Annotated in this window: 57 protein-coding genes and 2 pseudogenes (2 of these 59 only partly in view); 30 read left to right on the forward strand and 29 right to left on the reverse strand. The window is 67.6% G+C overall.

Going from position 1 to position 54219, the window contains the following annotated elements:
* The 4 genes from ACZ58V_RS34175 to ACZ58V_RS34190 all read right to left on the reverse strand — a co-directional run.
* On the reverse strand, nucleotides 1-192 hold the 5' portion of the coding sequence (locus ACZ58V_RS34175; RefSeq protein ID WP_471295160.1) for an SCO3933 family regulatory protein. Its footprint begins 159 nt before the window's first position; only the first 192 of its 351 coding nucleotides appear in the window; the start codon lies at nucleotides 190-192; its stop codon lies off the left edge, out of view.
* Between the two features lie 123 nt (nucleotides 193-315).
* Entirely contained in the window at nucleotides 316-1047 is a 732-nt protein-coding gene (locus ACZ58V_RS34180) for a GntR family transcriptional regulator (protein ID WP_471294969.1), read from the reverse strand.
* 62 nt (nucleotides 1048-1109) lie between these two features.
* The gene (locus ACZ58V_RS34185) at nucleotides 1110-1574 is read right to left on the reverse strand and encodes an ATP-binding protein (RefSeq protein ID WP_471294970.1); all 465 of its coding nucleotides are present in this window, start codon (nucleotides 1572-1574) and stop codon (nucleotides 1110-1112) included.
* 289 nt (nucleotides 1575-1863) lie between these two features.
* A complete protein-coding gene (locus ACZ58V_RS34190; protein ID WP_471294972.1) occupies nucleotides 1864-2604 on the reverse strand; it encodes a GntR family transcriptional regulator in 741 nt (246 codons plus the stop codon).
* 143 nt (nucleotides 2605-2747) lie between these two features.
* On the opposite strand from ACZ58V_RS34190, the gene ACZ58V_RS34195 reads away from it, so the two are divergent.
* Both ACZ58V_RS34195 and ACZ58V_RS34200 read left to right on the forward strand, forming a co-directional pair.
* Nucleotides 2748-3845 carry a DUF1152 domain-containing protein gene (locus ACZ58V_RS34195; protein WP_471294975.1) on the forward strand — a complete coding sequence of 366 codons (1098 nt, stop codon included), beginning with the start codon at nucleotides 2748-2750 and terminating at the stop codon, nucleotides 3843-3845.
* A gap of 303 nt (nucleotides 3846-4148) precedes the next feature.
* Nucleotides 4149-5888: an AIPR family protein gene (locus tag ACZ58V_RS34200; protein ID WP_471294978.1), complete on the forward strand. Its 1740-nt coding sequence runs from the start codon at nucleotides 4149-4151 to the stop codon at nucleotides 5886-5888.
* A gap of 300 nt (nucleotides 5889-6188) precedes the next feature.
* Here the strand turns inward: ACZ58V_RS34200 and ACZ58V_RS34205 are convergent, their stop codons facing one another.
* A complete protein-coding gene (locus ACZ58V_RS34205) occupies nucleotides 6189-6338 on the reverse strand; it encodes a hypothetical protein (RefSeq protein ID WP_471294980.1) in 150 nt (49 codons plus the stop codon).
* A 334-nt stretch (nucleotides 6339-6672) separates the two neighbouring features.
* On the opposite strand from ACZ58V_RS34205, the gene ACZ58V_RS34210 reads away from it, so the two are divergent.
* The 3 genes from ACZ58V_RS34210 to ACZ58V_RS34220 all read left to right on the forward strand — a co-directional run bounded on the left by ACZ58V_RS34210 (nucleotide 6673) and on the right by ACZ58V_RS34220 (nucleotide 11207).
* Complete coding sequence (locus ACZ58V_RS34210) at nucleotides 6673-8676, forward strand: hypothetical protein (RefSeq protein WP_471294983.1); 2004 nt, start codon at nucleotides 6673-6675, stop codon at nucleotides 8674-8676.
* A gap of 410 nt (nucleotides 8677-9086) precedes the next feature.
* Entirely contained in the window at nucleotides 9087-9662 is a 576-nt protein-coding gene (locus ACZ58V_RS34215) for a GIY-YIG nuclease family protein (protein ID WP_471294985.1), read from the forward strand.
* Nucleotides 9663-9986: 324 nt separating this feature from the next.
* The gene (locus tag ACZ58V_RS34220; protein ID WP_471294987.1) at nucleotides 9987-11207 is read left to right on the forward strand and encodes an IS256 family transposase; all 1221 of its coding nucleotides are present in this window, start codon (nucleotides 9987-9989) and stop codon (nucleotides 11205-11207) included.
* Nucleotides 11208-11327: 120 nt separating this feature from the next.
* On the opposite strand, the gene ACZ58V_RS34225 is transcribed toward ACZ58V_RS34220, so the two are convergent.
* Nucleotides 11328-11870, reverse strand: a complete 543-nt coding sequence (locus ACZ58V_RS34225) for a DUF6415 family natural product biosynthesis protein (RefSeq protein WP_471294990.1) — start codon at nucleotides 11868-11870, stop codon at nucleotides 11328-11330.
* The gene (locus ACZ58V_RS34230; protein ID WP_471294993.1) at nucleotides 11867-12400 is read right to left on the reverse strand and encodes a hypothetical protein; all 534 of its coding nucleotides are present in this window, start codon (nucleotides 12398-12400) and stop codon (nucleotides 11867-11869) included. The genes ACZ58V_RS34225 and ACZ58V_RS34230 overlap by 4 nt, the downstream gene beginning before the upstream one ends.
* Nucleotides 12401-12535: 135 nt before the next feature.
* Between ACZ58V_RS34230 and ACZ58V_RS34235 the strand changes: the two genes are divergently transcribed.
* Complete coding sequence (locus ACZ58V_RS34235; RefSeq protein ID WP_471294996.1) at nucleotides 12536-13783, forward strand: helix-turn-helix domain-containing protein; 1248 nt, start codon at nucleotides 12536-12538, stop codon at nucleotides 13781-13783.
* A 519-nt stretch (nucleotides 13784-14302) separates the two neighbouring features.
* Here the strand turns inward: ACZ58V_RS34235 and ACZ58V_RS34240 are convergent.
* Both ACZ58V_RS34240 and ACZ58V_RS34245 read right to left on the reverse strand, forming a co-directional pair.
* Nucleotides 14303-15286 (reverse strand): annotated as a pseudogene (locus ACZ58V_RS34240) (site-specific integrase); the annotation flags it as partial.
* A gap of 4 nt (nucleotides 15287-15290) precedes the next feature.
* Nucleotides 15291-15499, reverse strand: a pseudogene (locus tag ACZ58V_RS34245) (helix-turn-helix domain-containing protein).
* Between the two features lie 226 nt (nucleotides 15500-15725).
* Between ACZ58V_RS34245 and ACZ58V_RS34250 the strand changes: the two are divergent.
* Nucleotides 15726-17141, forward strand: coding sequence for a hypothetical protein (locus ACZ58V_RS34250; protein ID WP_471294998.1), 1416 nt, complete (start codon nucleotides 15726-15728; stop codon nucleotides 17139-17141).
* 646 nt (nucleotides 17142-17787) lie between these two features.
* Here the strand turns inward: ACZ58V_RS34250 and ACZ58V_RS34255 are convergent.
* Nucleotides 17788-18219 carry a hypothetical protein gene (locus tag ACZ58V_RS34255; protein WP_471295000.1) on the reverse strand — a complete coding sequence of 144 codons (432 nt, stop codon included), beginning with the start codon at nucleotides 18217-18219 and terminating at the stop codon, nucleotides 17788-17790.
* Entirely contained in the window at nucleotides 18212-19246 is a 1035-nt protein-coding gene (locus ACZ58V_RS34260) for a hypothetical protein (protein WP_471295002.1), read from the reverse strand. The genes ACZ58V_RS34255 and ACZ58V_RS34260 overlap by 8 nt, the downstream gene beginning before the upstream one ends.
* A 568-nt stretch (nucleotides 19247-19814) precedes the next feature.
* On the opposite strand from ACZ58V_RS34260, the gene ACZ58V_RS34265 reads away from it, so the two are divergent.
* On the forward strand, nucleotides 19815-21437 hold the full coding sequence (locus ACZ58V_RS34265; protein WP_471295004.1) for a hypothetical protein: 1623 nt from the start codon (nucleotides 19815-19817) through the stop codon (nucleotides 21435-21437).
* Between the two features lie 21 nt (nucleotides 21438-21458).
* On the opposite strand, the gene ACZ58V_RS34270 is transcribed toward ACZ58V_RS34265, so the two are convergent.
* Nucleotides 21459-21953: a hypothetical protein gene (locus ACZ58V_RS34270; RefSeq protein ID WP_471295007.1), complete on the reverse strand. Its 495-nt coding sequence runs from the start codon at nucleotides 21951-21953 to the stop codon at nucleotides 21459-21461.
* Between the two features lie 142 nt (nucleotides 21954-22095).
* Nucleotides 22096-22821 (reverse strand): hypothetical protein, encoded by a 726-nt coding sequence (locus ACZ58V_RS34275; protein WP_471295010.1) that lies wholly within the window; start codon nucleotides 22819-22821, stop codon nucleotides 22096-22098.
* A gap of 468 nt (nucleotides 22822-23289) precedes the next feature.
* Here ACZ58V_RS34275 and ACZ58V_RS34280 point away from each other — a divergent pair, with 468 nt between their 5' ends.
* From ACZ58V_RS34280 to ACZ58V_RS34290, 3 genes are all read left to right on the forward strand, one after another.
* On the forward strand, nucleotides 23290-23661 hold the full coding sequence (locus ACZ58V_RS34280) for a GIY-YIG nuclease family protein (protein WP_471295012.1): 372 nt from the start codon (nucleotides 23290-23292) through the stop codon (nucleotides 23659-23661).
* Between the two features lie 371 nt (nucleotides 23662-24032).
* Nucleotides 24033-24644 carry a DinB family protein gene (locus ACZ58V_RS34285; RefSeq protein ID WP_359893197.1) on the forward strand — a complete coding sequence of 204 codons (612 nt, stop codon included), beginning with the start codon at nucleotides 24033-24035 and terminating at the stop codon, nucleotides 24642-24644.
* A gap of 67 nt (nucleotides 24645-24711) precedes the next feature.
* Nucleotides 24712-25131, forward strand: a complete 420-nt coding sequence (locus ACZ58V_RS34290) for a nuclear transport factor 2 family protein (RefSeq protein WP_471295014.1) — start codon at nucleotides 24712-24714, stop codon at nucleotides 25129-25131.
* A gap of 7 nt (nucleotides 25132-25138) precedes the next feature.
* Here ACZ58V_RS34290 and ACZ58V_RS34295 read toward each other — a convergent pair whose 3' ends face one another.
* The 3 genes from ACZ58V_RS34295 to ACZ58V_RS34305 form a co-directional block, all read right to left on the reverse strand.
* Nucleotides 25139-26164 carry a hypothetical protein gene (locus ACZ58V_RS34295; RefSeq protein WP_471295016.1) on the reverse strand — a complete coding sequence of 342 codons (1026 nt, stop codon included), beginning with the start codon at nucleotides 26162-26164 and terminating at the stop codon, nucleotides 25139-25141.
* A 55-nt stretch (nucleotides 26165-26219) separates the two neighbouring features.
* Complete coding sequence (locus ACZ58V_RS34300; protein WP_471295019.1) at nucleotides 26220-26912, reverse strand: YqeB family protein; 693 nt, start codon at nucleotides 26910-26912, stop codon at nucleotides 26220-26222.
* A gap of 101 nt (nucleotides 26913-27013) precedes the next feature.
* The gene (locus tag ACZ58V_RS34305) at nucleotides 27014-27460 is read right to left on the reverse strand and encodes a DUF2000 family protein (RefSeq protein WP_471295020.1); all 447 of its coding nucleotides are present in this window, start codon (nucleotides 27458-27460) and stop codon (nucleotides 27014-27016) included.
* A gap of 49 nt (nucleotides 27461-27509) precedes the next feature.
* Between ACZ58V_RS34305 and ACZ58V_RS34310 the strand changes: the two genes are divergently transcribed.
* A complete protein-coding gene (locus ACZ58V_RS34310) occupies nucleotides 27510-28361 on the forward strand; it encodes a helix-turn-helix domain-containing protein (RefSeq protein ID WP_471295022.1) in 852 nt (283 codons plus the stop codon).
* Here ACZ58V_RS34310 and ACZ58V_RS34315 read toward each other — a convergent pair.
* Nucleotides 28358-28867 (reverse strand): type III secretion system chaperone family protein, encoded by a 510-nt coding sequence (locus ACZ58V_RS34315; RefSeq protein ID WP_189729436.1) that lies wholly within the window; start codon nucleotides 28865-28867, stop codon nucleotides 28358-28360. The genes ACZ58V_RS34310 and ACZ58V_RS34315 overlap by 4 nt on opposite strands.
* Nucleotides 28860-30197 carry a D-inositol-3-phosphate glycosyltransferase gene (gene mshA, locus ACZ58V_RS34320; RefSeq protein WP_471295024.1) on the reverse strand — a complete coding sequence of 446 codons (1338 nt, stop codon included), beginning with the start codon at nucleotides 30195-30197 and terminating at the stop codon, nucleotides 28860-28862. The genes ACZ58V_RS34315 and mshA overlap by 8 nt, the downstream gene beginning before the upstream one ends.
* Nucleotides 30198-30551: 354 nt before the next feature.
* On the opposite strand from mshA, the gene ACZ58V_RS34325 reads away from it, so the two are divergent.
* From ACZ58V_RS34325 to ACZ58V_RS34345, 5 genes are all read left to right on the forward strand, one after another.
* Complete coding sequence (locus tag ACZ58V_RS34325) at nucleotides 30552-31418, forward strand: calcium-binding protein (RefSeq protein ID WP_471295027.1); 867 nt, start codon at nucleotides 30552-30554, stop codon at nucleotides 31416-31418.
* A 139-nt stretch (nucleotides 31419-31557) separates the two neighbouring features.
* Nucleotides 31558-32169 (forward strand): dihydrofolate reductase family protein, encoded by a 612-nt coding sequence (locus ACZ58V_RS34330; RefSeq protein ID WP_468193884.1) that lies wholly within the window; start codon nucleotides 31558-31560, stop codon nucleotides 32167-32169.
* Nucleotides 32170-32350: 181 nt separating this feature from the next.
* Nucleotides 32351-33175: a class I SAM-dependent methyltransferase gene (locus ACZ58V_RS34335; protein ID WP_471295030.1), complete on the forward strand. Its 825-nt coding sequence runs from the start codon at nucleotides 32351-32353 to the stop codon at nucleotides 33173-33175.
* Between the two features lie 249 nt (nucleotides 33176-33424).
* Nucleotides 33425-34513 carry a C40 family peptidase gene (locus ACZ58V_RS34340; protein ID WP_471295033.1) on the forward strand — a complete coding sequence of 363 codons (1089 nt, stop codon included), beginning with the start codon at nucleotides 33425-33427 and terminating at the stop codon, nucleotides 34511-34513.
* Between the two features lie 279 nt (nucleotides 34514-34792).
* Nucleotides 34793-36142 (forward strand): PP2C family protein-serine/threonine phosphatase, encoded by a 1350-nt coding sequence (locus tag ACZ58V_RS34345; protein WP_471295036.1) that lies wholly within the window; start codon nucleotides 34793-34795, stop codon nucleotides 36140-36142.
* 43 nt (nucleotides 36143-36185) lie between these two features.
* On the opposite strand, the gene ACZ58V_RS34350 is transcribed toward ACZ58V_RS34345, so the two are convergent.
* The 3 genes from ACZ58V_RS34350 to ACZ58V_RS34360 form a co-directional block, all read right to left on the reverse strand.
* On the reverse strand, nucleotides 36186-36518 hold the full coding sequence (locus ACZ58V_RS34350) for a DUF2516 family protein (RefSeq protein WP_031107860.1): 333 nt from the start codon (nucleotides 36516-36518) through the stop codon (nucleotides 36186-36188).
* A 125-nt stretch (nucleotides 36519-36643) separates the two neighbouring features.
* Nucleotides 36644-37303, reverse strand: a complete 660-nt coding sequence (locus tag ACZ58V_RS34355) for a hypothetical protein (RefSeq protein WP_468193872.1) — start codon at nucleotides 37301-37303, stop codon at nucleotides 36644-36646.
* A gap of 88 nt (nucleotides 37304-37391) precedes the next feature.
* Nucleotides 37392-38111 carry a helix-turn-helix domain-containing protein gene (locus ACZ58V_RS34360; RefSeq protein ID WP_471295039.1) on the reverse strand — a complete coding sequence of 240 codons (720 nt, stop codon included), beginning with the start codon at nucleotides 38109-38111 and terminating at the stop codon, nucleotides 37392-37394.
* Nucleotides 38112-38555: 444 nt separating this feature from the next.
* On the opposite strand from ACZ58V_RS34360, the gene ACZ58V_RS34365 reads away from it, so the two are divergent.
* The 6 genes from ACZ58V_RS34365 (at nucleotide 38556) to ACZ58V_RS34390 (ending at nucleotide 45690) form a co-directional block, all read left to right on the forward strand.
* The gene (locus ACZ58V_RS34365; RefSeq protein WP_471295041.1) at nucleotides 38556-38942 is read left to right on the forward strand and encodes a hypothetical protein; all 387 of its coding nucleotides are present in this window, start codon (nucleotides 38556-38558) and stop codon (nucleotides 38940-38942) included.
* A 426-nt stretch (nucleotides 38943-39368) separates the two neighbouring features.
* The gene (locus tag ACZ58V_RS34370; RefSeq protein WP_328439966.1) at nucleotides 39369-39836 is read left to right on the forward strand and encodes a GntR family transcriptional regulator; all 468 of its coding nucleotides are present in this window, start codon (nucleotides 39369-39371) and stop codon (nucleotides 39834-39836) included.
* 4 nt (nucleotides 39837-39840) lie between these two features.
* The gene (locus tag ACZ58V_RS34375; RefSeq protein WP_471295162.1) at nucleotides 39841-40779 is read left to right on the forward strand and encodes an ABC transporter ATP-binding protein; all 939 of its coding nucleotides are present in this window, start codon (nucleotides 39841-39843) and stop codon (nucleotides 40777-40779) included.
* Nucleotides 40776-41855 carry an ABC transporter permease subunit gene (locus ACZ58V_RS34380; RefSeq protein ID WP_471295043.1) on the forward strand — a complete coding sequence of 360 codons (1080 nt, stop codon included), beginning with the start codon at nucleotides 40776-40778 and terminating at the stop codon, nucleotides 41853-41855. Before ACZ58V_RS34375 ends, ACZ58V_RS34380 begins: the two co-directional genes overlap by 4 nt.
* 158 nt (nucleotides 41856-42013) lie before the next feature.
* The gene (locus ACZ58V_RS34385; RefSeq protein ID WP_471295046.1) at nucleotides 42014-45340 is read left to right on the forward strand and encodes a S8 family peptidase; all 3327 of its coding nucleotides are present in this window, start codon (nucleotides 42014-42016) and stop codon (nucleotides 45338-45340) included.
* A 17-nt stretch (nucleotides 45341-45357) separates the two neighbouring features.
* Nucleotides 45358-45690 (forward strand): hypothetical protein, encoded by a 333-nt coding sequence (locus tag ACZ58V_RS34390; RefSeq protein ID WP_471295048.1) that lies wholly within the window; start codon nucleotides 45358-45360, stop codon nucleotides 45688-45690.
* Nucleotides 45691-45977: 287 nt separating this feature from the next.
* Here ACZ58V_RS34390 and ACZ58V_RS34395 read toward each other — a convergent pair whose 3' ends face one another.
* On the reverse strand, nucleotides 45978-46343 hold the full coding sequence (locus ACZ58V_RS34395; RefSeq protein ID WP_468193854.1) for a VOC family protein: 366 nt from the start codon (nucleotides 46341-46343) through the stop codon (nucleotides 45978-45980).
* Between the two features lie 52 nt (nucleotides 46344-46395).
* Between ACZ58V_RS34395 and ACZ58V_RS34400 the strand changes: the two genes are divergently transcribed.
* Complete coding sequence (locus ACZ58V_RS34400) at nucleotides 46396-47382, forward strand: helix-turn-helix transcriptional regulator (RefSeq protein ID WP_471295051.1); 987 nt, start codon at nucleotides 46396-46398, stop codon at nucleotides 47380-47382.
* On the opposite strand, the gene ACZ58V_RS34405 is transcribed toward ACZ58V_RS34400, so the two are convergent.
* Nucleotides 47379-47702, reverse strand: a complete 324-nt coding sequence (locus tag ACZ58V_RS34405; RefSeq protein ID WP_468193851.1) for a hypothetical protein — start codon at nucleotides 47700-47702, stop codon at nucleotides 47379-47381. The genes ACZ58V_RS34400 and ACZ58V_RS34405 overlap by 4 nt on opposite strands.
* A gap of 4 nt (nucleotides 47703-47706) precedes the next feature.
* Between ACZ58V_RS34405 and ACZ58V_RS34410 the strand changes: the two genes are divergently transcribed.
* Nucleotides 47707-47928: a hypothetical protein gene (locus ACZ58V_RS34410; protein WP_471295168.1), complete on the forward strand. Its 222-nt coding sequence runs from the start codon at nucleotides 47707-47709 to the stop codon at nucleotides 47926-47928.
* A 20-nt stretch (nucleotides 47929-47948) separates the two neighbouring features.
* On the opposite strand, the gene ACZ58V_RS34415 is transcribed toward ACZ58V_RS34410, so the two are convergent.
* Nucleotides 47949-48320: a VOC family protein gene (locus ACZ58V_RS34415; RefSeq protein WP_468193849.1), complete on the reverse strand. Its 372-nt coding sequence runs from the start codon at nucleotides 48318-48320 to the stop codon at nucleotides 47949-47951.
* A 176-nt stretch (nucleotides 48321-48496) separates the two neighbouring features.
* Here ACZ58V_RS34415 and ACZ58V_RS34420 point away from each other — a divergent pair, with 176 nt between their 5' ends.
* Complete coding sequence (locus ACZ58V_RS34420) at nucleotides 48497-49153, forward strand: hypothetical protein (RefSeq protein WP_471295164.1); 657 nt, start codon at nucleotides 48497-48499, stop codon at nucleotides 49151-49153.
* On the opposite strand, the gene ACZ58V_RS34425 is transcribed toward ACZ58V_RS34420, so the two are convergent.
* Entirely contained in the window at nucleotides 49150-49482 is a 333-nt protein-coding gene (locus tag ACZ58V_RS34425; protein WP_471295053.1) for a hypothetical protein, read from the reverse strand. The genes ACZ58V_RS34420 and ACZ58V_RS34425 overlap by 4 nt on opposite strands.
* Entirely contained in the window at nucleotides 49482-49832 is a 351-nt protein-coding gene (locus tag ACZ58V_RS34430) for a hypothetical protein (RefSeq protein ID WP_471295056.1), read from the reverse strand. The genes ACZ58V_RS34425 and ACZ58V_RS34430 overlap by 1 nt, the downstream gene beginning before the upstream one ends.
* Before the next feature lie 159 nt (nucleotides 49833-49991).
* Between ACZ58V_RS34430 and ACZ58V_RS34435 the strand changes: the two genes are divergently transcribed.
* Nucleotides 49992-50288, forward strand: coding sequence for a GntR family transcriptional regulator (locus ACZ58V_RS34435; RefSeq protein WP_468193841.1), 297 nt, complete (start codon nucleotides 49992-49994; stop codon nucleotides 50286-50288).
* A 27-nt stretch (nucleotides 50289-50315) separates the two neighbouring features.
* Here ACZ58V_RS34435 and ACZ58V_RS34440 read toward each other — a convergent pair whose 3' ends face one another.
* A complete protein-coding gene (locus ACZ58V_RS34440; RefSeq protein ID WP_468193839.1) occupies nucleotides 50316-50963 on the reverse strand; it encodes a class I SAM-dependent methyltransferase in 648 nt (215 codons plus the stop codon).
* A 111-nt stretch (nucleotides 50964-51074) separates the two neighbouring features.
* Between ACZ58V_RS34440 and ACZ58V_RS34445 the strand changes: the two genes are divergently transcribed.
* The 3 genes from ACZ58V_RS34445 (at nucleotide 51075) to ACZ58V_RS34455 (ending at nucleotide 53439) form a co-directional block, all read left to right on the forward strand.
* Nucleotides 51075-51599, forward strand: a complete 525-nt coding sequence (locus tag ACZ58V_RS34445; RefSeq protein WP_468193837.1) for a DUF2269 domain-containing protein — start codon at nucleotides 51075-51077, stop codon at nucleotides 51597-51599.
* A 69-nt stretch (nucleotides 51600-51668) separates the two neighbouring features.
* Nucleotides 51669-52256 carry a TetR/AcrR family transcriptional regulator gene (locus ACZ58V_RS34450; protein WP_471295059.1) on the forward strand — a complete coding sequence of 196 codons (588 nt, stop codon included), beginning with the start codon at nucleotides 51669-51671 and terminating at the stop codon, nucleotides 52254-52256.
* A 4-nt stretch (nucleotides 52257-52260) separates the two neighbouring features.
* Complete coding sequence (locus ACZ58V_RS34455; RefSeq protein ID WP_471295062.1) at nucleotides 52261-53439, forward strand: GDSL-type esterase/lipase family protein; 1179 nt, start codon at nucleotides 52261-52263, stop codon at nucleotides 53437-53439.
* A 7-nt stretch (nucleotides 53440-53446) separates the two neighbouring features.
* Here the strand turns inward: ACZ58V_RS34455 and ACZ58V_RS34460 are convergent, their stop codons facing one another.
* On the reverse strand, nucleotides 53447-54088 hold the full coding sequence (locus ACZ58V_RS34460) for an RraA family protein (protein ID WP_471295065.1): 642 nt from the start codon (nucleotides 54086-54088) through the stop codon (nucleotides 53447-53449).
* Nucleotides 54089-54123: 35 nt separating this feature from the next.
* A protein-coding gene (locus tag ACZ58V_RS34465; protein WP_471295067.1) for a HelD family protein crosses the window boundary here: on the reverse strand, nucleotides 54124-54219 show its 3' end. The gene runs 1926 nt beyond the window's last position; the window shows 96 of its 2022 coding nt (coding positions 1927-2022); its start codon lies off the right edge, out of view — the gene reads right to left on this strand; it ends in the stop codon at nucleotides 54124-54126.

Raw genomic sequence — 54219 nt, forward strand, 5'->3', positions numbered from 1 at the left:
GCTCTCAGGAACCGTGACCTTGATCAGAGACGACTCCCCCTCCTCGATGTAGACCACGCCGATCGTCATCAGTGCCTCACCACTCACGGCGTCCTTGGCGATCTCACCGGTCTGCCGGTCGCGCACCTTCGGCGCCGGAGCTTCGGTGAGCAGGACCGTGGCGGTCGAGGTGTCAATGCGGATCACACGCACAGAGATTTCTCCTTCTGAGTCGATCAACTTGCCACCTGACAAGTTGACTTAGCAAGTTCGAAGCTACGGATGACAGGTTGACTTGTCAAGTGAGGTTATGAGTGAACTCACCTGGACCAGGCGTCAGTTCAAGCGATAGGTGTCTTCGAGCTCATGCAGATCAGCAGGAAGCAGCACTTCAGAGACTTGCAGTGCCTGCCCGGAGGCATCGCACGCGATGACCAGAACGCTGAGCACCGGCACACCGTCCGGCATGCCACCCAAGAGCTCGGCTTCGCCACTCTCCGGCAGTCGGGCCGATACCCGCTCCGTCACATGGTCGAAGCGGACCTTCTGCCGGGCCTCCAGGTGCTCACGCGCACTGCCTCTCAGAGCTTCCGCATTCGCCAGCTCGGTGCCGTCGACCAGGCCGGCGGGAAAGTACGACGAGACCAACTCGACCGCTTCGCCGTCCTCCTCCACCAGAAAGCGACGCATGAGGACCTCGGCCCGCTTCGGGAGCCCGAGCGCAGAGGCGACCCGCTCCGGAACAGGGACGTCACCGACTTCAACGAGGCGCCCGGAGGCCTTCGACTCGTCGCGTTCCAGGACCTCTAGTCCCCGCCGGCCCTTCTGTTCCACAACCTCCGGCCGCCCCCGGACGATCGTGCCGTACCCCTGCCGGGACTCCAACCAGCCGTCGCGCTTCAGCAGTTCCAGCGCCCGCACGACGGTGGGACGGGACATCCCGAAGGCCTGCACCAACTGGTTCTCGCTGGGAACCCGGGTACCGGGCGGGTACGTGCCATCCTCGATGCGGCTCTGGATCGTCTGAGCTAGGCGCACGTACTTCGGTGCCGCCACTTCATACGCCATGTGCGCCGCCTGTCGAGATTGGCCAAGTCAACTGGTCAACCAGACTAGCGACAACTGGAGCGTCAGAACAGGATCGGCCTGAAGCCCGCACTGGGCGGCCATGCGTCGGCCACGTCGCAGGAGACCACCGTCCCACCGAAGCGGCTGGGCCCGGAGTGCCACGACTCGGCGATGGAGTCGACAAGCAGCAGACCGCGGCCGTGGGCGTCGTTGGCCTCTGGCTGCCGCATCTGGACGTTCGCTGGGAAGCCCGGGTTGTGCACCTCGATCCGAAGCGACGTCTCCACGCGATACCACTCAACGCGCACCACCCAGGTCTCATCCGCCCGCCCGTAGAGAATGGCGTTGGTCACCAGCTCCGAAATCATCAACACGCAGTCGTCAATCGAGCAGGCCGGGTTGTACGGGGCGAGGAACTTCCGGAACCAGTACCGAGCCCGAGGCACAGACTCCGCGACGGGGTGCAAGGTCATGGCACCGAGTCGCGGTGAGTCCTCAGAAGGAAAGCGGTCGATCGTGTAGGCCATCCGCGCTCACTCCTTGCCGCTGCCGTCACAGTCGAGGCAGCGCCGTTTCGATGTGACACGGTGGCGGTCGTTGGCCGTGGAGAGCGCCAGAGCCGTACGGGAGCCGACGCGCTTCCAACCGCACCCACGACAACCCCGGCAAGCTAAGCGCGCACCTTCATCCGGCCGCTGACTCGTCACCCGTGCCCCCTTCCGATTCAAGTGGCCTTAGCCACTTTTCTGGATAGTGGCATTAGCCACTTCGGCTCCGCAACCCGTTCGCCGCAACTAGCGGGACCTCACCGCGCCATCAGGTGAGCGGGTAGCCCTGCTCGAAAGCCCAGCGATGCGGCGGGTAAGTGGCTTCGGCGAACTCCAAGGGCCGGTCCTGGAGGTCGAAGACGACGTGGTGGACGATCAGGACGGCCGAACCGGGCTCCAGTTGGAGGTCCACGGCTTCCTCCTCCGTGGCATCCCGCGCGCACATGCGATCTTCCGCGTAGCTGCCCTGCCGCCCCGTCATGTTCTCGACGTACATGAGCGTTCCCTCTTGGATGCGCTCCGGCTCAAGCAGCTTCGGCGCACGGTGGCCGACATCCGGAGCGAACCACGAGGTGGACAGTGTGATCGGCCCGTCCTGATTATTGGTCACGCGCCGCCGGTGCACAGCCCGACGGTCCTTGACCAGACCCAACCCCTCAGCGACGTGAGCCGGCGCCTCCATCCAACCGGTCGAGGTGATCACCGCGTACTCACCAGGCGTGTAGATCTTTCCGGTCTGCCGAGCCCGCCCGTACAACTCCCGCGCCCGCCGGTTGACCTCCAGGCTCCGCACGTACGTACCCGAACCCTGACGCTTCTCGACAAGCCCTTGATGGCTCAGCGCCTCCAACGGCCGAGCAGCCGTGGGCCGGGACACCTTCCAGTCAGCCGCCAACTGCCGCTCAGACGGGACCTCGTCCCCCGGCCGCAGGTCACCCCGAAGAATCTGATCACGGATGTAGTGCGCGATCTGGAGATACTTCGGCTGAGCCTCCTCGATCTGTGGCATCAGTCCTCCTCACCCAACGTGGGCTCCAGGTGAGTAGCCGGGAACCCCGCTACCGGCCTGAGGCCGATTCTCGACACAAGTGGCTATGGCCTCTAGCCACTATAGGGTGAGTGGTCAACCCCGTACCCCGTAGGCTGAAGCGCATGACGCGGTTGATCGTCGCAGCAGGAGGAGGGGGCGACGCAGTCGCCGCCGCAATGCTTCACGCCGCCCTTTACGGCGACGAGGACCAGGCGGTGATCCTCACGTACGCGTGGGACCGCCTCCTGATCGACCCGGTACCGGGCCCCCGAGGACCGGACAACTTCACTGGCCTCAAGCCGCTCACCCCAGCAGTCCGGGCAGTGCCGGTCGAGGCCCGCCCGATCGCTCCGGCAGGCTCCACCCTCCCCCGACTCGCGGCAGAGCTCCCGCACACCATCGCGCTGATCGACCCGCGCCACGGGGTCGAGGGCATCACACACCAACTCGAAGAGTTGGTGGACCACTTGGCTCCGGAGTCGATCGACCTCCTGGACGTAGGCGGAGACATCCTCGCCCGCGGCGATGAGCCGACGCTGAAGAGCCCGCTTGCCGACGCCGTCACGCTCGCGGCGTGCTGCCAGGTGAACGCACCGATCCGCCTACTGGTGGCAGGCCCAGGTCTGGACGGTGAACTGCCCCTCGACGACCTACGCAACATGCTCGGCCCGCTCGTCCACACCTTCACCGCGGAGGACGTCGAGCCGATCAGTTCGGTCCTGGAGTGGCACCCCTCCGAGGCGACCGGGATGCTCGCGGCGACAGCCCGAGGCGTACGCGGCACATGCGAGATGCGAGACGCCGGCCTCCCAGTTCCCCTCACCGACGAAGGCCCCACCGTCCATGAGGTCGACCTGGACGAGGCACTGAGCCGCAACCAGCTGGCCCGCGCCATCCTGACGACCGCCACCCTGGACGAGGCAGAGGCACACAGCCGTGAGATCTGCGGCTACTCGGAGATCGACTACGAGCGCAACAAGGCCGCATGGCTCAAGGACCAGCCACCGTTGCAACTCGAACGCGACGCTGCACTGTCCCAACTCGACCAGTTCGAAGCTGAGGCCCAAAGCCGCGGAGTCACCCACACAACGTTCCGCCGCATCACCGAGGCCTTGAACCTCAACGGCTCCCTGCGCGAGGACCTGCGCCAACTGCTCATCAACAGCCGCCCGGAGCAGTACGACGCACCCTTGTGGCGCATCACATCCACTCCTGAGTAACAACCTTCTCTACTGGTTCAAGGCGGCTCGCTCCGCTCCCCGCGCGCGGCCCGGCCCCCGGCCGGGCCTGCGCTCCTGCCTCCGTCCCGCTCCAGCCCGGCCGACGCCCGTGCCGCGCTCACAGCAATCAGTGCTTGATGCCAGGTAAGGGCTGGCCTGAGGCTACTCAGCCATCCAGATCCCGGAACGCCCGCAGGCGACCGGGGCCTCACAGATGCGGCGAAGCTTCTGCACCGTGGCGTGCGCCGATGCTACCTTCAGCTGAATAGTGCCTTTGATGGCGGGAGTGCTCCAATGCCGAAAATGCCCAGTAACGCGCAGACCTTGATCCTGCGAATCTTTGATGCATGGAAAGAAGAGAACCTTCCTGCCGTTGACGGAGGAACTGCTTTTGAAGTCTTTTCTTCGGAGTTGGCATTGCGGTCGTTTGGGCTAGGGATTGAAGAAATCGAGGCAGGCATCGTAGGAGGGGGGCAGGACGGCGCGATCGACTCAGTCTACGTCTTTTTCGATGACACACTGCTAGATGAGGACTCAGACGTCGTTTCGGAAACGAGCCGTCCGTCCGATTTCGGGCAAGACAGAAACTTGGAACTCTGGGTAGTCCAAGCGAAGAGAACACCTAGCTTCGCCGAAGACGTAGCAGAGAAGCTTGAGAACACAATGCGTCGACTTTTGGACCTGTCACTGCCCATCGAGTCCTTGTCCGTCCTGTACAACCCAACACTCCTCACGCGCTTTGGCATCTTCCGCGACGCATGGGAAAAACTAATCACCCGCCGGCCCCGAATTAGCGTGAATGTCATTTACGCAACTCCGGGCGACTCCAGCAATATCACCCCGCAATTTGAGGCAAAGCTGAACGCCTTGAGGCAAGTGATCATTGCGTCCGTTCCGGATGCACGCACAGCATCAGTGGAGCTTCTCGGCGACAAGGAACTGCTGGCGAGGTACAACGAACGCCCGCCGTACACGCTTGCGATGAACTACCAGGAAAGCGCTACGAGTGGGGAGTCGCACGTAGCTATCGTAAAGTTGAGGGACTATTACGATCTTATTGTCGACGACAACGGTCGCCTTCGTCGCCACCTCTTTGAGTGGAACGTGAGGGATTACCAGGGGAACGTCTCAGTGAATCAAGAGATTCGCCAGTCTCTTACGTCACCTGATAGCCCCGAGTTCTGGTGGCTGAACAACGGTGTCACCATCATTTGCAGTGAGGCGACCAGCACGGCCAAAACATACTCGCTCTCGAACATTCAGATTGTAAACGGCCTGCAAACGAGCCATGAAATCTTCGAATCGCTCAGGGGCGACGATTCAGCAGAAGCCGGAGAACGCATGTTGCTGGTGCGGATTATCGTCACCGGCGATGCCGCAACGAGGGACCTGGTGATCAGAGCCACGAACCGGCAGACTGCAATTACGGATGCCTCTCTGCGTGCAACCGACGAAGTTCAGCGCAATATTGAAAACTACTTTTTGACTCAAGGTTGGTACTACGACAGAAGAAAGGGTTACTACAAGAACGACGGAAAAGATCCCGCGAAGATTGTAAGCATTCAGTTCCTCGGGGCATCTGTCACCGCCATGGGTCTGGCGCGGCCCGACAAATCACGTGGCAAGCCGTCCTCGCTGCTCAAGAATGACGAGGACTATCGACTCGTGTTCAATTCATCAATCGACCTCCAGGTTTACCTCTGGGCCGCCAGACTTCAACGTCAAGTGGATAGCTTCATCCTGTCTGAAGCTGCCGAAGCGAACGTGTCACAGAAGAGCAACCTCAAGTTCCATTTGTCGATGCTTATCGTAGAGCGACTGAATGGTGCGCCCATTCGACGGCCGCAGCAACTCCGTGCACTATCCTCAGCGAATGCTGCGGTGGATGACGCCATACTCAAGGATCTTTTTGAGAAGCTCAAAGAGTGGTCTAGCGTTTACCTTCGGCGAGAAGGTGTCATTCTGGAGAGGGCAACGAAAGCTCAGCGGTTCAGCGAATATCTGCTGGACCAAGCACGGGGTCTCCGGGAAAGCACCTCATAGCCTTTGGTCACATGACGGCGCGCTGATGTTGCAACGCGGGAGCCAAGGCTTTTACCAAGACGCTTCCGCCGGCGAGGCTGGCTCTGGTCGACGGCACCAGCAGCGTAGTTGAGGCCGGTGGCGGCCCAGCGAGGCACACGCGCACCTGACCAGTCGGCGTGCCCGCCGTCGGGGCTGAATTTCGTCGGCTGAGGCACAGACGATCTTCGAGGCGCCGTATCGGCCGCACTGGTGGAGGACGCCAACGACCTTGACTCGGTCATTGAAACCCCAGCCCCAAGCCGCTCCGCCGACCGCTCGTCACCGTGAAGCGCTGGACACCGTCGACCCCAGCGAGTCCATCACGGACCAGTCGATATCGTCAGTGGTGAAGGTGAGTATCAACAGAACGATGAGCCCGATGACGAGCACTGCCGCGATGAACAGGCAGCACCCTCCTATGCCTTCCATGATATCGACGATAACGCCCACATCAGGCGTTCGCGACTGGAGGCAGAGGCCGTGCGAGGTGAACGGTAATGACAAGTGGTCACGCGTTAGCGCCGGTCGCTAAGGCGGCTTCAGTGGGCCACCCCGCGCTGGAGACTTGGTCCACCACTCCTTCGGATACTGGTCGCGCCCCGCGGCGCTTGACTGGCCCATAGAGACTCCACCGACCTCATACTGAATCCCACCTCACCCTGGCACGGCTTGTCCCCCGTATGGACTAGCACTGGTTGGCTAGGCATGGGCCACAAACGAGTATCAGAGCACACCTCTTCGTCGACAACGATGGAGCCCAGGAGTGCCTCAGCCACCCGAAGCTAAAGAGTTTGAGCTACTGACTCTGGATTACACGATGACCAGAGAGGATGAGCGCACCTTTCACAACATTCAAGCGGCGATAGTAGGCCTAACTGTCGCCCTCCTGGGAGCTGTAGCAAGCGTCGTAGGAAACACTTGTCAGCTAAACCCGCCAAAAACCAAAGATTGCTCAGCGCCGCCGGACCTATTTCTCGCCTCCGCACCAGCAATTCCGCTAGCATCTCTCGCATTCATGCAATTGCTTGGCGTTGCCGCAGCCTTGCGTAGCTACTATCTGAGGGCAGTGGAAGCAGAACTGCGAAAATATGCAGACGCGCCACTTTCGACCCTGACAACTCTTGGCCCAATACTCCCGCCGTCGTACTCAGGACTCATGACAGAAGTCACTACCATGCGGCGTGGAAGGTCCGGATATCGAATCCTCGCCACCATGATCATGCTCATTGCTCTCTTCTTTTTTGGGGGTTTGACAATATACATTGCGATCCACTTGAGCACTATTTACACTATATCCATGCTGCTGATATACGGGGCGGCATTTGGGATCCTCGTGGCTGACGTGATGGCGGCGACTTACGGTGCCGGCAGTACCTTCGCGCGAATCGCCAGTAAGTTCATTTCCCGTCAACATAGACCAATCCTGCAGGCATCTATCGGCTCCATAGCGACGGGCCGGAGCCTCACTTCTTACTTCATTTTGCCAAGGCCAGAAGACTTGATCAAGTGGCTTTTCATTCCCGTTTCATTCACCATCGTCAGCTGGGCTTCAGGCGAAGGTTTCCCATGGTCCAGGATGTTCTTGACCCTATTTGTAGTCGAGTACTTGATTTACTCTGCCCGGTACCAATGGAATGATTTGCGTGGCATGAGCGAGGATGCAGAGCACCCTGAGGCATCGGCGAGAAAACGTCTACCTCGCGTGGAGGATCCATCACAGAAGCGGCTCATGGTGACTGGTAGTCTCGTCACAGCGTTTCTGCGCTTGATCGTGGCCGTAGTAATTGGATACCGAGTGCACGCACTCCAGGGTGTGCTGATTTTTTCTGGCATCATATTTGCCGTTGCCTCGATTTACGAATTCCTGCGTTCCGTGTCTCCTAAGCGTTTCATCAACAGAGCATCTCCTGTGCGTCAGAAGCTGATGCCTACCGCTATTTGGCTTACCGTTGGCTTCGGCTATTCGCTTCGGTTACTGGCGGGATCATACGCGGCAAAGGCTGATCTTCTCAGTCCGCTCGTGGAAACAGGCATGGCTTTTTCGTTCTGTTTCGGTGTAATGTTTGTCCTACTCACTTGGACGCTTGAGGCTACGAGCTACTGTCGCAAAATTACAGATGAGCGATGGGAAATTGGACAGGGACTGAATCGGAAGTCTCACATTACCCTGCTCGTCGACTATCTAAAGACCCCAAAGATAAAGTCAGTCGACGTTCAAGGTTTCACGCCGGATGAAGAGTGCAGCAGGAGAGCAGTGCTGAAAGATTCAAAAGACTTCTCTTTCTGGTCTCCCTGGAATGTTGCCTACTGGGCATCGGCTGTATGTGGATCTGTCCTTGCGGCATACCTGACACCCATGCAGGACAGTGCATCACTGCTTTTCGCAACTGCCGCGCTCGCGGTAGCGGCAGCCGCTTACGTATCCTATCCTTTGGGTTCAGGAGGTGACAGAGGATTCAGGAGCACCATCATTCTACAGACTCTATCGATTGCGGGATTCGGAGCATGGTCTGTTTGCTGGTCAATCCAACTTAATCAAGAGCAACCGGCCCGCGATGCGGTTCTCATAGTCCTTCCTTGGCTAATGGCGACAGCAACGTATGTCGGTTTTCGGCAGCGAAGCTACAAAGACCTCAAGGAATTTCCGGGCCATATCGCCGATGCCGCTAAAGGGGCGGGATGCGGAGCCATAAACATAGTTCTCGGTCCGCAGGTGCACAGCGTCATTTGTGGTAGGCAGCACTCTCAGCATATGCCGCCATCGTGAATGATGGCGATTGCTACTCCGCTACGAGCTCACCAGTCACCAACCGGCTGCGCCGAAGCAGGCTGGTACGTGCCGGCACGGGCGGACCCATGCCAGTCATCCGTGCAACCCGCCCGACTCCTACGACGCCGGTTCCTATGTCGGTGAGTGTCTACAGTAAAAGGACGCGTCCGTCCCGCAGCCGAATGCGTACCGAGAGCCCGCCCAGGCAGGGATCGTGCCGTTCGCGTGCCAGATCGTACAGGGAACCACGGGGAACACTGGGGAACCAACGAACCGGCCCACCAGGCGCAGCACCCTTCCGCCACAGGTCACCCCGGTAGCGACCCCTAGATCACCTTGGCTTCCCAAGCTAATGTCACGCACCTGCGCAGGCTAGGGACCTTGTCAGTGTCGATCAGTAGCCTGCGATGATCAGCCGTGGCACGCCTGGAGGCTTCGTGGACGCTACCGCTCTCGTCAGTCCCAACCGACTGTGGTCAGCGCAGGAGGTCTTGGTGCGCCCGAGCCCTGTCCCGGCGGTGGCAGGGGTGTACGGGTGGCACTTCGAGCAACCGCCCAATCCGGATCTGGACGGCCGGCGCCTGCTCTACGTCGGTATAGCCCCGCGGTACATGGCCAATCGGACCAGCACCCAGAATCTGCGCAAGCGGGTGCGCTACCACTACCGGGGCAACGCGGCTGGCTCAACCCTGCGGCTCACCCTTGGGTGCCTGCTCGGACTGGAGCTGCGCCGCGTAGGCAGCGGCAAGCGGATGACCTTCGGCAAAGCCGGCGAAGCCGCCCTCAGTCAGTGGATGGCGGATAACGCGCGGGTGTGCTGGGTCGAGCAAGAGGAACCGTGGACATCGGAGTCACAGCTCATCTCCCAACTAGACCTCCCGCTGAACCTGGACCAGAACCGCCACAACGCGTTTCACAGTCGCCTGAAGGAGCTACGGGCCCAAGCACGCCAGCGAGCACGGGAGTTGCCCATCAGCTCGTAGACCGCCGCAGGGCCGTTATCTGGGCCGTGCATGGGCCGTCCGAGGCCGCTCAACAGCGGCCAACGACAACCAATGACAACCGCTCGGCCGCTCATGAACACCGCCCTGACCAGCAAAGACCCAGTTCACCAGGATCCCCGGCAAGACCCAGGGCAAGAAGAAGTGATGGCGTCCCGCTGTGTGGTGTAGGGGATCTCCGCGGTTGAGTGCGCGGGTTCTGCTCCCTGGGGTGCACCGTCTGCCGGTGTCTGCTCCCTGCTCAACTGGCAGGCCACCGTGCAACTGTCCGGAGTGAACGGGCAGTTCGACCCCAGGGGGTGCACGGTGGCCTTGTCCCAGCATGACCTACTTCGCCTGCTTGAGTCACTACGTTCGGCCGATGGTCTTGAACTCGTCCGCGAGGTCGCCGAAAGGCTGCTCCAGGAACTGATCGAGACCGAGGCCACCACAAAGATCGGCGCCGCGTGGGGCGAACACACCGACACCCGCACCACCTGGCGCAACGGACACCGCGAGAAGACAGTGACCACACAGGCCGGTGACCTGGAACTCGCCATCCCGAAACTACGGGCCGGAAGCTTCTTCCCCAGCCTCCTCGAACGCCGCCGGCGCATCGACCAGGCCCTCTACGCGGTCATCATGGAGGCATACGTCCACGGCGTCTCCACCCGCTCCGTCGACGACCTGGTCAAAGCCCTCGGCTCCGACACCGGGATATCGAAAAGTGAGGTCTCCCGAATCTGCGCTGAGCTCGACGAACAGCTGGACGCTTTCCGCACCCGGCCGCTGGACCACATCCGGTTCCCCTACCTGTTCCTCGACGCCACCTACGTCAAGGCCCGCGTCGACCACCGCATCGTCTCCCAGGCCGTCGTCATCGCCACCGGCGTCACCCAGGACGGCGGCCGCGAAGTCGTCGGCGTCATGGTCGGCGACAGCGAGACCGAAGTCTTCTGGGCCCAGTTCCTGCGTCACCTGCGAGAACGCGGCCTGACCGGCGTCCGCCTGGTCATCTCCGACAGCCACAGCGGTCTGGTCAAAGCGATCCGCAAGGTCATGCTCGGCGCCGCCTGGCAGCGCTGCCGGGTCCACTTCGTCCGCAACGTCTTCGCCGTGATCCCGAAAGGCTCGGCCGAGATGGTCGCCGCGACAATCCGCACCGTCTTCGCCCAGCCCACCGCGGACGCGGTCCGCACCCAGCTCGACACCGTCGCCGACATGCTCGGCCGACAGTTCCCCAAGGTCAGAGAGATGCTGCTGGAGGCCAAGGAAGATCTGACCGCGTTCGCGGACTTTCCCCACCAGCACTGGAAGAAGATCCAGTCGACAAACCCGCTGGAGCGGCTGAACCGGGAGATCAAACGCCGCACCGACGTCGTCCAGGTGTTCCCGAACCCGCCCGCCGTCCTCCGCCTCGCGACCGCGGTCCTCGCCGAACTTCACGACGAATGGATCGCCTTCCCCCGCCGCTACCTCTCCAACGAAAGCATGGACGCCCTCTATCCCGACGACACGATCCTCCTACCCGCCACGTCAGGCGACTGATCGCCTACACCACGGCAAGGGGCATGACCGAAGAAGTAACTCGACGCCCCTTGGGCCCCCGTCCCGCGGCTTGTTCGTGGGGCGGGGGCTTTCTGGTAGGGGTGGGTCGTCTCTGGGCCGTCAGAGGCCGCTTCCGAGGACAGGGCTGCGCCGGGCCTGCCGGTACTCCTCGTAGAGCCGGTCCCCGGTCACGCAGCTGCCGACGGCCTCGCCGTCGTCATCCACGGTCCGGCAGTCCGGGCACGCGGGGCAGTGCAGCAGCATGCGCAGGTACGCGGCTCGCTCAGGGGCGTTCGGGCACTGGTGGTCCTCATTCTCGTAGTGATCGCAGAGGGTGCGGACGGAACGGGCGAGGCGTTGCGCGTAAGCGGTCCGGCCGCGGGCAAACAGGTTGCGACCGGGCTGGGCGCTCAGTCGCAGGCGGGCTTCCCCGACGCAGAAGAGCGCACAGGCCCGCGCCACGCTGTCCTCGGGCAGAGCCAGCACAGCCGACTCAACCTCTGGAACGGCCAGCATGAGGTGTCCGTGCAACTGGAGCGTGAGCGTCTCCAGCCCTTCTGGAGACAGCACCTCAGCGTTGCTCCCGAGGAGGCGGTCCGCGCTGGCGCGCATGGTCTCGAGGTCCAGCGGTGGGGCGGCCTCGCTGACGGGCGGCACGGTCATGACTCGTCCTCGTCACCGAGGCAACGACCCGCCATCGCGAGAGCCAGCACGTCGACCGCCATGCCCAGCCGACCTGGCCGGAGGAGGGGCACGGCCCAGTAGGACGCCCGCGTCTGCTCATCGAATGCGGTGCGGTCGGCTCGCGGCACTCCGAGGTACGTGCCCTCGCCCAGGCACTCCGCGACCGGCGCGCACCACATCTGTGCGGTGCCGGGCGGTACGAGGGCGTAGTAGCGGCGGAAGCCCGGATCGTGAATGACCGGGGCACCGCTGAGGCATCGGGCCAGCCGATCGCTCACCGTGTCCCGATCCGCGCTCGCGACCGCCCGGTGCACGACCCGCTCAGGCAGACGAACCGCCTCGAAGACCTTTCCCAACGGAATCACGGCGAGCTTGGCGGCACCGTTCCACTCTCCACGCGCGGTGTCCGGTGACGGATGGGCCGATGCCAGCCACCGCTCGGCCGTCCCGGAGCCCGGCGAACCCGCCGGGGATGGGCAGGAGCCCCCCGGGAACCTAATCTCTGTCATGTCGGCGCTCCTCAGCAGCGTTGGCCACGCCCCGGGACCGGTCGCACGGTCGCCGGGGTCCTTGCAGGAAGACCCTTGCGCCAGACGCCGATCGCTCCCATCCCAAGCCCCATAGGAACGCCCTATATTGGAGCTATGGGGGACTTCCGCACGGACCTCTGGTCCCATCCCGCACTCGCCTCAGCGGTCACCGACGAAGACTGGGGCCAGGTCTTCCGCACCTACCGCAAGCTCACCGGCCTCAGCCAGACCAAGCTCGGCGAACTCGTCGGCCTGGTCCAACCCGACGTCTCCGACATCGAACGCGGACGGCGCCGAGTGACCTCGCTCGAAGTACGGCAGCGCATCACGGCCGGGCTCGATATCCCACCGCTCCTGCACACTCCACCGGAGCACCCGAACACGGCACTGGTCCCCTCACTCTCCCTCGCCGGCCCCGGCCCCGACGAAGACCTCCTGGCCCGTGTCACGAGCGTCGTCGACACAACACACCGCGTGGACGCCCCCACCCTGGACTGGCTGGACCGCCTGCTCGCCGAACACCGCCGCGCAGAGGACGTGATCGGCTCCCGCCCCCTGGTCGAAGTGATGCGCCGACAACTCAACACCGTCGTCGACCTCTACGCCGCCGCCCGCGGCCCACTCGCCGACCGCGTCGTCCGCCTCGCCTCCGAACACGCCCAATTCCTCGCCTGGATGGCCCAGGACCAAGGCCAGACAGCCGCCGCACTCGCCTGGTACGACCGCAGCCACGAATGGGCCCTGGAAGCCGGCGACGCCGACATGGCCGCAACCACCCTCAGCATGAAGGCCCACATGGCCTGGTCCGGCGGACGCGGCACCCGCTGCGTACGACTGGCCGAAGCCGCCCGCTGGTCCGCCCCCGGCACATCCCTCGGCGTCCAGGGCATGGCCGCCCAGATGACCGCCCGCGGCCACGCCCTCAACGGCGACGCCGACAACGCCGAACGCCACCTGGACGACGCCCAGACCCTCATCAGCCGGGCCGCCGAGCACCCCGAGGACGAGCCCCCGTGGATGTACTTCTACGGCGAAACCTGGTTCACCCTGCAACGCGGCATGGCCGCACTGCACCTACGGAACTGGCACACAGCCATCACCCACCTCACCACCGGCCTGAACGCACTTCCGGACGACTACCGACGCGACAGAACCTGGTACCAGTCCTGCCTCGCACACGCCTTCGCCGGCGCCGGTGAAGCAGCACAGGCACTCGCGGTAGCCACGAAGGCCGTTCCCGAAGCCTCAGCCGTCGGCCGTCCTCACTCCTGGAACGAACTGCACACCACAGCGGCGGTTCTCCTGCGACGCGGAGCCAAAGAAGGACAGCAACTGGTCGCCGCTCTACGCGAAAACGACTGAACGGGCTCCCCACTACAGACTGAGTTACAACTTTCTCTACTGGTTTCAAGGCGGCCCGCGGCCGCCGCCGCTCCATGTCTCCGCCACCGCTCCGGCGGCCCCCCGCCGCTCAGCGCGCACAACCGCCAGGGCGGACAACCAGACCAGGAAGCAACGCGCCCACTCCGAGCACGACCACACCGGGACGCGTCAAGCTCGACCGCACCACCAGACCGCCCACAGCTCACATCCGCGCGGCCGGTGGAGTCGCAGGGCATGTCGGCAACGCTCATGCAAGATCGAGGGACAGGCCGTGACGTCTGGAAGAAGCGTGGTTGAGGCAGAGGCCAACGATCACGACCGTCAGCGATCGGTCGGGGGGAAAGCGGCACTCCCGCCCAACACCCTGCCCGATCCTACGGATCAGAAGGTTGCAGGTTCGAATCCTGCCGAGTGCACAGCAGATCAGAGGCCCCGGAGAGATCCGGGGCCTCTTGCGTTACAGGGGCGTACAGCAGCGAAGTACAGCAACGGCTGATGTCAGCCGGTCTCGGCACCGCCCATCGCAGCCGACAGCTTGCCGAGCGCGGCCCGCACCTCCTCCTCGCTCGCTTCCGCGTAGACCTCCATCGTCATGGCGATCTGCGAGTGCCGGAGGATGCGCTGCGCCACCTTGGGGTGGACCTTGAGAGCCACCAGGAGTGAGCTGCACGTGTGCCGGGTGTTCCTGAGCGGGATCACCCGGAGCCCGGCCCGCCGGGCACGCAGGGCGAACATGCGAGTCAGATTCCCCGGCTCGATGGGCGTCCCGTACTTCGTCGTGAAGACCAGGCCGCGCGTGTCCTGCCAGAGATCACCGGCAGCCTTCCGGTCCCCGGTCTGCTGGGCCCGGCGCATCCGCAGAGCTTTCAGGCAGAACTCCGGCAGCGGAAGGAAGTCATCTGACTCCTCAGTCTTGGTCTCACGGTGGAGGATCTGGCGCCCCGCCCGCTGGATCTGATGATCGACGTACAGTTCCCCCGTCTCGAAGTCGATGGACTTCCAGGTGATCCCGAGGACCTCACCACGGCGCAGCCCCAGGCTCAGGACCAGCACCCAGGCCGCGAACAGCTGGTCCTCGCGAGCCAGGGAATCGGCGAGGAAGCGCCCCGCTTCGATCACGGACCACGGCTTGATGCGACGGCGACGCGGCTTGGGGACCTTGACCAGGGCGGCCACGTTCTTGGTGATCTCCTCCTCGGTCACGGCGTGCGTGACCGCTGCCCGCAATGCGTCACGGGCCGCCTGGATCACTCGCCGGGAGGGGTACGCCTCGCAACACTCCCCAACGGCACAGCACCGGCGCTGAGCCGGACCGCGCTTGGCATCTTTGCCCTGCGCGCAGCACTGACAGATGCCGGCGAGCTTGGTGAGCCACTCGCGCACGTCTCGCACCGTCAGCTTGTCGAGCCGCTTGGCGCCCAGGTGAGGGGCGATGTAGAGCCGCACCGAGCCCTCGTACGAGACGTATGAGAGGGGCGCGATCCGCTCATGCCGCCCACCTCTCCTCGGCGTCGGCCGCGCAGCGGTTCACGTACTCGTCGCCCCAGGCCGGAAGGATGCGCCGGTTGCGCCGATCTTCACGGAGCGGATCTCGCCGCTCAGCACCAGCGCTTTCGTCTTGGAGAGGCCGAAGCCGAGCATTTCGGCGACCTCAGCCGTCGTGTGCCACTTGCGCTGGATCGTCACATTGGTCACTTGGTTGGTTCTCCTGTCTCCGCCCCGCTCCAGCCCGGCCGGCGCCCGTGCCGCGCGCACAGCAATCAGCCGCCTGACGTAGAGGGGTGCGGCCGACCGGGCGGCCGCACGGCTTCAGTCACCTTCCCCGCCGAACAAGAGCCAGGGGGCCACCAACCAAACTCGCTCCGCCGCCCTCTCGCTGTCACTATCATCTGCTCACCTAGCACCAGTGAGTGGGGGAAGCATGGCGGATCAGAACTTGGGCAACGACGATGCGAGAGCCGATTGGCCCGAAGTCGATGACGACGTGTCCGAAGAGGTCGATGAAGCACCAAACGGAGCCGTGGTCTCGGATCCCAGCCTGCCCACAGACCTTGAGAAGAGTCTGTTACGGAAACTTGCCACGCACGATATCGATTTCAAAAAGATCAAGCGGGACGACCTCGTCTTTTCACCGAATACACGGTGGGATGGCGGCAACTCTGACGAGAATTACCTACCCCGCAAGTACGCTGGCGAGCTGCACGATCAGCTATGCAAAAATCCACGCATCTCCTCCCGGTGGGCAGGAATCATAATTGAAACTGAGGGGTACATCGAAGTCCTTCTTCGCCCCAACACGCAGTTCATGATTCGCGACCAGCTTGTACGCTCGTTCAGCAGGCTTGTCACTGACGACCACGAGAACTGCCGAAAGCACAGCGAACGAGATCAAACCGAATTCCCAACTCTACCCTTTCCTCGGATCGGCGGCGGATACGACCAGTTCCGACTGCATCTCGCAGATGAGCGTTGCTGCATTGAACTGTCGAGCCCTTCTCCAAGCTGCCACATTCTGGCGAATGATGGTATTTCAGTTCGGCCCAGATACCTGGCAAGCCTAAAGATCGAGTTCGGCCGAGAGATGGACCCGGAAGACATCGAGGCCGAGGCAGAGCCGATCATCAACTCCTTGATCTACGAACTGGACGTACGGAACAACGTTAAGGCCCGCGCTGTTCGGTGGCCTTCCAAGTCAGACCGCCGCCCATTTAGGCGCACACGGCCCAACCGGGTCGTACGCTTCCCTCAGACGAGGATCGATCCAGAGGTATCTGTCCTCTTCGGCTTCGCGGGAAGTGCATCCGGCAACCCCCCACTGTCATTCCTCTCCTACTACCAAGTGCTGGAGAACTTCTTCCCGCTTGCAACACGCAGGAGCGCAATTCGAAAGCTGGAACTAGAGCTCTCGGACCCAAGGTTCGACCGTCGCGACGATAAATACTTGATGCGCTTGTTGACGGTCGGCGAGAACGCCGCAGCCGCATCCGAGTCTGTTCAACTGCGAACCCTCCTAGAGGAATTCGTGCGCGGATCCAGTCTTGTCGACTTCTTCGCCGAAACGGACTGGGGTAAGCACTTCACAAAGAACGGGCCGATCCAGGGAATTACTGACGGCATCAACGCGGAGAATCGATCTAAGCCGCTAGCTCACCAGGTTGCCGATCGGGTATATAGGATTCGAAACAGAATCGTGCACGCAAAGGATGACCCGAAGTACGAAAACGTTCCGGCATTGCTACCGCAGAGCGAGGAAGCCGAGGCGCTTTGGCCAGACATTGAGCTGGTTCGACACCTAGCGTTCGAGGTCATTTTGAGCGCGCAAGCTAGAGGTAGGTAGGTGCACGGAGCCTTCAGCGCTGGGTCCCTGAGGGCGGGGAGTCCGCATCCCACTGACCGAAAATACTTGCCCGTAGAAGCCCGCCCGACCGAGAGGTGATCGCTCGTGAATCGCTCAACAGGCGCACCACGGCTGGCGCTTCGACCACGGACCGGCCGTCGTTGTCTGACTCTGGTCGACGCTACAAACCAGTAGCGTGGTTGAGGCCGGTGGGGGTGCAGCGAGGCATACGCGCGCCTGATCGCCCGGCGCACCCGCCGTCGTGGCTGGCTGCCGTCGGCTGAGGTCCCTGCCACCGTCGTGCCAGATACAGCGGTCGAGTTTGCTGACCGATCTATCTAGAGCTACGGATCATGAGGCTTCTGACATCCACGGCTGACATCAACGGCGCCGGACGAGGGCATACACCAGTGTCTCTGTCCGGCCGTCACACCAGCCGACGACGGCCGCCTGAGAAAGATCGGACCGAACTCCTAAAGCGGGTGTCGCAGGTTCGATTACTGTCGGGGGCACCAGGCACAAGGCCTCGGATCGATCATGGTCCGGGATCTTTGACATGTCACCTGAGCCAGCCGCCTCTCCGATCTGCGCCGCCGTCGGAACAGCTCATGTTTCGGCAGCGGTTTCATCTCCGAACGCGTTGCGGTCAGAGCTCCCATACTTGATCCGGGTCGTCCAATGCCGCCCGGACCTGAGAGAGGTCTCCGATGTCCGCGAGCGGCGAGCTCTTGGCGATGTCGACGATCCCACGCACGACGGTGTGCAGCACTTCACCGTTGCCCTCGTCGAGTGCCCTGTCCAGCCGGGCGAACATCTCCTCGTAGATGTTGCGTCGTTCCGCGAATGCCTGTGCGAAGTAGTCCTTGAGGACGGCTTCGGCGGCCCGGATCCGAGCGACCTCCGTGGCTTCGTAGGCCTCGATCCGGGCTCTCTTGGTGCTCTCGACCTCGTGGATTTGGATGCACTCACGGGCGGCTTCGACAATCTGGTTCAGCGCGGCGAAGCCGTCCATCGCCCGAATGGAGCCCTTGGCCGCGTTGACGACCTTGCCTACATGCACCTTGGGTTGGTCAGGCATCGTGAGTCTCCTCGGTCAAGGGTCTGTACCTGATGGTGAGGTTTGCGCTGCGCTCGTCCAACTTGCCTTCGGTGTCGACGATCGGAGTCGCCGCCACGTCGCGGACCGCCATGACCAGTGTCATGGCCCGCTGGAAGCGCGCGGCGTGCCTCGGTGGATCGAACGGCTCGGACTCCAGAAGTTCCAGCGCCTCGAGCGCTCGGAAGGTGAGGTCCGTGAGAAGCTCACGCAGCTCCGCGGCGCGGGCGTCGACGCCTTTCAGACGGGTGTCCGTCTCGTCGAGCTCAGCGATTGCCACGGCGACCTCCGCCTCGACTTCCCTGGCCCGGGTGATCGCCTTTGTTCCTTGGCTCTTGGCGACCAGTCCGCCAGCGAGCAGCGCGGGGCCGATGGTGACGAAGTTGAGCGCCGTGGCTCCCAGGGCCATCCCGCCGCCGCCCGACGCGAGCGACCCACCGCCCAGGAAAGCGAGGGTCGCACTCTCGGCGGCGACGCCCGTCAAGCCGGAGATCGCCGCTCCGGTGCTCGCAACTCCAAAGCTGCTCGCTGCCGCTGTGATCCCAGCGCCCGCCCCCGCTGCCGCCGCCGCGGATCCGAGAGCCCCGCCGATCCATGCCACCGCGTCAACCTCGAGGCCGCGAAGCCCGGGGACCTCGGTCATGGTGGCGTCGACGCCCTCCACCAGCAGCCGCTCGCTCTCGCGCACCTGTCGCTCGTGGCGACGCAGGAAGTCGCCCATGCGCACGACGGCATCGACGAGCGCCTGCCTCTGCTGCTCCCCCAGTGCCTTCAGGGCAGCGTTCGTCGCTGCCAGTGCCTCCTCAGTCTGGGCTCGGCGTCGCTCGAAGCTTTGGTTCGCCTCCTTGCGCCGGTCGATCGAACGCTTGAAGTCGTGGGCGCCTTTACCGAAGAGGGCGGCCCCGCTACCGCCGGTCGCCACACCGACACCGATGAGTATGACCGGTATGAAAAGTGGCACGATCTCCCCCTTGGTGCCCCAAGCCCCAGCGTGAACCAGCAGGTTCAACCGTTCACATTGTGCCCTTGGTCAATGATCGCCCGAGACGCCTTTGTGTCGATCGATCTTTCATTGGCCGATGGCATCGATGGTCACGGCGCTCGACGGCCCAAAGCAGAAGCCCTTCTGTGCGCTGAATGATCCGAAGCACCTGGCTCGTGCCAGATACGTGCCAGATCGTGCGGGGAACCACGGGGAACAGCGAGTAGCAACTCGACAATCGATCGGACGCCGTCACGGCTCCCGGCCCAGGTCAGCCTATCAACCACCCGAAGATCACCTCAGCTTCCCAAGCTTATAGCGCGGGTTCGATTCCCGACACCCGCTCGTAGAGACGAAGCCCCAAGTCAGCGACACCTGGGCTTGCTTGTTATCTAGACCTCCCGCTGCACACGAGTGCACCCCGGAGTCGGCGAGAGCATCAGGTATCAGAGTTGACTCAATACGGGAAGCGACGCTCGCGATACCAGCCAGGATTTCTTCCAAAGAGCGAGGTATCACCGCCATGGCCCGGATAGTGTGCGCAGCCATGGGAGACCTCATACAGCCCCGGGCATGGACGGAACGGTCAACAGGCATGCCAGTGCTGCCGGGCACACGGGCCTCCTGGATCAATACGTTCCGCGCGGTCATCGAAGAGCTGGCTGCCCGCAGGGAGCCGTCCTCCGGTAATCACGCCTCGTTGCCCGAGAACGACCGGTTGACGCGACACCAGCTCCTGCGGCTCGTCCGAGGCGGGCTGCTCGACCACGAGGGGTCCGCGTTCCTGCCGAGCGCTGCCGCCCTTGCATGGCATCAAAGCAGCGATCCTGCAGTGCTGGTGGTCGCTCTCCACTGCAACGTCAGGTTCGTGGGCGAGGCTCTGGACGCTCTCACCTCCGGGCCGCGCACGCATGAGCAACTGCTCGACCTGGCCCGTGAAGAATTCAACCTGCAGTGGGACACCCCGGCTCCTGTACGCGATCGAACCTCCTGGCTCGCAGTCACAGGGATGGTCGAACTCTTCGACCGGCATGTCCATCTAACGGACGCTGGCCGGAGCCTCCTGGCCGACATCGCTCTAGGTAAACCCCAGCCGGATGACACCGACACATTCGTACAAGTCGCTCCCCCTGCCAGAGCCGTCGCCAGCCTCTTCGAACAGCTCGACGAGGCGGCCCTGAGGGAGAGGGCGGATGGCGCGAATCTCTACATACCCGGCACCTCCGCCAACGGCGGGATCCTGGACTCGCTTCAGGCGCTCGTTGAGGCGTCCACGCCGTCGATCAGTGACGCGGAGTTCGCCCGGTTCGTGCAAAGCACCTTTCCCAAGGCCCAAACGGCAGCCACAGCACGAACCGCGAAGGAAACGCTAAAAGCTTTCGGGCTCATCCAACGGGCGTCGTCAAAGTGCTGGATCGCCACGCCGGCCGCTGTTGCCTGGATTGAATCGGGCGAACCGCTGGATCTAGCACGCACTGTTCACGCTGCCATCGCCTTTTTCGGTGAGGTGCTGGGCGAGCTTGATAAGGCAGATCGGCCCACAACCGGGAGGCTTGCGGAGCGGAGCGTGCACTACTTGCCCAACCGTGAGAAGCCACTGGCACGGAGCGCGGTCAACACCCGGCTGAATTTGCTGGAGGCCTGTGGGCTCGTCACCCGGCTCTCGCAGACTGCGTACCGTACGACGGCGCTCGGTCGAGCGTTCATGGCGTCGTTGCCCTGCCTCCACGCGGACGATTCCACATCTCGCACACCGGTCAACGCTGCCGGTGGGCCAGCCCCCGAGGGCGGAAGCCCTTCTGACGACACGTTGCAATCCACCTCGCAGGCGTCGGACATCGCGGCGGAGCTTGAGACTGCCGCACGGGACAGTGCGAACCCCAACCGTTTGGAGAAGGCCGCAGTGGTTGCGTTGGGCTACCTGGGTATGCCCGGCAAGCATGTGGGGGGCAACGGGGCGGCGGACGGCTACGTGCGATTCGGCGTCGGCGCGAGCTCTCGGATCCTGGCCATCGAGGCAAAGACATCGGCCACCGGCCGCGTTGTGGATCAGCCGCTGTTCGGATTGGCGGAACACCGGGCGGAGATCGGGGCACACGTTCACCTTCTCATCGGCCCGGGATTCGAACGTCGCATGCTCAAGGAAGCCGACGACGACTCCCAGATCGCTGTCATCGACACCGGGCTACTCGCCGAGGTCGTCCGCCGCCAGGAATAGACTCCGCTCACCCTGGCCCAACTAGAGATCCTCGTCGATCCTGTCCTGCATGCAGCGGCACGCGGGGATGCCCTGCGTGGGCACTGGGAGGCGCAGGAGATCCGGGGTCAGCTTGAGTACGCGCTTGTCGACATCCTGAACGTGGAGGCAGAGGACCCGCTCGAAGAGGGCGGCTGGCTCGATCTCACTTCGATCCGCCGCGAGCTTCGCACCCGCGGGTACCGCGTCGAGGCAGACGCGGTCGTGGAAGCCCTTGAGTTTCTGGCCTCGGACCGAATCGGAGTGCTTCAACGCTCTGAGCAGCGATACCGCTGTACTGCCAGTGTCCACACAGCGGGGCAGCGTATCCAGGCTCTCGGGCACCAGTGGGCAGCAGCCGCACAACTCCATCAGCTCACACGCTCCAGTGGAGAGGCTGCCCAGAGATAGATGGCCCATGTTGGTCCGCGAGGCGCGCAGGCGCTGCACGCCAAGGACGCGCAGTCCGGGCAGGATCCGACCGGAGGCGGCGACCATGCCATAACGTGCCAGTAGAAACGGCAAACAGCGGTCTGCAGAGGATCAGCAGCGTCGACCCGCCACCGACTCTCGCAACTGATTTCGCAGGTCAGCAGCCATACGCAACTCCCCGTACCAGGTGATTTCCAAGCTCGTAGCTTCAGTCGGATGCCCGATGCGGCTGTCGTTCCTCGTCGTTCAAAGCGTTGCTGATCTCCCACAGGCGCTCCTCCGGCAAAGCGAAGGCGTTGCAGGGGTTTCGGTAGGAGTGCCCGCCGTCGTTGATCCAGACGCCGTCCGCCGGTCTCCAGTGGGCGGGCTCCCACTGGCCCTGGTTCTCCAGGAGCATCCCCGCTACTTCGGCGGGCTCCTCTATCGCGGTGAGAGCGGCGAGCGCGGTGGTGAGGGGAACAGCCGCGTCGTCGGGGAGTTGCGCATCGCCGAGGGTCGGGAAAAGCAGCAGGAGGCGGGCGTCGGTATCGTCGACACCCGTTGGTGCCGGCTGCTGCCGAGCAGCGGACAGCAGTTCCGGCCAGGCCGTGCCGGGCCCCATGAAGTGGCCGTCGTCCACTGCGAGGGTTTCCGCCGCGGGCCAAGCCGGGTGGTGTATCAGGTAGTCCGTCCCCCGCTCTCCGTCGAAGTTGCGGTAGACGACGTAGATGGTGTGGCCAGAACACAGAGGGACGCCGAACACCGGCCACTCATGGTCGGCGGAGAGTGCGCGGTACAGCTCCATGGCCGCGTCCCAGTCGGCACCGAACGCGGCTCGTTGCGCGTCCTCATCACGCAAACAGGTACCGAGGTGCACCGGCCAGAACAAGGGGTTGTCCAGATAGGCGCTCCCCTCGATCAGAGGTCCACCTTCGTATCCCGGGATCTGCAGCATGCGGGGATCATGGCACGAGGCACGGACACTCCTACCTCCACGCCTTCGACAGGATGCGCATACGGCACCGCACCACAAGCGCACCAGAGCGAGCGGGGAACAGCGGGGAACCACGGTGAAAGCAACCAGGCCGGACGAGGCCGCACCACAGCCGTTCGCCCAGGTCAGTGCCCAAACCGACCACGAATACTCGCAGCTTCCCAAGCTGATGTCACGGCAGCTGCGCAGGCCAGGGACCATGTCAGCGTCGACCAGTAGCCTGCGATGATCAGCCGTGGCACGACTGGAGGCTTCGTGGACGCTACCGCTCTCGTCAGTCCCAACCGACTGTGGTCAGCGCAGGAGGTCTTGGTTCGTCAGAGCCCTGTACCGGCGGTGGCAGGGGTGTACGGGTGGCACTTCGAGCAACCGCCTCATCCGGATCTGGACGCCCGGCGCCTGCTCTACGTCGGAATAGCCCCGCGGTACATGGCCAATCGGACCAGCACCCAGAACCTGCGCAAGCGGGTGCGCTACCACTACCGGGGCAACGCTGCTGGTTCAACCCTGCGGCTCACCCTCGGATGCCTGCTCGGACTTGAGCTGCGCCGCGTGGGCAGCGGTAAGCGGATGACCTTCGGCAAGGCCGGCGAAGCCGCCCTCAGTCAGTGGATGGCGGATAACGCGCGAGTGTGCTGGGTCGAGCAAGACGAACCGTGGACCTCGGAGTCGCAGCTCATCTCCCAATTCGACCTCCCGCTGAACCTCGACCAGAACCGCCACAACGCGTTTCACAGTCGCCTGAAGGAGCTACGGGCCCAAGCACGCCAGCGAGCGCGGGAGTTGCCCATCAGCTCGTAGGCCATCCCTCCTCCGTCCCTGGGCCGTCTCTGGGCCGTCCAAGGTCGCTCAACAGTGGCCAATGACGACCAATGACGACCGCTCGGCCGCTCATGAACATCCCGCTGACCAGCAAAAGCCCAGCTCACCAAGATCCCCGACAACACCCAGGGGAAGAGAAGTAGTTCGACGCCAGTGAGCCCTCACCCTGCGGTTTCTTCGCGGGGCGAGGGCCTTTTGGTGGGCCTGGACGTCAGGTGAGTGAGATCAGTCTCGGCTCGCGTCCCTCGTTCGCCGGTACCTTCACAGCACCCTCCGGCCGTCGGTCTGGATGCCCGAAGGATGCCCGATATTCGGTGGCGGAGCCTTTCCGGCCTGGTCCACCATGCCCCATGGTCTCGGATGAGCACACCAATGAACGAGCTGTGGCTCGGTGGACGCAGTCGACCGTCTACCCCGACATGTGGGTCGACCCGGATGATGATCCTCGCGAGAGCGACACCGAAGTCGTCGATGAGCGCAGCACCTTGCTCGAGAATCTGCGCCACTACCGGCTGACCCTGGAGATGAAGTGCGCCGGTCTGGACGCCGAGCAGATGGCTCTGCGGTCCGTGCCGCCGTCGACGATGTCGCTGCTCGGGCTGGTGCGGCACCTGACGGAAGAGGAGCGGCATTTTCGGCGGGTGATGGCCGGTGAGGACGCGCCGAAGCTGTATCGGACCGAGGAGGATCGTGACGGCGACTGGAACGGGGCGGTCGCGGACCCGGTGGTCGTGGAGGATGCCTGGCGGCAGTGGCGGGTGGAAGTGGAGCTCACCGATCGGTACCTGGCCGGCGTCGGCGATCTCGCCACCCGGAACGCCGGGTTCTCCGACCTCGGGCCCGAACCCGGTGGACAGCTTCAGCTGCGCGATGTCCTGGTGGCGCAGATCGGGGAGTACGCGCGGCACTGCGGCCACGCCGACCTGCTGCGTGAGCTGATCGACGGTCGCGTCGGGCAGTGATGGACGCCGAGTCTCCTTACCTGGGACGTAATCGACGCTCCTGCGGTGTCCCGGCAGTCTGGGCTTCATGACGCCTACCACCACCGCCGACGCGACCCGGGCCACCGTTCAGAAGTTCCTCGAGCTCCGTCTCGCCGGGGACATCGAGGGGCTCACCGCGCTCTTCGCCGACAAGGTCGACTGGATGCTCGCCGAGAATCCGGGAGTGCCGTGGATACGTCCGCGGTCCACCGCTGCCGAGTGTGCCGCGCAGGCAGCGGAGTTGATGGAGTACACCGTGCCCGAAGACGCCCGGGCCTCCGTCGACACGTTTCTCGTCGACGGCACCGACGCCGTCCTGATGGGGCATCTCGCAGGGACCGTACGGGCGACCGGGAAGTCCTTCGAGGGGCCGTTCGCGCTGCGGCTCACGGTTGAGGACGGGCGGATCACGCGGCACCACCTCTACGAGAACAGCCTGTCGATCGCCGAGGCCTGCGCCCCGTGACCACGATCTAGCCCTCGGCCAGGACGTTCGTGGACTCCGGGTCGAGGGCGACTCCCGAAGGTTCGTTCGGGTCGGAGGGCCACCAAGGGGCCGAGACCGCTGCGGACAGGGCCGCGGCGAGTTCGCCGGTGTTCTTCGAGGTGGCTCCGGTCGGCAGAGCGATGCGGATGCGGACCGTGCGGGATTCCCCGGGCGCGAGGGCGAACTCGTCCGTCTCGACGTGGGTTCGGCCCGTCAGGTCGGTCCAGCGGCCCTCCTGGTCGATCGCCCAGTGCAGGCGGCTGACCGACTGGCCGACCGCGCCGGGGCTGAGGGTGACCGCGATGCGCAGGCCGGAGCGTGTGCGTTTGCCCGCCTCGTTGCGCACCCGCACCTCCCACTCCACAGGTGGACCGCCTTCGGTCGCCCTGAGCAGTTGCGGAACCTCGACGGCGAGGTGAGTGGGATCGACCGGAAGGCGCACACGTGACGCGGACGCCGCCGGGTGGGTATCCGGAACCCAGCCTTTCCGGGCCGGGGCCAGTTGCGCGGCGATGGTGTCGGCCACGGCAGGGACCTGGCCGTCCACATAGCTGCGCCGCTGGTCGGCGGTGAAGAGCCGGAACTCGATCTCCTTGCGCGCCTTGCCGCGGTGCGCGAGCGGCAGCACGGCGGCGAACTCCCCGTCGTCGTCCTGCTCGTTGGTCCACTGGAGCCGCACATCGCGCCACGTTCCGTCTTCGCGGATCTGGAGCCGGTCCGGGACCGTGCCGATGTAGAGCGCCAGTACGCGCCGGGCGGCCTGCACCTCGGTGAGGCCGGCGACAGTGACGCGGAAGGGGAGCGGCGGGCCGCCGGGGACCAGTGCGCGATCGCCGTCCGTGCCGAGGTGGATGGCCGGGCGAGGTGCCGATGCGGCCGGAGAGTGTCCCCTGTCCGGGGCCGTGTCCGGGGCCGTGTCCGGGCCCCGGCCCGCGCAGCCGGCGACCGCCGCCGTGGCGACGACGAAGACGAAGAGTATGAGCAGGGCACGTAAGCCGGGTATTCGGGTCACGGGCATCCCTCCCGCGGCGGATTTTATCGCTGCGGCGGCTCCGGGCGCCTGCGCGTCAGCTCCGTCGCGCCAGCCGCCAGTACTGCCGCTTCTCCTCGTCCCGTACGACCACACCGAGCCGGAGCAGTTCACCGCGCAGCTCCCGGGCGTCGTCGGCGTCGTCCGAGTTCTTTCGGGCCCGCGCGCGTGCCCTGAGCAGGGCGTCCGCGCCCTCGGGGAGGCCCGGCGTGCCGGGGACCCAGCGGCGGTAGTCGGCTCGGTGCGGGTCCTCTTCCGCCCAGGGGTAGCCGTGCGCTGCGAGGGTCTCGGTCAGACGGGGCCAGGACAGACCGCAGTGTTCCCGGGCCAGTTCCCCGCTGTCCTGGGCCAGGACGACCAGGTGCTTGCCTTCCCTGAACAGCACCGCGATCTCCTCGCGGGCGAACTCCCGCGTGCTCTCCCTGATGGTGAGGGTCAGGTGTGTGGCGGAGATGCTCACCGACAGCGACTCGTGCACGGCCGTGAGCCCCAGCAGCAGGCCCGCGAGTACGCCCACCGCGACCGTGCCCAGGGTGAGGGCGGGTTCCGGGATCGAGGTCAGCAGTTCGGCCGGGCCCTCCAGTGGTGCCCACGGGAGCATCAGCAGCCAGCGGGCGAGGAGAGGGAGCAGGGCGCCGGCGGCGGCGCCGCAGCCGACGCAGAAGAGCACGATGGCCCAGGCCGATTCCGCGAGTTCGGCTCCCATGCGGTCCTTCTTGGCTTCCTCCATGGGAAAGAGTCTCGGGAGGTGCCGTCCGTCCTGTCATCAGCCGTTGGTCTACGTGCCCCCGACTTTGGTCGCTCCGCCGACGCGACGGCACGGCCCAAGGGTCACGGGTGCATCCGCGCCCCCTTCACCACCTTGTCCACCGCGTTCTTCGGTCCGTAGACCGCGAGGCCGACCAGGTCCAGGTCCGCCGTCGGCACCGCCCGCACCGCCGCGCGGTTGTCGCGGTCGTTGCCCGTCGAGAACAGGTCGGACGTGAAGAGCGCGCGGGGCAGGGAGCGGGACAAGGCCCTGGTGTGGGCCGTGGTCAGGGTTTCCTTCGTGGCCTCGAAGACCATGACCGGCTGGCGGAACATCGGCAGGTAGGGCACTCCGTCCGCGTCCTCGTACGGTTCGCCGATCACCTCGGGGAGCTGCGCGCCCAGGCCGCTGACCAGGAACGATGTGACGTTGAGGCGCTGCCACTGCTCGAGGTCCTCACGCAGCAGCACGGCGATCTTCGTGTCGAAGCGGATCGGCTCGACCGGCTCCGTGGATGGTTCGGTGTTCATGATGCGAGCGTGCCGGGCGGCCCCCGCCGGGGTCTTGTACGTTTTTTGCATGGCCTCCGAGCCCTCCCGGTCCTCCCGGACGTCCCGGTCCTCCCGGACGTCCCTGTCCTCCCGGACCGTCTCCGCCTGGCGGCCCCCTGTCGCGGGTGTCGTCGAGGTCTTCCACGCGCGGTTCACGGAGTACGCGTATCCGATGCACGTCCACGAGGCCTGGACGCTGCTGATCGTCGACACCGGCGCCGTACGGTACGACCTCGACCGGCACGAGCACGGCACGCCGCACGACACCGTGTCGCTGCTGCCGCCGCATGTGCCGCACAACGGCTCTCCCGTCACCGCGGAGGGCTTCCGCAAGCGGGTGTTGTATCTCGACGGGACGTATCTCGGTGACGAGCTCATCGGGGCCGCCGTCGACCATCCCGACCTGCGCGATCCGCTGTTGCGGCGGCGCGTCGGGCAGTTGCACGGCACGCTGGTGCGGCCCGGAGAGGAACTGGAGGCCGAGAGCAGGCTGTTGTTCGTCGGGGAGCGGCTGCGCGGGCATCTGCGGGGCGACCCCGCTTCCCCACGGCCTGCCGATCCCGTCCTCGCACGCCGGCTGCGCGAACTGCTGGACGAGCGGGTCGTCGAGGGGATGGAGCTCCGTGAGGCGTCGGCCCTCGTCGGAGCCCATCCGGCCCATCTCGTACGGGCGTTCAGTGCCGCTTACGGCATCGCCCCGCACCAGTACCTGACGTCCCTGCGCGTGGGCCGCGCCCGGCGGCTGCTGCTCGAGGGGCGGACGCCGAGCGAGGTGGCGGTGGCGACCGGGTTCTACGACCAGTCGCACCTCACACGGCACTTCCGAAGGCTGGTGGGGGTGCCGCCCGGGCGGTATCGGGAGGGGCCTGACCGGAGCTAGCGCTCCGGGCGCTGCGTCAGGTGCGCGAACGCGTCCAGGTTGCGCGTCGACTCGCCCCGGGACACCCGCCACTCGTACTCCTTGCGGATCGCCGAGGCGAAGCCCAGCTCCAGGAGGGTGTTGAAGCTGCCGTCCGCCGCTTCCAGGACCTGGCCCAGCAGGCGGTCCAGCTCGTCGGCGGTGACGGCGGACAGGGAGACGCGGCCGGTGACGTAGACGTCGCCGTGCTGGTCGACGGCGTAACTCACGCCGTAGAGCTTGAGGTTGCGTTCCAGCAGCCAGCGGTGGACGGCCGGTTCGTTCTCGTCGGGGTGGCGGATGACGAAGGCGTTCAGGGAGAGGGAGTGGCGGCCGACGAGCAGGGAGACCGTGGTCTTGAGCTTGCGGGTGCCGGGGAGTTGCGCGACGTACGTGCCGGGCTCGGGGCTCTCCCACTCCAGGTCGGCGTCCTTCAGCACTCCCTCGATGACCTGTGCCGCGCGCTGTTCCTGACCGGTGTCACCCATGATGCGAGCGTACGCGACGGCGGTGCGCCTGCATCGCGGCCGTGTAGACGTCCGCCGTGGCGGCGGCCGCGGTGTCCCAGCCGAAGGACTGGGCGTGGCGGGCGGCCTGCGCGCCCATGCGGGGCGCCAGGTGCGGGTCGTCGGCGAAGTCGCGCAACACGCGCGCGTAGTCGGCGGGGTTGTGGCCGCGCACGAGGAAGCCGGTGTGTCCGTCGTCCACGGCCACCGGCAGGCCGCCGACCGCCGCCGCGAGCACCGGGGTGCCCGCCGCCTGGGCCTCTATGGCGACCAGGCCGAAGGACTCGCTGTAGGAGGGCATGACCAGGAGGGAGGCGGCGCGGAACCAGTCCGCGAGCTGTTCCTGGCCGACCGGCGGGCGGAACCGTACGACGTCCGCGATGCCGAGGCGGGCGGCGAGCTTCTGCAGGCCCTCGGGCTTGGCGAGGCCGCTGCCGCTGGGGCCGCCGACGACGGGGACGAGGATGCGCGAGCGGAGTTCGGGGCGCTCGTCGAGGAGGACGGCGACGGCACGCAGCAGCACGTCGGGGGCCTTCAGGGGCTGGATGCGGCCCGCGAAGAGCGGGATCAGCGCGTCCTGGGGCAGGCCGAGGCGGGCGCGGGCGGCGGCACGGCCGTCGGCGGGCGAGAAGCGGGTCAGGTTCACGCCGGGGTGGACCACGGCGAGCTTGTCCAGATCGGCGGCGTAGTGCTGTGCCAGGTCGTCGGCCTCTTCGGTGGTGTTGGCGATGAGGCGGTCGGCGGCGGCGACGATCTGGGTCTCGCCGATGACGCGGGCGGCGGGCTCGGGGCTGTCGCCGTCGGCCAGGTTGGCGTTCTTGACCTTGGCCATGGTGTGCATGGCGTGCACCAGGGGGACGCCCCAGCGCTGGGCGGCGAGCCAGCCGACGTGGCCGGAGAGCCAGTAGTGGGAGTGGACCAGGTCGTAGTGGCCGGGGCGATGGTGGGCCCAGGCCTGCATGACGCCGTGGGTGAAGGCGCACAGTTGGGCGGGGAGGTCCTCCTTGTTGAGGCCCTCGTAGGGGCCGGCGTCGATGTGCCGGACGAGGACGCCGGGGGCCAGTTCGACGGTCGGCGGGAGGGCGGCCGCGGTCGCGCGCGTGAAGATCTCGACCTCGACGCCCTGCGCGGCGAGGCGCTGCGCGAGTTCCACGATGTAGACGTTCATGCCGCCGGCGTCGCCGGTGCCCGGCTGGTGGAGCGGGGAGGTGTGCACGGAGAGCATGGCCACCCGGCGGGGCCTGCGGTGCAGCCTCAGGCGCGCGGGCGCGGACGCGGAGCGCCGCCCGAGCCTGCCGATGTACTGGCTCACGTGGCGTTCCTCCTCGCTCCGGGCATGCCTCACGCAGGACGCGCTGTGCCCTGCACGGGGGTGAACACCGGAAGGGGGCACTCCATTTCCCCGTTGGTGTCCCTGTTCGCGACTTTTACCGAATCATTACCGCTCACCGCTCAACCGTTCGAGGGTGAAGGGCTCCCGATGGGCTCACTTGTCCGTCGGGCCCGGGAGCGTGACAGGCAGGTGAACTCGATCGGAAATCGCAGGTCACGGGCGTTGTCCCCGTCGTGAAAAGGCTGTCGATCCCGGTTCCGCGGACAACCGGGCTCCTGCCCCACCGGTCACAACCAACAAAAGGATCGACCACTGCCTCACGGAGGTTATGCAATGCCCTCTCGCCTCATCGGCCGCCGGACGTTACGCGCGGCGACGGTTCTGACGCCCCTTATCGGCATAGGCCTTGCCGTCCCGATCGCCCTGGCGGGCCCGGCCGGGGCCGCGCAGCCTACGGCCACCGCCTCGGTGAACGAGTACGGCTGGCAGCTCACCTACACGGCCGCCCCCGGGCAGGCCAACAAGGTGGCCATCACCCAGTCCTTCACCGGCGACCGCTCCCGGTTCACCTATGTGATCGACGACGTCGTCCCGATCAGCGCCGGGACCGGCTGCGGCCATCCCGACAGCACGGACAAGACCAGGATCTCCTGCACGGTCGAGGCCCCCGAGAGCCAGTCCCCGCTCACCTCCATGGAGATGGACCTCGGCGACGGCGCCGACACCGCCTCCTTCGACAACGCCACCGACCAGGTCTACTACTTCAACGCGGTCGAGCTGGGCGACGGCGACGACCGGTGGACCGGCACCACCGGCGGCCGCGTCGACGGCACGTCGGTGCGGGGCGGCGCGGGCGACGACACCATCAGGGCGGGCGCGCTGGGGTACGCCGGCGGCGGTGCCGGCGACGACACCCTCTACGCCGGCATCGACGGCGAGATCGTGGACGGCGGCGAGGGCGACGACGTCCTGCACGGCGGCGCGGGCGACCAGATCCTGCGCGCCGACGACGGTGACGACACGGTCTACGGCGGGGCAGGCGACGACGAGATCTACGGCGGCAGGGGCGACGACATCCTGCACGGGAACGGCGGCGCCGACCGGATCTGGGGGAACAGCGGCGACGACGAGCTGTACGGCGGACCCGGCGCGGACACGCTCTCCGGCGGGCCGGGCAGGAACATCGTCCGCCAGGACTGACGCGGTTCTCGCGGTTTCCCCATTCGGGGGCCGATGAGTTTCCGCGTCCCGGGGCGTCTGACTCACTGATCTGACTCACCGATCTGACTCACTGATCTGACTCACTGATCTGACTCACTGAGGAGAGGAGAGGGGCACGATGAAGCTCGTGGTGCAGGAGTTCCTGACGCTCGACGGTGTCTCCCAGGGGCCGGGCGCCCCGGACGAGGACACCAGCGACGGTTTCGAGCGGGGCGGCTGGTTCGTGCCGCATCTGGACGAGGAGTTCGAACGGCTGGTCGGCACCTGGCTCGGTGAGGCGGACGCGCTGCTGCTCGGCCGCCGCACCTACCAGAACTTCGCCCGGGACTGGCCGACGATGACCGACCATCCCGCCGCCGCCGTACTGAACGGCCTGCCGAAGTACGTCGCCTCCCACAGCCTGACCACGGCCGGCTGGAACCCGACCACGATCCTGTCCGGCGACGTCCCCGCCCAGGTGGCGGAGCTGAAGCGGCTGCCCGGCCGGGAGATCCAGATCCACGGCAGCGCCCGGCTCGCGCAGTCCCTGCTGGCCGCCGGGCTGGTCGACACCCTGCGGCTGGCGATCGCCCCGGTCGTGGTGGGCCAGGGCCGCCGCCTCTTCCCGGACGGCGGGGCACCGGCCGGGCTGCGGCTCACCGACCATCGGACGACGCCGGGCGGGCTGTCGGTGCATGTCTTCGAGTCGACGGGGGTTCCCGAGTTCGGGACGTACGGGGGCGGCGCCTGAGGGCACACGGCCCCAGGGGGGGGGCGGCGCCTGAGGGCACCCGGCCCCAGGGGGCGGCACCTGAGGGCACACGGGGAGCCGCTCCAGCGGCTCCAGCGGCTCCAGCGGCTCCAGCGGCTCCAGCGGCTCCAGCGGCTCCAGCGGCTCCAGCGGCTCCTGAAGGCCGCATACCCTCGTACGCATGACATCCCGCGCAGCGACCCGCCCCCGCATCGTGGGAACGGTGACGCGCGGGACGACCAACCCCAACCGCCTGCGCCGTATGGACCGCTGGATCGCGGCCACGCACGGCGCGGAGCTGCGCCGTGCCGCCGACCCCGTGACGGTCGACCTCGGGTACGGCGCCGCCCCCTGGACGGCCGTCGAGCTGCTGCACCGACTGCGTACGGTCGCGCCGCGCACGCGCGTGGTCGGCGTCGAGATCGAGCCCGCCCGGGTCGCGGCGGCGCTGCCGTACGAGCGGGCGGGGCTCGTGTTCCGGCACGGCGGCTTCGAGATTCCGGTCCCGCAGCGGCCCCTGCTCGTCCGGGCGGCGAACGTGCTGCGGCAGTACGAGGAGGGCGAGGTCGCGGCCGTGTGGGAGCGGCTGTGCGGGCGGCTCGCCCCGGCCGACCCGGCCACCGGCGCGCGCGGCGGACTGCTGGTCGAGGGGACCTGCGACGAGATCGGGCGCCGGCACGTGTGGGTCGCGCTCGGTCCGGAGGGGCCGCGCACGGTCACCTTCGCGACCCGTCTCGGCTCCCTGGAGCGCCCCTCGGACCTGGCGGAACGCCTGCCGAAGGCGCTCATCCACCGCAATGTCCCGGGCGAGCCGGTGCACGCCTTCCTGCGCGACTTCGACCGCGCCTGGGCGGCCGCAGCGCCCTACGCCTCCTACGGCGCCCGGCAGCGGTGGATCCGGACGGTTCGGGACCTGACGGCGGACTGGCCGGTGACGGACCGACCGGTGCGGTGGCGGCAGGGCGAAGTGACGGTGCGGTGGGAGGCGTTGGCCCCGCGGGGCTGAACTCACCGGCATCGCCCGTCGGCACGCCCCGTCGGCACGCCCCGTCGGCATGGCCCGGCATGGCCCGGCATGGCCCGCCGGGAACGATCTCTTTGAGTCGTTCGTCACACAGACGGGGAGATCGTCATGCCGGGGGCATACCGGTGCGGGGGTGGCGGGAAGCACTACCTCTGTCGCTTTGGGCGCCGGCATGGCAGCATCCCAGACGAACCGGATGTTACTGACGGTTAATCAGTTGGGGGCTGAGGTATGGGAACGGGCAAGCGTGGCCTGATCGCGACGGCTGTGGCCGTGGTCTGCGCGATCACCGTGCTGGCGGCACCGGGCACGGCGTTCGCCAGCCCGAGCCCCTCCCCCGCTCCGAGCGCGAGCTCAACGCCCGGGCCCAGCAAGGACCTCGAGGCCGTACGCGAGAAACTCGACAAGCTCTACCGCGCCGCGGGCCGTGCCACCGACGAGTACAACGCCGCCGAGGAGAAGGCGGACAAGCAGTCCGCCGAGATCGTCGAACTGGCCAAGAAGATCGTCAAGGGCAAGGAGAAGCTGGCCAGGCTGAAGGACCGGGCCGGCGCCTCGGCCGCCGCGCAGTACCGCGGGGGCGGACTGCCGCCCGAGGCCCATCTGACGCTCAGCGACGACCCGCAGGAGTTCCTCGAAGGAGCGGTCCGGGTCCGCCAGGGCCAGCACGCGGCCAAGGGCCTGATCGGCGAACTGACCCGCACGCAGCAGGACCTGGAGCAGTACTCCAAGGACGCCTCCGCGCAGTGGAAGAAGCTGGAGGCGGGCCGCAAGGCCAAGGCCGCCGCGCAGAAGAAGATCGAGAAGCAGATCAAGCAGGCGGAGAAGGTCGAGTCCGAGCTGCAGAAGGACGAGCAGAAGCGCCTCGCCGAGCTGGAGAAGGCGGCCGCGGCCGCGGCGCAGTCCGCCTGGCTCGGCTCCGGCGTCCTCGACGAGATCAGCGGCAAGGCGTCCGAGCAGGGCAAGAAGGCCGTCGAGTACGCCACGGCCCAGATCGGCAAGCCGTACCAGTGGGGCGCCGAGGGCCCGAAGACCTACGACTGCTCCGGGCTGACCTCACAGGCCTGGACATCCGCCGGCCGCGGCATACCGCGCACCTCGCAGGAGCAGTGGAAGCGGCTGCGGCACATCGACGTCCAGGACATGCGGCCCGGCGACCTCATCATCTACTTCGACGACGCCAGCCATGTCGCGATGTACATCGGCGACGGGGCGATGGTGCACGCCCCGCGCCCCGGGCGGGACATCACCGTCGCGGGAGCGGGATCCATGCCTATCCTCGGGGTGGTAAGGCCGGATCCCGACACCGACGCCGGGTGAACATATCGGGCATCAGGCACTTTTGGTGACCCGGCCCACGTGACCCACCGCACGCCGGGCTCACCGGCAAACACGTGTCGGCGTGACGTTCGTCATCTCCGCGGCATCTCCGGCCTGTCCAACTGCGGTACATATCGCGGCATATGACACTGGCCGATGGCGCAGCGGCGTGGCTCACACCATTCCTATGCGGCGCCGACACCCGCTATGGTCCCCGTCGGTGGGTCGAGGTCCCTCGCCCCCGCCATGCCCTCGGGGGGAGGGAAGGAACCCAAGACAATGCCCGTACCCATACCGCGGCAGAGAGCGATCCCGGCCGTGGAGAGTGGTCAGGCGCAGGCCGCGTCCCCGTGCGGCGGACCCGCCGAGGACTCCGTCACGGACGCCTCGACCTCGGCCCCGCGCACGCCGGACACCGCCGGGAACATCACGGAGAAGGTGGAGAACAACACCGCCCACACCAATCTGACCCTGCTGCTGATCGAGGACGACCCGGCCGGTTCGCCGATCGTGCCGGACATGCTCGACCAGGCAGGCAAGCCGATCCGCGTTCGCACGGCCCGCAATCTGACCGAGGCCGGGCGGCTGCTGACGGACGACGTCCACTGCATCCTGCTGGACCTCGCGCTGCCGGCACCGGGCCACAGCGACTCCGAGGACGAGCTCGCCGTGCTCAAGCACGTGCTGGAGCTCGCGCCCCGGCATGCCGTCCTGGCGCTGACCGCGTCGGGCGACGCCGAGCGCGGCGCGGAGGCGGTGCGCGTGGGCGCCCAGGACTACCTGTTCCGCGACGAGCTGGACGGCCGGCTGCTGAGCCGCGCGATCCGCTACGCGGTGGAGCGCAAGCGTTCCGAGTCGGCCGAGCGCCGGCTCGCCGAGGGCCGCCTGCGGGCCCAGGAGAACCGCCGCCTGGAGCGCGGTCTGCTGCCGACCCCGCTGCTGGAGGGCTCTCCGCTGCGGTTCGCCGCCCGCTACCGCCCGGGCCGCTCGCGCGCCCTGCTCGGCGGTGACTTCTACGACGTCGTCCGCACCCCGGACGGCACGGTGCACGCGATGATCGGTGACGTGTGCGGCCACGGCCCGGACGAGGCCGCCCTCGGGGTGGAACTGCGGATCGCGTGGCGCGCGCTGACGCTCGCGGGCCTGTGCGGCGACCAGCTGCTGGGCACGCTCCAGCAGGTGCTGGAGCACGAGCGGGCCGACGACGAGATCTTCGCGACGCTGTGCACGGTGGACATCGCGCCGGACGGCCGCCGCGCCGGCCTGTGCCTGGCGGGTCACCCCTCGCCGCTGCTGGCCCGCCCGGGCAAACCGGCCCGCCTGCTGCCGTACGACAACAACGGACCGGCCCTCGGGCTGCTGCCGGGTGCCCGCTGGCCGCGTATGCAGGTGGAGCTGGGTGCCGAGTGGAGCCTGATGCTCTACACCGACGGCCTGATCGAGGGCCATATCGGCCAGGGCCGGGAGCGGCTCGGCCAGGAGGGTATGACCGAGATGATCCGCCGCCAGTTCGCCGAGGGACTGCGGGGCGAGCGGCTGCTGCGGGCGGCGGTGAACGAGGTGCGCGCCCTCAACGGTGGCGAGCTGACGGACGACGTGGCGGTACTGCTGCTGGACCGGGTGCCTTAGCCCCGGGATCCAGCGCTGCCCAGGGGGCCGCCTGCCGGAGGGTTTACCGGCCGCCGTTCCAGGGACCGTACGGGCCGTCGCTGCTGGAGCCGCGCTGGCTCCGGCCGCCGCCGGGGAGCGCGCGGATGGCCGGGCGGACGTCGACCATGTACACGATCGTCGCGATGAGCCCGATGATCGGCAGGAACGACAGGATCGGGAAGAGCAGGTTCACCACGAAGGCCAGACCGAGGATGATCAGCCAGAACGGCTTGGTCTTCTTGTCGGCCGCGCGGTACGCGTCCTCCCGCCGCACGGCGGCGTCGAACAGCGCGAAGCCGCTGAAAATGATCAGGGCCATGCTCAGAAGCCACATCAACCCTGTGAAGCCCTGCATCAGCACAACATCCACCACCAGACTCGGCTCGTCCCTACGCGGTCACCGTACCCGTACAACGGGCCGGGCACCCCCAGGGTGCCCGGCCCGTGTGCGTTGCCGCCCTTGATCCGGCGGCCGCCGTCCTACTTGGCCGGCGGGGTGGTCTTCTTGGCCGTGGTGGTCTTGCGCGCCGGAGCCTTCTTGGCCGGGGCCTTCTTCGCCGGGGCGGCGGCGGCCGGCTTCGCCGGCTCCTCCTTGACCTCGACCGGCTCGGGCTTCGGCTCGACGGCCACGGCCAGCTCCTCGACGCCCTCGGCGACGTCCTCGATGCCCTCGGCGGCCTCGCCGCGCCAGGTGCGCACGGCCTGCTCGCCGTGCTCGGCGACCTTCTCGTAGGTCTCCCGGGCCTTGACGGCGTACTCGGCGGCCACGCCGACCCCGCGCAGCGCGAAGTCCTGGGCGTTCTCGCCGAACTTCTTCAGGTCGGCGTCGAGGTTGCTGCCGAGCTTCTTGAAGTCGGCGTCGAGGGAGCCGATGAACCCCGTGACCTTGGTCTGCAGGGTCTCCTGCGTCTCCTTGACGCGGGCGGAGGCCTCCTTGGCCCGGGCGGACGCCTTCTCCTGGACGGCCTTGGTGTCGGTGTTGCGTACGGCGTCGATCCGCGCCGGAGCCTCGGCCCGCAGCTGCTCCACCAGGGCCGGCACCTTCTTCGCCTGCTGGAGGGCGAGGTCGGCGGTGCCGGCGGCGAAGTAGAGCGGAGTCGGGTCGCTGAGGGTCTTGCGCAGGTCGTCGGTGATGGCCATGGTGAGGGTCCTCCCGGATTCTGTCTCGCTTGAGGGTTCGGCTGAGGGTGTGTGATCCGCAGCGGAGCGGCCGGTGCCCTGGTCCGGCTCAGCCGGCCGTCTGCTGCGGGTCGGTGTCACTGCCGCCGGTGGCCTTGCGGGTCCGGCGGGTGGCGGACGTACCGTCGGCGTTCTTGCGGGTGCGGCGAGCGGCGGACGTACCGCCGGTCTCCTTGCGGGTGCGGCGGGTCGCGGGCGTACCGCCGGATTCCTTGCGGGTCCGACGAGCGGCCGACGCACCGCCGTCTCTCTCGTGGGTACGGTCCTCGGCGGGCCGGCCGCCGTCGGCCGTGCGGGTCCGTCTGCGTATCTCGGTGCCGCCGTCCGAGGCGTCCCCGTCCGCATCCGCCGCGCCTTCACCGACCACGACCTCGACGACAGCGGCGCCGTCGTCGGAGCCGCCGGAGCCGTCGCCGGTCCCGAACCCGTTCTCCTTGCGGAAGGACTCGTAGATCTGCAGCAGCACCTGCTTCTGCCGCTCGTTCAGCGTCGGGTCCGCGAGGATGACGGCACGCGTCTCCACCTCGTCCCGGTCCCGCTCGGCGTCGAGAATGCCGGCGCGGACGTACAGCGTCTCGGCGGAGATCCGCAGGGCCTTGGCGACCTGCTGCAACACCTCCGCGCTCGGCTTGCGCAGCCCGCGCTCGATCTGGCTCAGATACGGATTGGACACCCCGGCGGCATCGGCGAGCTGCCGCAGCGACAGCTGCGCGTTGCGCCGCTGCTCGCGCAGGTAGTCACCGAGATTGCCGACGTTGAGCGATGCCATGCCTCCACGGTGCCGCACCTCGCTAACTTTTGCAAGCACCCGCTTGCAAAAGTGCGCCGCGCCACGCGGTCGCCGCCGTTGCCCATCAACGACCTGTCCTGTCTCTGTGATGTCCGGGCAGTCTCGGAGAACTCCGGGCAAGTGAGCTGACGCCTCAATCATCTCCGGGCATTTGGTGGGCTGCCTCGGTCTTCTCCGGGTACGCCGCTCTGGCTGTCCCTACGGTCGTTGTGGCTCGTCGGCGTCGCACCGGAGGCCCGGATGGATGCGCGTGAGGTGTCGGCGGAGGACATCGAGCTGGAGTAGGTCAGCGCGTTCGGGGGCGCGTGAGCGGGGGCCGCTGGGTCGTTTGTGGCCGGTCCGGTTCGAGTCGGTACGGCCCGAGCGGCGATTTCCGGTGTTGCCCGCAGGACGGGAAATCCGCAACAGGACGTCATGGTCTGGATGTCGAAGCATCACGACCAGGTCTGCATCCCCCATCGTCTCTGGATCGGCCGCGCCGTCGACAGCGCGGCACGACAATACGACCTGGCTGACCTGCCTGAAGTCGTCCAGGCCCAGCGGCGGCACTACCGGCTGTTACGCCGCTACGGCCCAGCAGTGATCGCTGCCTGCTACGAGCGCTGCTCCACCTTCTGGCACAGCCTGTTCCAGCGGGGCTACCGCCTGAGCGATCGGGCAGAACGGCTCCGGCGGATGTCGCCGAACGACCGCCAGGTCCGCCCTTGGGAACCACAGCGATACGCGGCGGTCTATCCCGAGATCGTCGAAGCCATGTCGCTCTACGCTCCCTTCGCACCACCGCAAGACACTGGTTTCTCACCGAGATGATCATGACTGCATGGCGCATCGAACTGGCCATCAAGTCCGCCGAGATCAATGAAAACCAGCGGGACTTGCCCGGAGTTGAGTGAGACGCACTGGCGAAACGTGTCTCACCCAACTCCGGGCACCTCACGTCATCGCGGCACGGGTGACCGCACCACGAAACCACCGCCCGTCACCGGTCCGAACATCGCTCAATGCGGGGGCAGAACTCCGTGATCACGGCGTCAGGCGCACTCTTAGCGGCGCTCATCGGTCTCTCCGGCGCGCTCTGGGCGACCATCGGCAACCAACGAAAGCAGCAACAGGCACAGCGCGACGCCTGGAAAAAAGACGGTCAGCGTACCTCCCACCCGCTTCTCCTCGTCCCCGGTCGGCATTGACAACCACCCTCACACCCCTCCACCATCATTCCACTAATCAAGTAGTGGAATGATGGTGGTGATCGTGGAGTACCGCATCGACAGGCGGAGCGGGGTCCCCGCCTTCCAGCAGATCGTGCAGCAGACCAAGCAGGCCCTCCGGCTGGGCGTACTCGTGCCGGGTGACCGGCTGCCCACCGCCAAGGAGGTCGCCGCGACCAGCACGGTCAACCCGAACACCACCCTCAAGGCGTACCGCGAGCTGGAGCGCGAGGGCCTGGTCGAACCGCGACCGGGCCAGGGCACCTTCGTACGCCGCACGCTGGGCCGCCCCGAGACGGGCACCGACTCGCCGCTGTACGTGGAGCTGGTGGCGTGGATGTCGAAGGCGGCCGGGGCCGGTCTGGAGCAGGAGGACGTGGCCGCGCTGGTCGCGTCGGCGATGGAGAAGCAGTACGCCGCCGGGAACGTGGCGGCGACGGGGTCCACGACAACGGGGTCCACGGGGGCCACGACAACCAGGAGCACAGGTGAGTGAAGGTATGTACGCGGGGGAACCGGCGATCGAGGCGTACGGGCTGGGGATGCGCTACCGGCGGGGCTGGGCGTTGCGGGACTGCTCCTTCCGGCTCCCGGCGGGACGGATCTGCGGCCTGGTGGGACCCAACGGGGCGGGCAAGACCACGCTGCTGAGCATCGCGGCCCATGTCCTGCAGCCGACGAACGGCTCGATCAGCCTGTTCGGTGAGACTCCGGGCTCGGTGGAGTCCGGTCGGCGCACAGCGTTCCTCGCCCAGGAGAAGCCCCTGTTCCGCCGCTTCACCGTGGCGGAGACCCTGCGTCTGGGCCGGGAGCTGAACCCCGGCTGGGACCAGCGTGCCGCCGAGGACATCATCCGCGCGGGCAACGTGCCCTTCGACGCGAAGATCAGCACCCTCTCCGGAGGCCAGCGCACCCGCGTCGCCATCGCCCTCGCCTTCGGAAAGCGCCCCGACCTGCTGATGCTCGACGAGCCGATGTCGGACCTCGACCCGGTCGTGCGCCACGAGATCATGGGCACCCTCCTCGCCGAGGCCGCCGAGCGCGGAACCACCGTGCTGATGTCCACCCACGTCCTGGCCGAACTGGAGAACGTGTGCGACTACCTCGTCGTCGTCTCCGGCGGCGGAGTGCGCCTCGCCGGTGACGTGGACGAGCTGATGTCCGTGCACACCCTGGTCACGGGCGCGAAGGAGGGTGACGGCATGCCTCCCGCCCTCGCCCTCGGGCACCACACCCTCGTCGAGTCCCGGACCAGCGGACGGCAGTTCACCGCGCTCATCCGCCCCGAGGGCCCGGTCACCGGCCCCTGGGACATAAACGCCCCGAACGTGGAGGAACTCCTGCTCGCCTATCTCCGCTCACCCGACGCACCACCGCTGATCACCCCCACCGCACAGGTCCATGGCCAGGGGTTCGGCACCGGGGCGGTGGCGGCATGAGCACCTTCACCCGCAGCTCGACCAGCACCTCGACCGGCTCCACGAGCGACGGCAAGAACGGGACCATGAACGGGACCACTGACGGGACCTTGAACGCGACCACCACGGAGGCCAACCGGCGCCCCCGACTCAGCGGTATGACCTGGCTGGTCTGGCGCCAGCACCGGGCCGCGTTCTGGACGATCCTCGCCGCCACCGCGCTCTCCGTGGCCTGGATCGTCTACCAGCGCGGCCAGCTGGTCGACTTCCTCGACGGCTACGGCTATCCCGGCAAGAGCCTCGACGAGGCGGGCAGCAAGTTCCAGCAGTACAACGACGCGTTCTCCTTCGTCTCCATGGGTCTCCAGGCGATACCCATCCTGCTCGGTGTCTTCCTCGGCGCCCCGCTCATCGCGGGCGACCTGGAGAACGGCACCGCCAAGCTGGTCGCCGCCCAGTCCATGAGTCGGACCCGCTGGCTCGCCACGAAGCTGGCGCTGGCCGGACTGGTGGTCGTGGTGAGCACGGGCGTGTTGTCGGCGGTGTTCGGCTGGTGGTGGAACCCCGTCAAGTCCGAGGTCACGGTCATGGACTGGACCTCGGGCGGCGCGTTCAACACGACGGGCCCGGTGCCTGTCGCCCTCACCCTCTTCTCCGTCTTCGGCGGGGTGGCGATCGGTGTGGTGCTGCGGCGCACGCTGACGGCCATGGTGGTCACCTTCGGTTTCACCGTCGTCCTCCAGCTCGTCTGGGGCTACTTCCTGCTGGCGCTCGGCAACGTCGTCACGGTCACGACGAACAAGGGTGTCACGGGCGAGAACGTGTCCCCGTCGCTCCCCCACGGCGCCTACGAAATCGACCAGTCGTATCTCACCGGCAGCGGGGATCTGGTGGGATGGGGCACCTGTTCGGGGTCGCAGACCGACGCGGCACGGCAGGCGTGCCTGGACAAGGCCGATGTCGTGGGCTGGTCGGTGGATTACATCCCGATGTCGCAGATGAACGGTATGCAGTGGTTCGGGGCGTCGATTCTGTTCGCCCTGACCGCCGGTGTCGTGGCGTTCCTCTTCGTCGGGGGCCGTAAGCGGCTCGTCTGAGTCCGTACGCCCCGCGCCCCTTTGCGAAGGGGCGCCTCTTTCCCCCTCTGTTTCTTTGTCCCGTCCGCCGGGCTGCTCTGCCATGCCCGAAGGTCCGGAGAGAAAGGCATGCCTTGAATCACCGTAAGAGGCGACCGAGTGAGGCTTCCGCTCTCGCCGTGCTCGTCGCCGCCGCCCTTACCGCGGCCCTGCTCGGTGCCCCGGAATCCGGGGCCGCACAGTCCGCCGGCGGTACGGCAGGTACGGCAGGTACGGCCGGCGCCCTCGGCAGGGCCAGGACAGTCACCCTCGTCACCGGCGATCGGGTCACCCTGGACGCCACCGGACAGGTCACCGGTGTGCGGCCCGGCAAGGGGCGGGAAGGTACGGCCTTCCGAATAGCGCGGGACGCCGACCGCACCTACGTCGTGCCGCGTGATGCCGAGCGGCTCCTCGCGAACGGCACCGCCGACCGGCGGCTGTTCGACGTGACGCAGCTGGTCAAGTGGGGTTACGACGACGCGGCCCGCCCCGACCTCCCGCTGATCGTGACGTACGCCAAGGGCCGCACCCTCGCGCCGAGCGCGCTGTCCGCCGCCGGAGCCCGGGTCAGCCGGGACCTGTCCAGCGTCAACGCGGACGCGCTGAAGGCCCGTAAGTCCGAGGGCGCCGAGCTGTGGGAGGCGCTCACCGGGAGCGGGGGGACGGCGCGGGAGAGGTCGGCCGCCGCCGACCGGGTCGAGAAGATCTGGCTCGACGGGAAGGTCGAGGCGGCCCTCGACCGGAGCACCGCCCAGATCGGCGCCCCCGAGGCCTGGGCGGCCGGGTACGACGGCACGGGCGTCAAGGTCGCCGTGCTGGACACCGGGGTCGACGGCACGCACCCGGATCTGAAGGGCCGTATCGACGCGGCGAAGAACTTCTCCGAGGCGGCGGACACCGTCGACCGGGTGGGTCACGGCACGCATGTGGCGTCCACGGTCGCAGGGTCCGGCGCGCACTCCGGGGGGAAGTACAAGGGGGTCGCGCCGGGCGCCCGGCTGATCAGCGGCAAGGTGCTCGACGACGGCGGCTACGGCGAGGAGTCCGGCGTCATCGCCGGTGCGCAGTGGGCCGTCGCGCAGGGCGCCGAGGTGGTCAACCTGAGCCTGGGCGGCCCCGACAGCCCCGGTGACGACCCCCTCGAACAGGCGGTGGACGAGCTGTCCGCCTCCTCCGGCGCCCTCTTCGTGATCGCCGCCGGCAACGAGGGCCCCGCCGCCGGCACCGTCGGTTCGCCGGGCAGCGCCGCCGCCGCGCTCACCGTGGGCGCGGTGGACCGCACCGACGCGATGGCCGATTTCTCCAGCCGCGGCCCGACGGCGGACGGTTCCCTCAAGCCCGACCTCACCGCCCCCGGCGTCGACATCGTCGCCGCGAAGGCCGCCGAGGGCACGGAGGGCGACCCGGCCGCCGACGGCTACGTCTCGATGACCGGTACGTCGATGGCGACCCCGCATGTCGCGGGCGCCGCCGCGATCCTCGCCCAGCGCCACCCCGACTGGACCGGTGAGCGCATCAAGGCCGCGCTCACCGCATCCGCCAAGCCGACCGCCGGTGTCTCGGCGTTCGCGCAGGGCACGGGCCGTACGGACCTCACACGAGCCCTCGACCAGCAGCTCACCACCAACCCGGCCACCCTCGGCTTCCCCGCCCAGCAGTGGCCGCACACCGACGACCAGCCGGCCACGAAGACGGTCACCTACCGCAACGACGGCGACCGCCCCCTCACCCTCGACCTGAGCACCGAGGCGTACGGCGAGGACGGAAAGCCCGCCGCCGAGGGCATGTTCGAGGTCTCGCCGAAGCAGCTCACGGTTCCGGCGAGCGCCACCGCGACCGCCCAGGTCACCGCCGACAGCGGCGCGGGCACGGCCGACGGCTCCTTCGGCGGCGCGCTCACCGCGACGGACGGCGCGGGTACGACCGTACGGACCGGCATCGGCGTACACCGCGAGGTCGAGTCGTACGACCTGACGGTCAAGCACCTCGACCTGCGGGGCAAGACCGCCACCCGTTCGCAGACCGGGGTGCAGGGCCTGGACAACGAGATCTGGCAGGACTACTCCGACGACACGGACGGCGAGTTCACCGTACGGCTACCCAAGGGGCGTTACAGCCTCGAAGGCCGGATCGACACGGGCGCGACCCCCGACGCCGACTCCGGGGAGCTGGCCCTCCTCCTCAACCCGAAGTTCTCGCTCACCCGTGACACCACCCTCGTCATGGACGCCCGCGAGGCCAAGCCGATCCGGATCACCGTGCCGGACAGCAGGGCCAAGCACACCGACGCCACCCTCAACTACGGGTTCGACATCGGCGGGAACCGGAGCACCTCCACGTACGACATGGGCGACTTCGGCAGGCTGCGCGTCGGTCAGTTCGGGGCCCGGCTTCCGGCGGGCGAGGCGTTCGCGCAGTACAACGGCACCTGGACGCACGGCAGTACGCACTACCGGCCGACCTGGAACCGTACCGGCGACCTGTCGGGCTTCACCGCGAACCTGAAGCGCGGGCAGTTCGCCAAGGTCACGCTCGCCGCCGGTGCGCCCGCCAGGGGCAAGACGGCGACGCTCGTCGCCGCGCCGATGACTCCGGGCGGCTCGTCGTTCGACTTCCACCTCGACACGCGCTCGCTGCCGGGCGCTTTCACCGAGTACGTCCTGCCGGGCGTGCGGTGGCGGTACTCCGTCTCGCAGGACGGAGGCAAGGACGCGGACGGCGAACCGGTGTGGGAGGCCGGCCAGTGGATCGCGAAGCCCCGCTCGTACAGCGCGGGCAGGCAGTACACCGAGCGCTTCAACACCGGCGTCTTCGGCCCGCACCTCACCGGCCCGCTGACGGACGGCGAGGACCGCCCCGGCGCGGTCCGCGTCGGCGACACCTTCCTCGCCTACCTCCCCCTCTTCTCCGACGGCGCCGGCCATATCGGCGACTCCCGGTACAGCAGGGCCAGGAGCACCCTGTACGCGGGCGGCACGCGGGTCTTCGCCGTGGACACGCCGCTGACCGACGTCTCGTACGAACTCCCCGCTGCCAAGCGCCCGTTCCGTCTCACCACGGACGTCTCCCGCCCCACCACGCTGTCCTCGGTCAGCACCCGGGTCACCGCCGAGTGGACCTTCACCTCCGCGCACGTCACCGGTGTCGGGCAGCGGCTGCCGCTGTCGGTGGTCCGCTTCACGCCCCGGCTGTCCACGGAGAGCACGGCCAAGGCGGGTACGCGTTTCTCTGTCCCGTTCACGGTCGAGGGCGCGGCCACCGCGCGCACCGCCCGCAAGTTGGCCTTCTCCGTCTCGTACGACGACGGCCGGACCTGGCACCCGGCGAAGGCGGTCGACGGCAAGCGCCTCGACCTGCGTCACCCGGCGAAGGCGGGCGCGGTCTCTCTGCGCGTGACGCTCACGGACGCGGCCGGCAACACCCTGAAGCAGACGATCCACCGGGCCTATCGGACCGTCAAGTAGGCCTCTGTACAGGTGTGTTGGTCGGACTCTGGACGCCCTTCCCGGCCGAACCCAGTGCTGCCTGGCGCAAGAAGGCACCCGAGCGTCTGCACGCGTTGACCACCGCGTTCGATCGCATTGACCTGGAGGGTCCGCCGGAGGTCATCGCCCCCGGGCTCGCGATCATTGCGTCAGCGCACCGCCTGATCGCGGGCTCCGAACTCTTCGCCAAGGGAGCTGAGCAGGAAGCCGCCGAGGGCGGCAGCGCCACCGAAATGGATCTGCTGCGCGCCGAGGTCCACCACTACAGGATGCTCTGCGGCGAGTTCCGCAAGCAGGCCAAGAAGGCGCTGGATCTCTCAGGCAGCTGAGGCAAATGCCCCAAGCCGGCATGCCCGGAGTCAGCCGAGACGAACACAAGCTGAACCGTCTCACTGATCTCCGGGCACCGCAGGTCACCGACTCGCGCTACCCGGACTTACCTGAGACAGGACACCTGGACCGTCGCTGAGGAATGCCCCGCGGATCTGTCCAGGTCGGCTGAGACAGCTGAGTAGCCGCTGTCTCAGCCGACCTCGACCACCGCACGTCACAGCACCACGTCTGCGCGACGGCCCTCGACCGTGAGCGGCGTGCGATGAGTCAGAGCAGCCTGTGGTCAGTCGACGGGGGCGACTCGGATCAGATTGCCGTCCGGGTCCGCGACGACGAACGTGCGCCCGAATACCTCATCGCGCGGCTCGCTGACCACTCGAACCCCCTCTTCCACCCACCGTGCGAACTTGCGGTCGATCGCCTCGGGTCCGCCAGGCAGGGCCAGACAGACCTCGCTGGTGCGTGGCACCGCGGGGGTCAAGCCGTCCATCTGCCCGCTCCAGAGAGCGAGGTCCACGCCCTCGCCGAGATCGAAGGCGATGTAGCCAGGGGTCTGGAAGCTGGGCTTGATCTCGAGGAGGTCCGCGTAGAAGCGGGCCGCTTCGGGCGCGTCGTTGACGTAGACGATGAACACGATCGAGGACGACATTGCTCGCTCCTTGGGTCGGTCTCACTGAACGACCGGAGCCTGCACGTCATTCATGACGGATCCCGTCATGTTTTCTGAGATTCTCGATCTCGTGACTCCGGATCGCTTCTTCTCGCTGCTGCTGGTGCTGCAGTCGCGGGAGACCACGACGACCGCCGAGCTGGCGACCCAGGTCGGTGTGTCGGTCCGTACCGTCCTCAGAGATGTGCAGTGGCTGCAAGAAGCAGGCTTCCCCCTGCTGGTCCGACGCGGCCGTTGGGGCGGGGTGACTCTTCTACCCGGCGGGTTGCTCGACACGTCACGGCTCACTCCGAACGAACGGGACCACCTCGCGCTCTACGGCCTCGACGACATGCAGCGCGAACAGCTGGGAGCCATGGCCGACACCCAGCGCGCGCACCAGAAGGTGCGATCGACGCTGCGCCCGTCGAGCACCGGTGCGCTGCCTCTGAGCGCGGTCGTGACCACCGACAACAGCCCCTGGTTCTCCCGGGACGCCGAGGGCCTGCCTCCGGCAGCGCTGGTGGGCGACCTGCGGCGGGGGGTGCGGTTGCGTATCTGCTACCGCCGGTCCGAGGAGACCGAGCCCACGTGGCGGATCATCGACCCGTACGGCCTGCTGGCCAAGGCCGGCAGGTGGTATCTCGTGGCAGACTCCGCAGGTCGTCCGCGCCTCCACGCGCTGGAAAGGCTCGTCGACTGGGAACCGATGCGCGCGGTTCGTCGGCTGCGGCCGGGCGCGACCCTGGACGGCGTCGCGGCCGAGCTGACGGCGCACTGGGAGAACCCGAACACCTTCCGGATCCATGCCGAGCTCGACCTGGACCAACTAGGCAGGGCGAGGCGCATCCTCGGCCGTCGGCTGACTGTTCGGGACGCTACGGGAACGCGACGCGTGAGCATCGCGGTCGCCGGCCAGAATGTGGAAGTCGTGCGCCTGCTCCTGCAGTTCGGCGACAGCGTCACCGTGACCGGCCCCGTAGAAGCCCGCGAACATATCCGACAGCTCACCAGGCAGATCCTTCAGAAGTACTCCTAGAGGGGTGCTCCCTCTGAAGCTCCCACACCAGGTGCCGACCTCGTCCGGAGCACCGCCTGGCAGTCCGACCAAGCGGGCTCGCTCAGCAAGGGCCGGAAGCGGGTGAACAAGGCGAGGAGTTCGGCTCCCCACTTCTCGCGAAAGGCGGAGTCGATGCGGGCGAGGTCGAGTTCGTTGGCGGCGGACAGTTCGGCGAAGTCCCGTCGCTGCTGCGGCTCCAGAGTGTGGAGTCGGCCGGTGAACCGGTTCCGGAAGGCCCCGTCGGCATCCGCGAGCGTCGGATACGTGGCCTTCCGGTCGCAGGAGGCGTAGAGATACACGAGCGTGTACAGCAGCGCGATGGCCTGGTCGGCGGCGACAGGAGGACAGGTACGCGGCTGGAACGACGCCAAGCACCGGCTGGGTTTCCGGGTCTTCGGCGTGGCCGTGGGCACCCCGCGCGTCGCCGAGGCCGACTCGGTCCTGGACACCCTGTGCGACAGCCTCCGCACGGTGGAGGACCTCACGGACGTCCACGCGGCCGCCGACCTGTTCCGCGTGATCTGACACCGGTCACGACCCGCCGGTCACGACAAGCCCCCGACGATGCAGAAGGGATGCCCGGCCGGATCCGTGAGGACCCGCCATCTGTCCTGCTGCGGCTGATCCGGTTTACCCGCCCCCAGCTCCAGCAGCCGGGCCTCGGCCGCATCGACATCCACGACCCTGAAACAGCAGTGCAGTTGCTGCGGTACGACCTGGCCGGGCCAGCTCGGAGCTCGGTAGTCGTCGACCCGCTGAAACCCGATGTCGAACCCGCCCTCACCGTCCAGCGCGGCGAACTCGGCGTCCGACTCGGGGTGGAGTCCAAGTCCGGTGGCTTCCTGGTAGAACGCCGCCAGGGCGAGCGGATCAGGGCAGTCCAGGGTGATCGCGCTCAGCTTCATCAGCGGGGTCATGGCGCCTCCGGGCGGCTCTCTGGGGACTCCGGCCCCGCACACCCTAGAAGGGGCCGGTCGCTAAATCGTTCGACGAGTCGGGGCGGGCACCGTCATGATCCGCACTCGTGACGACGACTTCGCAGCAGTCCCTGGTCCGGGCCGCCGCCCGGAACAACGCCGAGTGGTGCGCGGCGATGTGCCGGGCGCACGGGGTGTCGGGCGGGTTCGGGGCCGGGGCCTGGGCCTCGGCGGTACGGACGCCGCTCTACTACCCCGACGCGGTGACGCTGGAGCCGCACGCCGACGCGCACGCGGTCGTGGCGCGGATCGACACGGCCTCGCCCGGCGCCTCGGTCAAGGACAGCTTCGCCGACCTGGACGACCTGGCGGAGGCCGGGTTCCGGGTGCTGTTCGAGGCGCGGTGGATCCACCGTCCGGCGGGGGCGCCCGCCACCGAGCCGGGCCCGCCTGACCTCGTGTGGGACGTGGCGGGCGACCCGGACACGCTGCGTGCCTGGGCCCTGGCCTGGGACGACGGGGCCGGAACCGCGGACCTGTTCCGGCCCGGGTTGCTCGCCGACCCGGACACCTTCGTGATCCTCGGACGGGCCGCCGACGACACCGACGGCCGAGTGGTCGCCGGAGCGGTCGCGAGCCGCGGCGAGCACGTGGTCGGCGTCTCCAACGTCTTCGGGCCGGACGCCGCCTGGCCGGTCGTCCTGCACGCGCTCGCCCGGCTCTTCCCCACCCTGCCCGTCGTCGGATACGAGCAGGGCGAGGACTTGGCGGTAGCCCTCCGGTACGGCTTCGAGCCGCTCGGCCCGTTGCGGGTCTGGACACACGCCGGCTAGCCGGCCGCGCTGTCCTCCCCCGGCCGTACGGGCAGGCGCAGACCCCGGGACTCGGCGACACGCAGGGCGTCGGTCAGGCACTCGGCGAGACGGAGGCCGGCGAAACGGACCTCGGTGTACGGCGAGTTCGGGTCGTCCAGCACCTTGCGGGCGAGGCCGAGCACGTCGGCGCCGGTGGCCAGTTGTACGGCCTCCAGCTCGTCGGCGAGACGGGAGAGGTAGCTGCCGTGGTCGTCCGTCACCAGGTAGCAGGGGTTGCCGTCGAGGGACAGCCAGGGCAGGAGCCGGGGGACGGGCGTGCCGTGCGGGTGACCGTTCGCGGACTCCATCAGGCGGCCACCTTCTGCGCGCCGATCAGGTGCTGGTCGAGATCGATCCCGAGGTCGGCGGCGAGCACGAGGGCGAGGCGGCGGCGCTCTTGAAGGGCGGCCTCCCCCTCGTGGGCGGCAAGGTAGGGACGGACCAGGGAAGAGGCGCTGCCGTCGAGAGGACTGTGCAGGCCATACGGGGAACGGTGGCGGGGAAGCTGCGGAGGCTGGGATGCGGAAGGGCAGCTGACGAGGGTGAGGTGCAGGTGGGGAAAGAGGGGACGGTAGAGGCGGCGCCGACGCCGTTTCCCGGTGCCGGGGGCGAAGAGGAGGCGCAGCCATTGGAGGGCGCGGGGGATAAGGTCGTGCATGTCGACGCTCCTTGATCAGCGTTGGCCGTGCCCCGGGAGGTCTAGTCCACCTCGCCGGGGTCTTTTCAATTCGACGCTACACCTGGGTATAGCCCTCTGCATACAAGTACAGAGGGATCCACTCGATCGGGCAGGTCGCCACCGCTCTACGTTGGACATATGAGCGATAGTGAAGCGCCGAAGACCTCGCTGGACCCTATGAGCGCCAGACCGCTCTATGTGCAGCTGGCCGACGTAATCGCCGGGAAAGTCGCGTCCGGAGAGCTGGCGCCGGACAGGCCCATCCCCTCCGAAAACCATCTCGCCGACGAGTACGGCGTGGCACGGCTCACCGCACGGCGGGCCGCACAGGAACTCCGCGAGCGCGGCCTGATCATCACTGTGCGAGGCAAGGGTTCCTTTGTCGTCGAACAGCCGACCGGCGACGTGCCCGAGGAGAGCGAACCGAACGCCTGAAGGGCCGGTAGCGACCACCCCGTTCCGCTACCGCGGCTTGTACGCCAGGAACGTGCCCGCCCGCCGCTTCGCCCCACCCTCCGGTTCCTGCACCACCCGCGTCGTGACCACCAGCCCCGCCTGCCGGAGCAGTTCCGCGATCCGGTCCGGCGGCAGCAGGTGCGACTCGTAGGACACCGGATGGTCGCCGTACGCGCGCGTCGGGCGCAGGTGCTCGCCGTTGCCCACATGGCCCGCCAGCATCAGCCGGCCGCCGGGCGCGAGGGTGCGGTGGAACTCGGCGAACACGGTCGGCAGCCACTGCGGCGGGGTGTGGTGGACGGTGTAGTACGCCAGGATGCCGCCGAGTTCGCCGTCGTCGATCTCCAGCGCGGTCATCGAGCCGACGGTGAAACGGAGTTCCGGATACGCCGCCCGGGCCAGTTCGATCATCCTCGGTGACACGTCCACGCCGAACACGGGCACTCCCAGGCCGGCCAGGTGGGCCGTCACCTTGCCCGGACCGCAGCCCAGGTCGGCGACCGGCCCGAGAGGCCGTGCGAGTTCGGCGAAGGCGGCCAGCATCGCGCGGGACACCGGATCCAACTCGGCGGGTTCCTTGACGAGTCGGGCGTAGTCGGCGGCGACGGTGTCGTAGGACTCCCGGACCGCGGTGAGGTGGGAGGGCTCGGTCATGCCGCGAAGCTAGACGACGGCACTGACACCCCCCCGTACGCCGACGCGAGTACGCCGGATTACTCCCGCTGAGAGACGACCTCACCCCGCCGCCCCGGCAGCGTGTTCCCCATGAACCCGAAACTCAGCCGCCCCGCCCGCCGGACCGTGCTGGTCGTCCACGTCATCGCCTCCGCGAGCTGGCTCGGGCTCACGCTCGGGCTGCTCGCGCTCGGGACCACCGCGGCCACCACCGGGTCCGCCGTGACCGTGGAGGCGTCCGTCCGGGCCATGAAGCTCTTCGCGGACTGGCTGCTGCTCCCCGTCGCGTTCCTCACGCTCCTCAGCGGTCTGGTGCTGTCGCTGGGGACCGCGTGGGGTCTTGCACGGCATCGGTGGGTCCACACGAAGTTCTGGCTGACCCTCGCCACGACCACCGCCACGGTGTTCGCCCTGCGCCCCGGGGTGAACTCCGCGGTCGCCGCCGTCGCCGCGGGCGGTCCGCTGCCCGACGCCGGGGACGTCCTGATGGGACCGGTCGTCTCACTGTCCGCCTACGTCTTCATGACGGTGATCTCGGTCCTGAAGCCATGGGGCCTGACCAGGCGGGGCAGGAGGCTGCGAGCGCCCGCCCGGCGCGCCCTCCAGGATGCCTAAGACACCAGGCTGCTTGCCTAAAGGTATTAGGCAAGTGCACAATCCCTTCAGGCAGAAGGGAGGTGCCGTATGGCACGCGTGGGACTCACACCGGAGCGACTGACCGAGGCAGGCGCGGAACTCGCCGACGAGGTCGGCTTCGACGGGGTGACCGTCTCGGCGCTCGCCCGGCGCTTCGACGTCAAGGTCGCGAGCCTGTACTCACACGTGAAGAACTCCCAGGACCTCCGGACCAGGATCGCCCTGCTCGCACTGGCGGAGCTCGCCGACCGGGCCGCCGACGCCCTGGCCGGCCGGGCCGGCAAGGATGCCTTGGCGGCCCTGGCCAACGTCTACCGCGACTACGCCCGGGAACACCCCGGCCGCTGGGCCGCGGCCCAGTTGCGGCTCGACCCGCAGACGGCGGCCGCGAGCGCGGGCGTCCGGCACGCGCAGATGACCCGGGCACTGCTGCGCGGCTACGACCTGACGGAACCGGACCAGACCCACGCGGTACGGCTGCTGGGCAGCGTCTTCCACGGGTACGTCAGCCTGGAGCTGGGCGGCGGGTTCAGCCACAGCGCCCCCGGCACCGACGTCACCTGGGCCCGGATCATCGACGCCCTCGACACGCTGCTGCGCAACTGGCCCGCGCCCCCTACGGATCCCCGAGGCTGACACCATGCACACCGAGCACGACTGGATCACCACCCCGCTCACGGCGGACCTGCTGCGCGGCGCCCTCGACCTGGAGCGCACCGAGCACGGCCTGCTCCCGCACCGGCTGCCCGCCTGGGCCCGCGCCCAGAACACCAACGCCCAGCTGGCCATGGCCGAGGCGCAGCCCTCCGGCGTACGCCTGGCCTTCCGTACCGCCGCGACGGCCGTCGAACTCGACACGCTGCGCACCAAGCGCGACTACGTCGGCCTCCCGTCCCGCCCGGACGGCCGGTACGACCTGCTCGTCGACGGCCGCCCGGCCGGCCAGGCCTCCGGGACCGGCGGCAACGTCCTCACGGTCGACATGGCCACCTGGGGCGGCGAGGTCACGCCGGGGCCGGTGGGCACCGTCCGCTTCTCCGGCCTGGCCGCGGGTGAGAAGGACGTCGAGATCTGGCTGCCGCACAACGAGACCACCGAGCTCGTCGCCCTGCGCACCGACGCGCCCGTGGAGCCCCTGCCGGACCGGGGCCGCAGGGTGTGGCTGCACCACGGCAGTTCGATCAGCCACGGCTCCGACGCCGCGAGCCCCACGGCCATCTGGCCCGCGATCGCCGCGTCCCTGGGCGGTGTGGAACTGGTCAACCTCGGTTTCGGCGGCAGCGCGATGCTCGACCCGTTCACCGCGCGTGCCATGCGGGACACCCCGGCCGACCTGATCAGCGTCAAGATGGGCATCAACATCGTCAACGGGGACGTGATGCGGCTGCGCGCCTTCGGCCCGGCCGTGCACGGTTTCCTCGACACGATCCGCGACGGGCACCCCGACACCCCGCTGCTGGTCGTCTCCCCCATCCACTGCGCGATCCACGAGGACACACCCGGCCCCACCGCCCCGGACCTCAGCGAGATCGGCGAGGGCCGGCTGCTGTTCGCCGCCATGGGCGACCCGGCGGAGAAGGCCGCCGGGAAGCTCACGCTCGGCGTCATCCGGGAGGAACTGGCCCGCATCGTGCGGCAACGCGCGGACGACGACCCGAACCTCCACTACCTCGACGGCCTCGACCTCTACGGCGAGTCCGACGCCGCCGAACTCCCCCTCCCCGACCACGTCCACCCGGACGCCGCGACCCACCGCCGCATCGGCGAACGCTTCGGCGCCCTGGCCTTCGCCGAGAAAGGCCCGTTCGCGGAACGCTGAGGCCGGGTCACCCCTGGAGGCCCTCGGAGCCCTCGAAGCCCTGCTCCGCCAGGGCCTTGTCGACGCGCGCGCGGTGGGCCGACTCCCAGTCGTCCAGGGTCTCCGCGGCCTCCTTCGCCAGCTTGGCGCGGGCCGCGGTGAGCACCTCCTCCCGGCGTGCCCCCGGCACCACCACGACGCCCTCCTCGTCGGCGACGACCACGTCACCCGCGTCGACGGCCACCCCGCCGCAGGTCACCCGCTCGCCCAGGGGCCCCGCGGCCGCCTTGGTGCCCGGGATGGGGATGACACCGCGTGCGAACACCGGGAAGCGGGCCTCCCGTACCTCGGTGAGGTCGCGGATCAGCCCGTCGAGGACGAACGCGGTGACGCCGCGACGCTGGGCGACGGCGCAGACGTTGCCGCCGGCCAGCGCGTAGTCCAGGTCGCCCGACTCCACGACGACCACCGAACCCGGCTCGGCCCGGTAGATCGCGGCGTGCAGCATCAGGTTGTCGCCGGGAGGGCACCGCACGGTGAAGGCCGGCCCGGCCACTCGCGGCACCGGCCCCCACAGGGGCCGGACCCCGATGTCCATGACCTGCCCGCGGCCCAGCAGATCGGCCAGCGTGGTGGTGGGGATGTCCGTGAACGCGTCTGTGTCAGCCATGACTCGGACCCTAACCACCCCGCACGCGCCCGTGTCTAGATCGGCAGCGGCCTCCCGTGCACCACATCCAGCCTTGTCACCGCCCGCGTCAGCACCACGTACAACCGGTGGAGCCCCCGTTTCTCCGCCTC

Source organism: Streptomyces sp. NPDC040589 (assembly GCF_055594445.1).

Excerpts from the sequence above, each read along its gene's own strand:
- ACZ58V_RS34290 (WP_471295014.1), top strand. The coding sequence starts at position 24,712 with ATGACGCCTACCACCACCGCCGACGCGACCCGGGCCACCGTTCAGAAG.
- ACZ58V_RS34445 (WP_468193837.1), top strand. The coding sequence starts at position 51,075 with ATGAACCCGAAACTCAGCCGCCCCGCCCGCCGGACCGTGCTGGTCGTC.
- ACZ58V_RS34420 (WP_471295164.1), top strand. The coding sequence starts at position 48,497 with ATGTGCCGGGCGCACGGGGTGTCGGGCGGGTTCGGGGCCGGGGCCTGG.
- ACZ58V_RS34455 (WP_471295062.1), top strand. The coding sequence starts at position 52,261 with ATGCACACCGAGCACGACTGGATCACCACCCCGCTCACGGCGGACCTG.
- ACZ58V_RS34330 (WP_468193884.1), top strand. The coding sequence starts at position 31,558 with ATGAAGCTCGTGGTGCAGGAGTTCCTGACGCTCGACGGTGTCTCCCAG.
- ACZ58V_RS34340 (WP_471295033.1), top strand. The coding sequence starts at position 33,425 with ATGGGAACGGGCAAGCGTGGCCTGATCGCGACGGCTGTGGCCGTGGTC.
- ACZ58V_RS34350 (WP_031107860.1), bottom strand. The coding sequence starts at position 36,518 with ATGCAGGGCTTCACAGGGTTGATGTGGCTTCTGAGCATGGCCCTGATC.
- ACZ58V_RS34440 (WP_468193839.1), bottom strand. The coding sequence starts at position 50,963 with ATGACCGAGCCCTCCCACCTCACCGCGGTCCGGGAGTCCTACGACACC.
- ACZ58V_RS34435 (WP_468193841.1), top strand. The coding sequence starts at position 49,992 with ATGAGCGATAGTGAAGCGCCGAAGACCTCGCTGGACCCTATGAGCGCC.
- ACZ58V_RS34450 (WP_471295059.1), top strand. The coding sequence starts at position 51,669 with ATGGCACGCGTGGGACTCACACCGGAGCGACTGACCGAGGCAGGCGCG.
- ACZ58V_RS34335 (WP_471295030.1), top strand. The coding sequence starts at position 32,351 with ATGACATCCCGCGCAGCGACCCGCCCCCGCATCGTGGGAACGGTGACG.
- ACZ58V_RS34325 (WP_471295027.1), top strand. The coding sequence starts at position 30,552 with ATGCCCTCTCGCCTCATCGGCCGCCGGACGTTACGCGCGGCGACGGTT.
- ACZ58V_RS34375 (WP_471295162.1), top strand. The coding sequence starts at position 39,841 with ATGTACGCGGGGGAACCGGCGATCGAGGCGTACGGGCTGGGGATGCGC.
- ACZ58V_RS34360 (WP_471295039.1), bottom strand. The coding sequence starts at position 38,111 with ATGGCATCGCTCAACGTCGGCAATCTCGGTGACTACCTGCGCGAGCAG.
- ACZ58V_RS34380 (WP_471295043.1), top strand. The coding sequence starts at position 40,776 with ATGAGCACCTTCACCCGCAGCTCGACCAGCACCTCGACCGGCTCCACG.
- ACZ58V_RS34185 (WP_471294970.1), bottom strand. The coding sequence starts at position 1,574 with ATGGCCTACACGATCGACCGCTTTCCTTCTGAGGACTCACCGCGACTC.
- ACZ58V_RS34200 (WP_471294978.1), top strand. The coding sequence starts at position 4,149 with ATGCCCAGTAACGCGCAGACCTTGATCCTGCGAATCTTTGATGCATGG.
- ACZ58V_RS34225 (WP_471294990.1), bottom strand. The coding sequence starts at position 11,870 with ATGACCGTGCCGCCCGTCAGCGAGGCCGCCCCACCGCTGGACCTCGAG.
- ACZ58V_RS34280 (WP_471295012.1), top strand. The coding sequence starts at position 23,290 with ATGGCCAATCGGACCAGCACCCAGAACCTGCGCAAGCGGGTGCGCTAC.
- ACZ58V_RS34300 (WP_471295019.1), bottom strand. The coding sequence starts at position 26,912 with ATGGAGGAAGCCAAGAAGGACCGCATGGGAGCCGAACTCGCGGAATCG.
- ACZ58V_RS34315 (WP_189729436.1), bottom strand. The coding sequence starts at position 28,867 with ATGGGTGACACCGGTCAGGAACAGCGCGCGGCACAGGTCATCGAGGGA.
- ACZ58V_RS34395 (WP_468193854.1), bottom strand. The coding sequence starts at position 46,343 with ATGTCGTCCTCGATCGTGTTCATCGTCTACGTCAACGACGCGCCCGAA.
- ACZ58V_RS34285 (WP_359893197.1), top strand. The coding sequence starts at position 24,033 with ATGGTCTCGGATGAGCACACCAATGAACGAGCTGTGGCTCGGTGGACG.
- ACZ58V_RS34370 (WP_328439966.1), top strand. The coding sequence starts at position 39,369 with ATGATGGTGGTGATCGTGGAGTACCGCATCGACAGGCGGAGCGGGGTC.
- ACZ58V_RS34310 (WP_471295022.1), top strand. The coding sequence starts at position 27,510 with ATGGCCTCCGAGCCCTCCCGGTCCTCCCGGACGTCCCGGTCCTCCCGG.
- ACZ58V_RS34235 (WP_471294996.1), top strand. The coding sequence starts at position 12,536 with ATGGGGGACTTCCGCACGGACCTCTGGTCCCATCCCGCACTCGCCTCA.
- ACZ58V_RS34230 (WP_471294993.1), bottom strand. The coding sequence starts at position 12,400 with ATGACAGAGATTAGGTTCCCGGGGGGCTCCTGCCCATCCCCGGCGGGT.
- ACZ58V_RS34430 (WP_471295056.1), bottom strand. The coding sequence starts at position 49,832 with ATGCACGACCTTATCCCCCGCGCCCTCCAATGGCTGCGCCTCCTCTTC.
- ACZ58V_RS34275 (WP_471295010.1), bottom strand. The coding sequence starts at position 22,821 with ATGCTGCAGATCCCGGGATACGAAGGTGGACCTCTGATCGAGGGGAGC.
- ACZ58V_RS34345 (WP_471295036.1), top strand. The coding sequence starts at position 34,793 with ATGCCCGTACCCATACCGCGGCAGAGAGCGATCCCGGCCGTGGAGAGT.
- ACZ58V_RS34195 (WP_471294975.1), top strand. The coding sequence starts at position 2,748 with ATGACGCGGTTGATCGTCGCAGCAGGAGGAGGGGGCGACGCAGTCGCC.
- ACZ58V_RS34305 (WP_471295020.1), bottom strand. The coding sequence starts at position 27,460 with ATGAACACCGAACCATCCACGGAGCCGGTCGAGCCGATCCGCTTCGAC.
- ACZ58V_RS34250 (WP_471294998.1), top strand. The coding sequence starts at position 15,726 with ATGGCGGATCAGAACTTGGGCAACGACGATGCGAGAGCCGATTGGCCC.
- ACZ58V_RS34365 (WP_471295041.1), top strand. The coding sequence starts at position 38,556 with ATGTCGAAGCATCACGACCAGGTCTGCATCCCCCATCGTCTCTGGATC.
- ACZ58V_RS34400 (WP_471295051.1), top strand. The coding sequence starts at position 46,396 with ATGACGGATCCCGTCATGTTTTCTGAGATTCTCGATCTCGTGACTCCG.
- ACZ58V_RS34180 (WP_471294969.1), bottom strand. The coding sequence starts at position 1,047 with ATGGCGTATGAAGTGGCGGCACCGAAGTACGTGCGCCTAGCTCAGACG.
- ACZ58V_RS34460 (WP_471295065.1), bottom strand. The coding sequence starts at position 54,088 with ATGGCTGACACAGACGCGTTCACGGACATCCCCACCACCACGCTGGCC.
- ACZ58V_RS34205 (WP_471294980.1), bottom strand. The coding sequence starts at position 6,338 with ATGGAAGGCATAGGAGGGTGCTGCCTGTTCATCGCGGCAGTGCTCGTC.
- ACZ58V_RS34265 (WP_471295004.1), top strand. The coding sequence starts at position 19,815 with ATGCCAGTGCTGCCGGGCACACGGGCCTCCTGGATCAATACGTTCCGC.
- ACZ58V_RS34270 (WP_471295007.1), bottom strand. The coding sequence starts at position 21,953 with ATGGTCGCCGCCTCCGGTCGGATCCTGCCCGGACTGCGCGTCCTTGGC.
- ACZ58V_RS34215 (WP_471294985.1), top strand. The coding sequence starts at position 9,087 with ATGATCAGCCGTGGCACGCCTGGAGGCTTCGTGGACGCTACCGCTCTC.
- ACZ58V_RS34255 (WP_471295000.1), bottom strand. The coding sequence starts at position 18,219 with ATGCCTGACCAACCCAAGGTGCATGTAGGCAAGGTCGTCAACGCGGCC.
- ACZ58V_RS34415 (WP_468193849.1), bottom strand. The coding sequence starts at position 48,320 with ATGACCCCGCTGATGAAGCTGAGCGCGATCACCCTGGACTGCCCTGAT.
- ACZ58V_RS34425 (WP_471295053.1), bottom strand. The coding sequence starts at position 49,482 with ATGGAGTCCGCGAACGGTCACCCGCACGGCACGCCCGTCCCCCGGCTC.
- ACZ58V_RS34190 (WP_471294972.1), bottom strand. The coding sequence starts at position 2,604 with ATGCCACAGATCGAGGAGGCTCAGCCGAAGTATCTCCAGATCGCGCAC.
- ACZ58V_RS34355 (WP_468193872.1), bottom strand. The coding sequence starts at position 37,303 with ATGGCCATCACCGACGACCTGCGCAAGACCCTCAGCGACCCGACTCCG.